Here is a 57,671-nt window from a genome sequence, read left to right on the forward strand (position 1 = left end):
GTTCAGCCCGTTGAGCCGCCGGGTCACCTCGTCGCTGAGCAGCTGCGGGTCCAGCGACTTGCCCTGGGTGGCCCGCGAGCCCTCCGGGATGCCCTTCAGGTACTTGTTGGTGAGCAGCCCCTGCGCCAGCGGCACGAAGGAGATGCAGCCCATCCCGGCGTCCTCGAGCGTGTCGAGCAGCCCGTCGTCCTCGGTCCAGCGGTTGATCATCGAGTACGACGGCTGGTGGATGAGCGCCGGGACGCCCATCTCCTTGAGGATCCGCGCCGCCTCGGCGGTCTGCTCGCTGTTGTACGAGGACACGCCCACGTACAGCGCCTTGCCCTGCTGGACGGCGGACGCCAGCGCGCCCATCGTCTCCTCCAGCGGGGTCTCCGGGTCGAACCGGTGCGAGTAGAAGATGTCGACGTAGTCCAGGCCCATCCGGCTGAGCGAGGCGTCCAGCGAGGACAGCAGGTACTTGCGCGAGCCCCACTCGCCGTACGGACCCGGGTGCATCAGATACCCGGCCTTGGTGGAAATGATCAGCTCGTCCCGGTACGCCCGGAAGTCCTGGCCGAAGATCTTCCCGAAGTTGAGCTCGGCGGAGCCGGGCGGCGGGCCGTAGTTGTTGGCCAGATCGAAGTGGGTGACGCCCAGGTCGAAGGCGCGGCGCAGGATCGCGCGCTGCGACTCCAGGGAGCGGTCGTCGCCGAAGTTGTGCCACAGGCCCAGGGAAAGCGCGGGCAGTTTGAGGCCGCTGCGGCCGGTCCGTCGGTACTCCATGGAGTCGTAGCGGTCGTCGGCGGCCAGGTAGTGGAGGGGGAGTGATTCAGTCACGTTTCCCTGCTTATCACGGACTTGTGACAGGCCGAGTTGGGCCGCTGTGACCCGTCCGCAGTACTGTGCCTTCCTCGGGGGTGCCCCCAGGCCCGTCAGGCACTGGGCGAGGGCCGTGCGATGCCGCGGCGGCCCCCGGAAGCAACGAGAGGGTGGAATCGGTGAACTTGCGCGACCTGGTGTACGGGCTCTACGCACGCCGGGTGGAAGGCCGCCTCGACCACGACCAGGTGCCCAAGCACATCGGCGTCATCCTGGACGGGAACCGGCGCTGGGCGAAGGCCTCCGGCGGCAGCCCCGAACAGGGCCACCAGGCCGGCGCGAGCAAGATCCACGAGCTGCTCGGCTGGTGCGCCGAGACGGACGTCGAGGTCGTGACGCTCTGGATGCTGTCCACGGACAACCTGGACCGGCCCGACAACGAGCTGGTCCCGCTCCTGGGCATCATCGAGGGCGTGGTGCGCGACCTGGCCTCGGACGGCCGCTGGCGCGTCCACCACGTCGGCAACATGGACCTGCTGCCCGGGCGGACCCAGTCCGTACTCAAGGAGGCCGAGCAGGCCACCCACGACGTCGGCGGCATACTCGTCAACGTCGCCGTGGGCTACGGCGGCCGCCAGGAGATCGCGGACGCGGTCCGCTCGCTGATCCTCGACGCCGCCTCCAAGGGGACCAGCTTCGAGGAGCTGGCCGAGATCGTCGACGTCGACCACATCTCGGAGCACCTCTACACCCGCGGCCAGCCCGACCCGGACCTGGTGATCCGCACCAGCGGCGAGCAGCGGCTGTCCGGATTCATGCTGTGGCAGTCCGCTCACTCCGAGTACTACTTCTGCGAAGTGTTCTGGCCCGCCTTCCGCAAGGTGGACTTCCTGCGCGCGCTGCGCGACTACGCGGCGCGCCACCGGCGGTACGGGACCTGATCCGTCCCGGCATGTCCCACCGCGTCACGATCCGTTCCGACGGGTCCTGACCGGGAGTCAATCCCTTTGGTCCCCACCAAGCGCATATGCCTGTGCATGGCCGCGCTTGTTCGAGGGAATACCCCCTCCAGTTGAACGGCCAGAAGTGGCCGCTCACCCGGGAGGCCCTTTGCACCAGGACGCACGTGCACTGTGCACGGACGGAGCGGAGGGCCGGCGCTCGGCCCGCGCATCGTGGCCACAGCCCGGCCCCCACCCCCGCGACGCCGTCGCACCCCGACCTCTTCCGAGGGGGTACGTCCTTCCGTGGTGACCAGCACAAAGCGCCGCATGCCCGACCGGCGCACCTACGTCCTCGACACCAGCGTCCTGCTGGCCGACCCCAACGCCATGGCCCGGTTCGACGAGCACGAAGTGGTGCTCCCGATCGTCGTGGTCACGGAACTGGAGGCGAAGAGGCACCATCCGGAACTCGGCTATTTCGCCCGTCAGGCCCTGCGCCTGCTCGACGACTTCCGGGTCCGGTACGGACGCCTCGACGCTCCCATCCCGCTGGGCGACCTCGGCGGCACGCTCCGCGTCGAGCTCAACCATTCCGATCCCGGCGTGCTGCCCGCCGGCTACAGGTTGGGGGACAACGACTCACGGATCCTCGCCGTCGCCCGCAATCTCCAGGCCGAGGGGTACGACGTCACCGTCGTCTCCAAGGACCTGCCGCTGCGGATCAAGGCGTCGTCGGTAGGCCTGCTCGCCGAGGAGTACCGGGCGGAACTGGCCATCACCGACTCGGGCTTCACCGGAATGTCCGAACTGTCGCTCTCGGGCGAGCAGGTGGACCTTCTCTACGAGGAGGAGACGCTCTACGTGCCGGAGGCCGCGGGCCTGCCGGTCCACAACGGACTGGTGCTCCAGTCCGAGCGGGGCAAGGCCCTGGGCCGCGTCACGGCCGACGGCAACATCAGGCTCGTCCGGGGCGACCGGGAGGCGTTCGGCCTGCGCGGCCGCAGCGCCGAGCAGCGCATCGCGCTCGACCTGCTGCTCGACCCGGACGTCGGCATCGTGTCGATGGGCGGCCGGGCCGGCACCGGCAAGTCCGCGCTGGCCCTCTGCGCGGGCCTGGAGGCGGTCCTGGAGCGCCGCCAGCACAAGAAGGTGATGGTCTTCCGCCCGCTGTACGCGGTGGGCGGGCAGGAGCTCGGCTATCTGCCCGGCTCCGAGGCCGAGAAGATGGGCCCCTGGGCCCAGGCGGTGTTCGACACGCTGTCGGCGGTCACCACCCGCGAGGTGATCGAGGAGGTGACGTCGCGCGGCATGCTGGAGGTCCTGCCGCTCACCCACATCCGCGGCCGCTCCCTGCACGACGCCTTCGTGATCGTGGACGAGGCCCAGTCGCTCGAACGGAACGTCCTGCTGACCGTGTTGTCCCGGATCGGGGCGAATTCACGGGTGGTCCTCACCCATGACGTGGCCCAGCGGGACAACCTGAGGGTCGGCCGGTACGACGGAGTGGTCGCCGTCGTGGAGAAGCTGAAGGGCCATCCGCTCTTCGCGCACGTCACCCTCACCCGCTCCGAGCGGTCGCAGATCGCCGCGCTGGTGACCGAAATGCTGGAGGACGGCCAGATCTGATCCCGTACGTCACCATAGGCGCCGTCCGCGAAGCCGTTGAGCTTAGCCGGGCGGCGCCTCTTCGTGTGCCGGATCCCGCAAAACCTGTGGGGCGGAGGGGATGTGAGGTTTCACACGCAACGGGGAATTGCCTTGCGGCGTCGCTCTCCGGCAGAGTCTTGCATCCGTCAGGCCCCGCATACGGCACACCTGTACCTCGTAACTCAATAGCGTCGCCGTATGCCGCCCGAGCACCACGCGGCGCTCCCGCAAGGGAGTTGCCCACCGGGTCAGTTCCTCCCGTGACCTGAGCAGTTGGGAGGAGAGAGCCAGGGGCACGATTGCGTCCGTCAGGTCACCAGCGCGGGCGCTGCTGGAAGGAAACCGTGTGAGCCGGATCTCGGTCCGGGGATTCGCGGTGGCGTCAGCCACTGCGGTCACCACCGTCGGTGCCGTCGTCGGCGTTGCCTCGGGCGCGCCGCAGTCCACCTCGAACGACAACGTCGAGGCGACCGCTGCCGACACGACGCTTCTTGCGGACATACCCGCGGGCCAGCAGGCCCAGGTGCAGACCGCGTCCTTGACGCAGCAGGCGGACGCGCAGTCCGCCCAGGCGAGCGCCGCGGCGAAGAAGTCCGCCGAAGAGGCCGCCCGCCTCCAGGCCGCCAAGGACGCCAAGTCCAAGAAGGAGTCGGCGGACGAGAAGGCGAAGGAGCGCGAGCAGGAGCAGATCGCCAGCCGGTCCGCGACCCGCGACCCCGCCTCGTTCCCGCAGCAGAGCTCCTACACGGTGGAGCAGGTCAAGGCCATCGCGCGGCAGATCGTGCCGGCGGACCAGTTCCAGTGCTTCAGCAACATCGTGAACCACGAGTCGACCTGGAACTACCTCGCGGTCAACTCCAGTTCCGGCGCGTACGGCCTGGTCCAGGCGCTGCCCGGGTCCAAGATGTCCTCGGTGGGCGCGGACTGGCGGACCAACCCGGCCACCCAGATCAAGTGGGGCCTGAACTATATGAACTCCAGCTACCACAGCCCGTGTGGCGCCTGGTCGTTCTGGCAGGCCAACAGCTGGTACTAGGGCAGAATCTTTGCCCTGGGCAACTCAACCTTTCGAAGCCCCTCGCCGTCCTTCGGTGAGGGGCTTTGCCCGTGTACGGTCGGAGGCGACGACTCCGGGTGGGGGGAGTGGTGGGGACGCGCGGCGGGGGAAAGGGAAACGGCGGCATCATGTCGAAAGTGCCGGGGCTGCTCGGGGCGCTGGGCGCCGGTCTGACCCGTATGGGAGAGCGGCTGGACGAACGCCGCGTCGAGACCGAGGCGCGCGCGGACGCGGACGCGGGCCTGGACGGGGCCGCCCGCCCGGCGCGCAGTGACGATTCCGCAGTAGCGGCAGCCGTCCCTTCGCAGGCACCGGTCGCGGGTCCTTCGCAGGTGCCCGCGCCGGGTCCCGCACAGGCGCCCGCCGAGGTTGTCTCGCAGGTGCCCGCCGCGGTCCCGTCACAGGAGCCCGCCGCCACCGGGGCCGAGGAGGCCACCGCCTCCGCCCGTCAGGTCGCCCCCGACCACGTCCCCGCGCCTCCCGCCTACGCCCCCGCCGTCGCCGCGCGGCCCGACCCCGTGGCCGCCGTGCCGTGGGGGATGCGGGTCGCCGCCGAGATCGGCTGGCGCCTGCTCGTGCTCGCGGGCACGCTCTGGGTGCTGATGCGGGTCATCAGTGCCGTACGGCTGGTGGTCCTCGCGTTCGTCGCCGCGCTGTTCATCACCGCGCTGCTCCAGCCGACCGTCTCCCGGCTCACCCGCAGGGGCCTGCCCCGGGGCCTGGCGACCGCCGTGACCGCGATCCTGGGCTTCATCGTGATGGGCCTGATCGGCTGGTTCGTGGTCTGGCAGGTCATGGACAACCTGGACACGCTCTCCGACAAGGTCAGAGCGGGCATCGAGGAACTCAAACGCTGGCTCCTCAACAGCCCGTTCCACGTCACCGAGGACCAGATCAACCAGGTCGCCAAGAACCTCAGCGACACCATCGGCCACAACACCAACGAGATCACCTCGGCGGGCCTCCAGGGCGTGACCGTCCTCGTCGAGGTGCTCACCGGCATCCTGCTGGCGATGTTCTCGACGCTCTTCCTCCTCTACGACGGGAAGAACATCTGGCACTGGGTGCTGCGGCTGGTCCCGGAGCAGGCCCGGCCGGCGATGGAGGGAGCGGGGCCGCGCGCCTGGCGCACGCTCACCGCGTATGTGCGGGGCACGGTGATAGTGGCCCTGATCGACGCGATCTTCATCGGTCTGGGGATCTACTTCCTGCACGTCCCCATGGCCGTGCCGCTCGCCGTCTTCATCTTCCTCTTCGCCTTCATCCCGCTGGTGGGCGCGGTGATCTCGGGCGCGCTGGCGGTGGTGGTCGCGCTGGTCACCGAGGGCGTGTTCACGGCGGTGATGGTGCTGGCCGTGGTGCTCCTGGTGCAGCAGATCGAGGGGCACGTGCTCCAGCCGTTCATCCTGGGCCGCGCGGTCCGCGTCCACCCGCTCGCGGTGGTCCTCTCGGTCGCCGCGGGGGGCCTGATCGGCGGCATCGGGGGCTCGGTGGTGGCGGTGCCGCTGGTGGCGGTGACGAACACGGTGGTGGGGTATTTGCGGGCTACGGCGAAGGAGAACGCGTTGCGGGCGGCTGAGGGGCCACCGGAGCCGTAGCGCGGTCGTTCGTCTGCGGACCGTGGATGGCTGGTCGCGCAGTTCCCCGCGCCCCTAAAGGGTCGGCCCCGGTCCCGCAAATGCGGAACCGGGGCCGATCACGTACTACCTAGGGGCGCGGGGCTGTGACATTTGCGCCTCCGGCGCGTGGGCGCGACCAGCCACAGCGGACCCGCAGCAAGCCACGGACCTACTCGGCCAGCACAGCCTCGGCGTCCAGCGTGACGCCCACCGCCTGGATCACGGAGGCGATCTTGAACGCCTCCTGGATCGTCTCGCGGTCGACGCCGGCCTTGCGCAGCACCTGCTCGTGCGAGTCCAGGCACTGGCCGCAGCCGTTGACCGCGGAGACGGCCAGCGACCACAGCTCGAAGTCGACCTTCTCCACGCCCGGGTTGCCGATGACGTTCATCCGCAGACCGGCCCGCAGCGTGCCGTACTCCGGGTCGGAGAGCAGGTGGCGGGTGCGGTAGAAGACGTTGTTCATCGCCATGACCGCGGCGGCGGCCTTCGCGGCGGTGTACGCCTCGGGGGAGAGGTTGGCCTTGGCCTCGGGCTCCAGCTCGCGCAGGACCTTCGGCGAGCGCGCGGCGATGGCGCAGGCGAGGACCGTGCCCCACAGCTGCTGGGCCGGGAGCTCGCTGTTGCCGATGACCGAGCCGAGGTTCAGCTTCAGGTCCTTGGCGTAGTCCGGCAGGGCGGACTTCAGTTCGTCGAGAGCCATGTCAGGTCAGTCCGTTCACTCGCCGGAGAGCAGCGCGACCGGGTCCAGGGTGTTCTCGCCCTTGGTCCAGTTGCAGGGGCACAGCTCGTCGGTCTGGAGGGCGTCGAGGACCCGCAGGACCTCCTTGGGGTTACGGCCCACGGAACCGGCGGTCACCATCGTGAACTGGATCTCGTTGTTCTGGTCGACGATGAAGACAGCGCGCTGCGCGAAGCCGTCCTCGCCCTCGATGCCGAGGTCACGCATGAGCTCGTGCTTCGAGTCGGCCATCATCGGGAAGGGCAGGTCGGTCAGGTCCGGGTGGTCCTTGCGCCAGGCGTGGTGCACGAACTCGGAGTCGCCGGAGAAGCCGAGGATCTGGGCGTCACGGTCGGCGAACTCGTCGTTCAGCTTGCCGAACGCGGCGATCTCGGTCGGGCACACGAAGGTGAAGTCCTTGGGCCACGCGAAGACGATCTTCCACTTGCCCTCGTAGGTCTTGTGGTTGATCTGCTCGAACTCCTTGCCGCTTTCCAGCGACACGCAGGCGGTCAGGTCGAACTCGGGGAACTTGTCACCGACAGTGAGCACGCGCTCTCCTTGCGAACGGGAAGGGTCCTTTTTGGGGGCTTCCCTGGGGGTTGGACGGATTACGGATGGTGTCACAGGAGGCATTGATCAGTGAAATAGCTAGACTCGGTCATCGTGATCGGAGGTGCTTATCAGTGGCCATAAGTAATGGAGCGGGCGGCGTGGGCGCGCAGCGGGGCCGTACGGCGGTGAAGCCCGTCAAGCAGCCGAGCCTCGCGCAGCTGCGGGCGTTCGCGGCGGTGGCCGAGCATCTGCACTTCCGGGACGCGGCGGCGGCGATCGGGATGAGCCAGCCCGCGCTGTCCGGGGCGGTCTCCGCGCTGGAGGAGGCGCTGGGGGTGCAGCTCCTGGAGCGCACCACGCGCCGGGTGCTCCTGTCGCCCGCCGGGTCGCGCCTCGCCGTGCGGGCGAAGGCGGTCCTGGACGCGGTGGGGTCGCTCCTGGAGGAGGCCGAGGCGGTACGGGCGCCGTTCACCGGGGTGCTGCGGCTCGGGGTGATCCCGACGGTGGCGCCGTATCTGCTGCCGACGGTGCTGCGGCTGGTCCACGACCGGTATCCCGAGCTGGACCTGCAGGTCCACGAGGAGCAGACGTCGTCGCTGCTCGACGGGCTCGCGGCGGGGCGCCTGGACGTCCTGCTGCTCGCGGTCCCGCTGGGCGTGCCCGGGGTGACCGAACTCCCGCTCTTCGACGAGGACTTCGTGCTGGTGATGCCGCAGGACCACTGGCTGGGCGGGCGTACGGACGTGCCGCGCGAGGCGCTGCGCGAGCTGGACCTGCTGCTGCTCGACGAGGGGCACTGCCTGCGGGACCAGGCGCTGGACGTCTGCCGGGAGGCGGGGCGGGAGGAGGGGGCCGCCGTGACGACGACGGCCGCGGGGCTGTCGACGCTGGTGCAGCTGGTCGCGGGTGGGCTGGGGGTGACGTTGCTGCCGCGTACGGCTCTGCGGGTGGAGACGTCCCGGAACGAGCGCCTGGTCACCGGGTACTTCGCGGATCCGGCGCCGTCGCGGCGGGTGGCCCTTGTGATCCGGTCCGGGGCGGCGCGGCAGGGGGAGTTCGAGGAGTTCGCGGGGGTGTTGCGGGGGGCACTGGGCGTGCTGCCGGTGCGTTTGTGCCCCTCCCCGCCCCTTCCCTGAACCCTCCGGGGCGGGTGGGGGGTGGAGGCTCGTTTCCCGGGGGCTACGCCCCCGGACCCCTGTTGCGGGGCCTGCGGCCCCTGCACCCCGCTTCGCGTTCGTCTGCGGGCCGTATGTGGCTGGTCGCGCAGTTCCCCGCGCCCCTAAACGGCTCGCCATCGCCATCGCCGTCACCCGCACCCCCTCAGGGGCGCGGGGAACTGCGCGCTCAGCCCCCACCGGCCCGCAGATAAACACCGGGCCAAAAAGGGGCGCGGGGAACTGCGCGACCAGCCACAGACGGCCCGCACGCAACACACCGCGCCCCGTCCGTTTACTCCGTCCGCAGCCCATCCGGCCGCATCAGCCTCCACAGTGGTGGCAAGGACAGGGCCGTCACCAGGAGGACCACCGCCCCGCCGATTCCCACCATCCCCGCCACCGACGGCCAGTCGATGTGGATCGGGCGGCCCACCATGCGGAGCAGGACCGCGCCCAGGCCCAGGCCCACGCCGGACGCCAGGGTGAGGCCCAGGGTCACCGGGACCGCCGTCTGCCACAGGACCGACCAGCTCAGCGTCGTGCGGCGGGTGCCGAAGGCGACCAGGGACGACAGCAGGCGCTTGCGTTCGCGCAGTTGCTCCAGCATGGACACCAGCAGGCTCGTCCCGATCAGCATCAGGACCGCCGCGGCCCCGATGTACAGCCCCCGCCGCACCCCGGAGAACTTCGTCGCCGTCTTGACGTCGTTGAGCGCCCGCGCCCGCGTGAACGGGTCGTCCCGCCACGCCGCGTTCAGCACCCGGTCGGCCGCCGTCCCGTCTCCCGGCCGAGTCGTCACGTACGTCGTGTAGTAGACCGAGATCTTGGTGAACTTGCGCACGGCGCCGGGGGTCGCCAGGAGGCCGCCCCGCTTCGTGCCCAGCGGGTCCGGCCTCGCCTGAACCGTGCGCGCGTCGCGCGGCACCGTGTACGGCGTCTCCGGGCCCTTCCGGTCCCCGACCCACGCCGACTCGAAGAGCAGCTTCGCGCCCGGCGCCGCGCCGTCCCCGCCGAACTCGCCGCCCGCCGCCACGAACACGTCGCCGTCCTTGCAGGAGGGCAGCTCGCCCACCTCGCGCAGGGCGCGGCAGTCGCCGACCGCCATCTCGACGTACTTCTGGTCGTCCGGGTTCGGCGTGTGCAGGCCGACGTTCCCGAGCGTCGTCGTGCCCGTCACCCCCGGCACCGCCTTCAGGTTCTCCTCGCGGCGCTCCTGTTCGGCCTTGGACAGGTTCGAGGACATCGGGACGACCAGCTGGGCCCGGGCCGTGTCCTCGCCGCTGGACTTCACGTAGTCGCCCTCGATGCCGCTGAAGAGCATCTGGAGCGCGATCGCCCCGGCCACCGCCACCGCGATGCCGTTCACCAGGCGGGCCGCGGCGCCCGAGTTCAACTGGAGGCGGCGGACCGCCAGTTGCCAGCCGACCCCGCCGCCGCCGAGCCGCCGCACCACCGTCTCGATCAGCCACGGCAGCAGCGCCGTGACCCCGATGAGCAGCAGGACCGTACCGCCGATGACCTGCGTCTGGTTGTAGAAGCCGGTGTCGCGGCCCTTGTCGAACATCGGGATCAGGAGGCCGAGTCCGACCACCGGCAGCAGGAGGCGCCACCACAGGCGCCGCGGGCGCGGTACCGACGTCCGTACGACACCCAGCGGTTCGATCACCACTCCGCGCAGCGCGAACAGCGTCACCCCGACCGCGGCCGCCGGCACCGCCACGCCCACCAGGAGCGCCAGCGCCACGCTGGGGTTCAGGTCGGAGGGGAAGACGTTGAGGCGGGCGATGGTGACCTCGCCCACGTACTGGCGGGCGATCAGGAAGAAGACCGTGCCGAGGCCGAGCCCCAGGAGCGAGCCCGCCAGCGCCTCGCCCGCCGCGATCCAGCGGGTCATCCTGCTGTCCGCGCCGACAAGCCGCAGCGCCGCGAGGCGCTTGTCGCGCCGGTCGCCGCCGAAGCGGACGGCCGCCGCGATGAAGACCGCGACCGGCAGCAGCAGCACCACGAAGATGATCACGATGAGCAGCGCCAGGATCGGGTCGATCGGCTCGCCCGGCTTCTTGTCCGGGAACGTCTTGATCCGCTCGATGTCGATTCGGTTCGAGCTCAGCGTCTTGTGCCCCTTGAGGCTGTCGCTGCCCGCGTAGTAGGCGAGTTCGTGCGGGCCGAGCAGCCCCGCGTCGCCGATCGTGCCGGTGATCTTGTACGGGACGCGCTCGCGCAACAGCTTGCCGCCGGGCGACTTCAGCAGGTCGCGCAGCTCGGGCGAGACCACCATCGTGCCGGGCGCGGGCAGCGCGGACAGGCCCGGCGGCACCGGCGCCCGGTCGCCCTCGGGCTGCACCAGACGGCCCCGGACGTCGTCGCCGCCGAAGACCGTGTCGGTACGGGCGATCAGCATGGTGTCGGCGGCCGCGGGCGTCTCCTGCCCGGCGCCGTAGTCGTTGCGCGCGTTGTCGCGCGCGTCCCGCGCCGAGAGCGCGCCCGGCAGGGCGGTGGTGGCGAGCAGCAGCGCCACGCCGAGCCCGACGCCGATCGCCGTCATCAGCGTGCGCGTCCACCCCTCGCGGCCGCCGGTGAGCGCGAACCTGGCGCCCAGGGTGAGGTCACGGAGCCTGTTCATATCGCGCGCCCGTTCATACGGAGTGCTCCAGCATCATGTCGCGGGACTTGCCGTCGCGTACGACGACCTCCCGGTCGGAGTAGGCGGCGACCCGGGCCTCGTGGGTGACCAGGACGACCGCCGCGTTGGTGGACCGGGCGGCCTCGGTGAGCAGCTGCATCACGCGCTCGCCGTTGAGCGAGTCGAGGGCGCCGGTCGGCTCGTCCGCGAAGACCACCCGCGGCGAGGTGACCAGCGAGCGGGCCACCGCGACGCGCTGGCCCTGGCCGCCGGAGACCTCGCCGGGCCGCTTGTTCCCGAGGTCCTCGACCTCCAGGCGCTCCATCCAGGACAGCGCCGTGCGCTCGGCCTCCTTGCGGCGCACGCCGGTCAGCCGCAGCGGAAGGGCCACGTTCTCCGTGCAGGTCAGCTCGGGGACGAGCTGGCCGAACTGGAAGACGAAGCCGAACTCGCTGCGGCGCAGCGCGCTGCGCTCGGCGTCCTTCATCGACGACAGCTCGCGGCCGTTGTAGAGGATGGAGCCGGAGTCGGGCGTGACGATCCCGGCCAGGCAGTGCAGCAGCGTCGACTTGCCCGAGCCGGACGGGCCCATCACGGCGACGACCTCGCCGGGGTGGATGGAGAACTCCGCGCCGTCGAGCGCGGGCGTGGACCCGTACGACTTGCGCAGGTCCTTGGCGAGGAGCAGGGAGCCGGCGGGCGTCATGCGCGTACCTCCGTGGCGAGCTGGTCGAGGCGGGCGGCGGTCAGCTCCAGCCAGCGCAGGTCCGCCTCCAGATGGAACAGGGCGTGGTCGCAGATCAGCTGGTCGGAGAGGTCGCCGCGGCGCTTGCGGTCGGTGAGGATGCGCATCAGCCGCAGGTGTTCGGCGCGCTGGGTGTCCAGCAGGTCGCCCGCGCTGCGGCCGGTGAGCAGGGCGAGGACGACCTTGGTGTAGAGGGTCGACTGGAGGTACGGCTCGGGCTTCTCCGGCTGCTTCAGCCAGGCCTCGACATCGGTGATGCCGGCCTCGGTGATCGCGTACCGCTTGCGCTCGGGGCCGCCGCCGGCCTCCACGCCGTCGACCTCCACGAGGCCGTTCTTCAGCAGCCGCGACATGGTCGAGTAGACCTGCCCGTAGTGCAGCGGGCGGTCGTGCCCGAACTTCTCGTCGAACGCGCGCTTGAGGTCGTACCCGTGGCGCGGGCCCGACTCAAGGAGTCCGAGGAGGGTGTGGCCGATGGACATGCTCAGATCCCTTTCTGCTGTACGTCTGCGGACGGTGGGCGGGTCACTCGGTACGGAGGCCGTCGGGGCGCATCAGGCGCCACAGCGGGGGCAGGCTGAGCAGCGTCACCACCAGGACGGTGACCGTACCGGTGCCCGCCAGCGGCAGGAAAAGCCACCAGTCGGTGACCTCCTTGCCGACCATGTCGAGCAGGGCCACGCCCAGCGCGGTGCCGCCCGCGACCGCGAGTACCACCCCGAGGACGACCGGCACGGCGGTCTGCCACAGCACGGAGAGCGCCAGCGAGGAGCGCCGGGTGCCGAAGGCGACGAGGACCGACAGGAGCCTGCGGCGCTCGCGCAGCTGCTCGATCTGTGAGACGAGCAGGCTCAGCGCGATCAGCAGCATGGTGGCGATCGCGCCGGTCCGCAGCCCGCTCTGGACGCTGGCGTACTGCTTGTCGCGCTCGACGTTGTCGATGGTGCGCACGTGCATGGCGGGGTCGATGACGGCGGCCGTGTTGCGTACGTACTCGGCGGCGTCCGGCACCGCGCGGTCGACCTTGATCATGGCCTTGGTCTCGGCCGAGGGCAGCTTGGTGACGTCGACGGCGCCGGGGGTGGCGAAGATGCCGTACCGGTGCTCGCCCATCGGGTCGGGCCGGGAGAGGACCTGGCGGGCCGACCTGGGCAGTGTCCACAGGAGCGGCTCGGCCGAGGAGTCGTAGTCGGAGGTGGTGTCGAGGTTGACCGCCTCGCCGGGCCGCGCGGCCTGGTCCACCCAGGCGCTCAGCCGCTTGTCGTCGGCGGGGTGGACGACGAAGGTGTCGCCGTCCCGGCAGGAGCCGACGCGGGCGAGCTCCGCGAGCGTGGCGCAGTCGCCCACGGTCAGGGAGGTGGTGGGCCGGATCTGGTCCCCGGTGTAGGCGCCCGGCCGGGTCGCGTAGGTCTCGACGGTGCCGATGACCGCCTGGACGCCCTTGGTGGCGCGGAAGTCGTGGATCATCCGCTGGGCGCGCTCGCCGCTCGGGAAGTTGGCCGTCACGTCGACCTGGGCGCGGCTGGGGTCCTGGTCGGTGGTGCGCACGAAGTCGGCGTGGATGCCGGTGGTCATCATCTGGAGCGAGATCGCGCCCGCCACCGCCACGGTGATCCCCGCGACGGCCCGGCTGGCGGTGCCGCCGCCGAGCTGGAGCCTGCGTACGGCCAGCTGCCAGGCGACCGGCCCGCCGCGCAGCCGGGCGACGGCCGCCTCCACCAGCCACGGCAGCAGGGTCGCGATGCCGGTCAGGGTGAGGATCGCGCCGATGGCGACCAGGTTCGGGTCGGTCACGCCCTGGTCCACGCCCGCCCTGGGGGACAGGGCGAGGACGGCGACCCCGGCCGCGGGCAGCAGCAGCCGCCACCACACCCGGCGCCTTCGGGGCTTGGTGGCCCGCACGACGCCCAGCGGCTCGACGGCCACCGAGCGCATCGTGAAGAGCGTGACCACGACGGCCGCCAGCGGCACGGCGAGCAGGACGAGCGCGGCGAGCGCCGGGGCCGGGGTGAAGTCGGCGGGGAAGGCCGCGAAGCTCCAGAACCGGACGCCGCCGACGAGTTCGCGGCCGAAGAGGAAGAGGGCCGTGCCGACCAGCAGGCCGAGCGCCGAGCCCGCGAGCGCCTCCCCGGCCGCGATCCACCGGGTCATCCCGGTGTCCGCGCCGACCAGGCGCAGCGCCGCGAGCCGCTTGTCGCGGCGCTCGCCGCCGAACCGTACGGCGGTGGCGATGAAGATGATCACCGGAAGCAGCAGCACCACGCAGGCCACCACGGTCAGCGCCACCAGCACCGGGTTGAGCGGCAGCTTCTCGACCTCGCCGCCGAACGCGTTGGTGCGAGCCGCGCCGCTCGCCTCGGTCAGGGTCGAGCTGCCCGCGTAGAAGAAGAGCTCGGTGGGGTCGAGCAGCCCGGCGTCGCCGATGCTCGCGGTGACCTTGTACGGGAGCCGCTGGCGCAGCAGTTCGCCCTTGGGCGAGTCGAGCAGGTCGCGCAGGGCGGGCGAGGCGGCCATCTCGCCGGGGCCGGGCAGCGCGCCCAGACCGGGCGGCACGGCGGGGTGCTTGCCCTCGGGGCGCAGCATGAGCCCGCCGATGGACTCGCCGCGGTACTCGGTGCCCACCATGTCGAAGAGCACCGAGCTGTCGGTGCGCTCGAACGCCTTCTTGCCGCCGGAGGCGGCGGGCACCCGGGCGTCCCCGCGCGCGCTGCTCGCCTGGTTGACGTGCGGGATCGAGGCCGCCGCGAAGAGCAGCGCGACGCCGAGCCCGACGCCGAGCGCGGTCAGCAGCGTACGGATCCAGCCCTCGCGGCCGCCGGTGAAGGCGAACTTGGCGCCGAGCGCCAGCTCGCGGAGGCGGCGGGTCACCGGGCACCGGCCGGGGCGAGGGTGAAGTCGCGGGAGCGGCCGTCGCGGACGGTGATCTCGCGGTCCGAGTAGGCGGCGACCCGGGTCTCGTGGGTGACCAGGACCACGGCCGCGCCGGTGTCCCGGGCGGCCTCGGTGAACAGCCGCATCACCAGCTCGCCGCTGAGCGAGTCCAGGGCGCCGGTCGGCTCGTCGGCGAAGACCACGCGGGGCGCGGTGACCAGGGCGCGGGCGACGGCGACGCGCTGGCCCTGGCCGCCGGATATCTGGTCGGGCCGCCGCCGGGCCACCGAGTCGACCTCCAGGCGCTCCAGCCAGTGCAGCGCCGCCCGGTCGGCGTCCTTGCGGCGCACCCCGTCGAGCCGCAGCGGCAGCGCCACGTTCTCGGCGCAGGTGAGCTCCGGCACCAGCTGGCCGAACTGGAAGACGAAGCCGAAGTCGCGGCGGCGCAGCGCCGAGCGCCGGGCGTCGTTCATCGCGGTCACGTCGTTCCCGTCGTACGTGATGGTCCCCGCGTCGGGCCGGACGATCCCGGCCAGGCAGTGCAGCAGCGTGGACTTGCCGGACCCCGAGGGGCCCATGACGGCGACTACCTCGCCGGGGGAGAGGGCGAAGTCCGCGCCGTCGAGGGCGGGCGTGGAACCGAAGGCCTTGCGCAGCCCGCTCGCGCCGAGCAGGGGGCCGGACGCCGGACCGGATGACGAGCCGAGTGACATGGGGAGGACTATACGCACTAGGTATACGCGGTGTGTATACGCCTGGTGCATAGAGCCCGGGGGAACATGACATTCCCATGCAAAAACGGGCAGGATCCTGGCTTCTGGCAACCTTGGGGGCTGTTTGTCAGTCGGTTCCCATGGGCTGGGTGCTGATTCTCACGTACGGAAAAGACGTGATGGGCTCCTCTTTGTCCACACGTGCGGTGTTAGTTTTCTGAGCTGATCTGGCGAGTCAAGAAGGCGAGCGACTGAGGTTATGGGCCGAGCGGAAGAGCGGCGGGCCCGGCAGCGCGGGGCGCGCCGGACCACGCAGAAGAAGGGCGGGCGGATACGCAGGCTCTTCACGTGGAAGAAGATGCTCGGCACCTTCTTCGGCCTCGTCCTGCTCGGAATGGGCGGCTTCTACATCATCTATCTGATGACGCCGATCCCCGAGGCGAACGCCGCGGCGAAGATGGAGAGCAACGTCTACAAGCTCTCCAACGGCAAGATCATCGCCCGTACGGGACAGCTCAACCGCGAGGTGGTCGGGCTCGACAAGATCCCCGAGAAGGTCCAGCTGGACTTCGTGGCGGCCGAGAACATGTCCTTCTACAAGGACTCCGGCGTCGACTTCAAGGGCACCGCCCGAGGCCTGCTGAACACCCTCTCCGGCAAGGGCAAGCAGGGCGGCTCGACGATCACCCAGCAGTACGTGAAGAACTTCTACCTGAGCCAGGACCAGACGGTCACCCGCAAGCTCAAGGAGCTGGTGATCTCCCTCAAGGTCGACCAGAAGTACGACAAGAAGGAGATCCTGGCCGGGTACATCAACACCAGCTTCTACGGCCGCAACGCCTACGGCATCCAGGCCGCGGCGCAGGCGTACTACGGGGTGGACTCCTCCAAGCTGACCGTCGAGCAGGGCGCCTATCTGGCGGCGCTGCTCCAGGCGCCCAGCCAGTACGACTGGGCGGTGGCCACGGAGACCGGCAAGAGGCTGGTGACCAACCGCTGGAACTACGTCCTCGACAACATGGTCAAGATGAAGGAGCTGGACGCCTCCCAGCGGGCGGCGATGAAGTTCCCGGTGCCGGTCGAGCCCAAGCCGGACCCCGGCATGGAGGGCCAGACCGGCTACCTGGTCCAGGCCGCCAAGGCCGAGCTGATCAACAACGGCATCAACGAAGCCGACCTGGCCAAGGGCGGCTGGACCATCACGCTCAACATCGACCCGAAGAAGCAGGACCTTCTTGAGAAGGCGGTCAAGCAGGAGCTGACCAGCAAGCTGGACAAGAAGAAGAAGGTCGACCAGGACGTCCAGGCGGGCGCCGTCTCGGTGGACCCGAAGACCGGTTCGGTCGTCGCGCTGTACGGCGGCCAGGACTACATGAAGCACCAGATCAGCAACGCGAGGACGGCCACGTACCAGCCCGCCTCGACCTTCAAGCCGCTGATCCTCGCCGCCGCGCTCAACGACAAGGCCGAGACGCAGGACGGCAAGGAGATCCGCGCCAACACCATCTACAACGGCGACAACAAGCGCCCGGTGAAGGGCGAGGGCGGCAACGGCTACGCGCCGCCCAACGAGGACGACCAGAGCTACGGCCCCATCACCGTCCAGACGGCGATGAACAAGTCCGTCAACAGCGTCTTCGCGCAGATGGGCGTGGACGTGGGGCTGACGAAGCTGCGGGACACGGCCGTCGCGCTCGGCCTCAACCACATGAAGGGCGTCGGCGCCCATCCCGCGATGACCCTGGGCTCCTACGGCGCCAGCCCGATGGAGATGGCCGGCGCGTACGCCACGCTCGACAACCACGGCAAGAAGGTCACGCCGTCCATCGTCAAGTCGGCCCAGCACAAGGAAGCCAAGTACAACAGGCCGGACCCGATCGGCGACCAGGTGATCAGCCGTGACGCGGCCGACGCCGTCACCTCGGTGCTGACCGGCGTGGTCGACGACGGTACGGCCAAGCGGTCGGTGCGGGACGCGACGAACCGCGACGGGCAGAAGGTCGCGGGCAAGACCGGTACCTCCGACGACAACAAGTCGGCCTGGTTCACCGGCTACACGCCGACGCTGGTGACCTCCGTCGGCCTGTGGGGCGAGGCAGCCGCGCCGCGTACGGTGAAGATCGACGGCAAGGAGACCACGGTCGGCAAGGGCAGCCAGGTCTCCCTCACCGACGTCGCCGACATCGACGGCCGGGTCGCCGGTGGCTCCATCCCGGCGAGGATCTGGGCCGCCTACACCTTCGACGCGGTCGACGGCCAGTCCGAGTTCGACCTGGACACCGACCAGGGCGCGGCCAAGCAGCCCGACGAGACCCCGGCGGGCACGCCCTCGGGGACCCCGTCCAACACGCCCTCGCGCACCCCGTCGCACACCCCGAGCCGGACGCCCTCGCACACGCCGAGCCACACCCCGTCGCGTCCGCCGACGACCGGCGGCACCACCGGCGGCAAGCCCACCACCGGGGGGCAGACCAACGGCGGTCAGACCAACGGGGGCCAGACGAACGGCGGTCAGACCAACGGCGGCACCACCACCGGCCAGACCAACGGCGGTACCACCACCGGCACCACCGACGGTGGAACCACCCAGGGCACCACCGACGGCGGGACCACCCAGGGCACCATCCAGGGCGGCGGCAACACGCCGTAGCCCGGGCTCCTGACCCATGGGAAGGCCCCCCACCCGTCAGGGCGGGGGGCCTTCGCGTCGGCGGGAGGACGGTCAGCCGCCGTTGACCGCCGCGGCGACCCGGTCGCCGATGCCCTTGTCGACGTTGCGCCAGTACTGGAGCGCGCGCTCCAGGACGGGCTTGCTGACGCCGTCCTTCAGATGGCCCGCGATGTTGGAGACGAGCCGCTCGCGCGCGGCGTCGTCGAGCACCTGGCGCACCTGGGTGCCCGCCTGGCCCCAGTCGTCGTCCTCGCGGTGCAGCGCGTACGCCTCGCGGACCATCTCCCCGGCGGTCCGCCACCCGGCGGGGTCCCCGAAGCCCTCCACGGCCGCCGAGGGGCCGCCGTAGGAGTTGGGGGCGTACGGCGCCCCGGCGCGGGACGGCTCGTAGCGCATCGGCCCGTCCTTCGCGTACGAGTTCACCTGCGAGCGGGCCCGGTTGGGCGGCAGCTGCGCGTAGTTGGGGCCGATCCGGTAGCGGTGGGTGTCGGGGTACGAGAAGAGGCGGCCGAGCAGCATCTTGTCGGGGGAGGGGCCGATGCCCGGCACCATGTTGGACGGCTCGAACGCGGCCTGCTCGATGTGGATGAAGTAGTCGTCCGGGTTCCGGTTGAGCGTCATCCGCCCGACCTCGATCAGCGGGTAGTCGCCGTGCGGCCACACCTTGGTGAGGTCGAACGGGTTGAACCGGTAGTCGGGGGCGTCCTCGAACGGCATGACCTGGACCTTCACCGTCCAGCTCGGCGCGTTCCCGGCCCTGATCGCGTCGAACAGGTCGCGGCGGTGGACGTCGGCGTCCCGGCCCGCGAGGTCGTCGGCCTCGGCCTGGGTGAGGTACTCGACGCCCTGGTCGGTCTTGATGTGGTACTTGACCCAGAACCTGGTGCCGCCGCCGTTGATCCACATGTAGGTGTGCGAGGAGTAGCCGTTCATGTGGCGGTAGCTCTTCGGGATGCCCCGGTCGCCCATCAGCCAGGTCACCATGTGCGCCGACTCGGGGGAGAGCGTCCAGAAGTCCCACTGCATGTCGTGGTCGCGCAGCCCGTTGTCCGGGCGGCGCTTCTGCGAGCGGATGAAGTCCTGGAACTTCATCGGGTCGCGTACGAAGAAGACGGGGGTGTTGTTGCCGACCAGGTCGTAATTGCCGTGCTCGGTGTAGAACTTGAGCGCGAAGCCGCGCGGGTCGCGCCAGGTGTCGGGCGAGCCCTGCTCCCCGGCGACCGTCGAGAAGCGGGCCAGCATCTCGGTGCGCCGCCCCGGCTGGAAGAGGTCGGCCCTGGTGAACTGGCTGACGTCGTTGGTCACTTCGAACGTGCCGTACGCGCCGGAGCCCTTCGCGTGCACCACGCGCTCAGGGACCCGCTCCCGGTTGAACTGGGCCATCTTCTCGATGAGGTAGTGGTCCTGGAGCAGGATCGGGCCGTCGGAGCCGACGGTGAGCGAGTGCTCGTCGCTCTCCACCGGGACCCCGGCGTTGTTCGTCGTGTAGGGCTGGGTGCTCACGAGCGTCCTCCCTCAGCGGGGGATGACCCCCATCGGGTATGGGTGGGGTCGCTTCGTCCACGAGCCAGTCAACTCCGCCGACTCGGTGTCGGCAACATCTGGATCCCGCCCGCCGCCGGGCCCGGCGACCCGCCTCAGGGGCGGGTCGCCAGCTCGAACCAGACCACCTTGCCGCCCGAAAGACGGGTCGCGCCCCACCGCCTGGCCAGCCGGTTCACCAGGAACAGACCGCGCCCGCCCTCGTCGGTGTCCCGCGCCCGCCGCTGCCTCGGCAGCTGCGGCGAGTCGTCGCCGACCTCGCAGCGCAGAACGTCCGTCTTGAGCAGCCGCAGGGTCACCGGGCGCTCCGCGTACCGCACGGCGTTGGTGACGACCTCGCTGACCAGCAGCTCCACCGAGTCCGTGAGCTCCTCCAGGCCCCAGCGGTCCAGGGCGCGCCGCGCCAGGCGGCGGGCCCGGCCGGGCGCCGAGTCCTCCGGGTCCAGGAACCAGTACGCCACGTCGCTCGGCGCGATCCCGTCGAAGCGGGCCGCGAGCAGCGCGATGTCGTCGTCCCGGTCGCCCGGGCCCAGCATGTCCAGGACGTCGTCGCAGAGCGCCTCAAGGGGCGGCGGGTGGTCCGGGCCGGTCAGCTGGGCGGTGGCGGCCAGGCGCTCGCGCAGCTGCTCGATGCCGGTCCACACGTCCCGCAGCCGGGACTCCACGAGGCCGTCCGTGTACAGGAGCAGGGTGGCGCCCGCCGGGGCGTCCAGCTCGACCGCCTCGAAGTCGCCCCCGCCCACGCCGATCGGCGCGCCCGGCGGCACCCGCAGCACCTCGGCGCGCCCGCCCAGGTGCAGCAGGACCGGCGGCGGATGCCCGGCGTTGGCGATGGTGATCCGGTGGGCGACCGGGTCGTACACCGCGTACAGGCAGGTCGCCATCCGGTCGGTGCCGAGCCGCTGGGCCTGCTCGTCGAGGTGGTGCAGCACCTCCTGCGGCGGCAGGTCGAGCCCGGCCAGGGTCTGCGCGGTGGTGCGCAGCTGGCCCATGATCGCGGCCGAGGTCATCGAGTGGCCCATGACGTCGCCGACGACCAGGGCGACCCGGCTGCCGGGCAGCGGGATCGCGTCGTACCAGTCGCCGCCGACCCGGGCGGTCTCGGCGGCCGGCAGATAGCGCGAGGCGAGCCGCACGCCGGTCGGCTGGGGCAGCGAGTCCGGCAGCATGGTCCGCTGGAGCTCGTCCGCGATGTACGCCTCGCGGCCGTACAGCACGGCCTTGTCGATGCCGAGCGCGGTGTGGGTGGCCAGCTGGGCCGCCACCAGCAGGTCGTTCGCCTCGAAGGCGGGCCGCTCCAGGCCGCGGACGAAGACGGCGGCGCCGATCACCCGGCGCCGGCCCCGGAGCGGGGCGAGTATCGTCCGGTGGCCGCCGGGGACCGGGCGGTCCGGGCCGAGCAGCTCGGCCAGGGCGAGCCGGGCGGGCACGGAGTCGCCGAAGACCGGCCGCACCCCGCGCAGCACCTCGGCGAGGGCGCCGCCGGTGCGCACCTCGCAGAGCTCGGCGGCCGGGGTCAGGTCGGTCTGGGCGTTCAGCAGGGACAGGGCGTCGATCGCCTCCGGCTCCTGCAGGGACTCGTCCACTAAACGCAACCGGTCGGTTCGGCGCAGCCGCAGCACGAAGGGGCTGGCGGGCCGCTCGTCCCCGACCGGAAGCGGGTCGCGCAGATGCACGAGTATCGCGTCCGAGAACGTCGGGACGGTGGCCCGGCACAGCCCGAGCACGATCTCGTCGAGGTCTATGCCGCGCGCGATCCGGCGGGTCGCGGCGCCCACGAACCGCAGCCGGTCGCCCTCGCGGCGGGCCACGGCCGCGATGTCCCCGCCACCGGGCACCTCGCCGCCGCTGCCGGCCCCGGGCGCGCCGGAGGCCGGGCCGCCGGGCAGACCGTCGCCCGGGGGCTCCGCGGGGCCCCGTCCGGGCGGCACCCCCATCGCGCCGGCGGTCGCCGCCGCGCCCAGGTCGCGGGCGAGGTCGCGGGAGCCGGGCTCGGGCTGGCCGGGCACGGACGCGGTGGCCGCGCGGGCCTGGCCGCGCCGGGCGGGCACGGCGGAGTGCGCGGCGGAGCCCGCACCCGGCTCGTCCGGGCGCGGCCGGGCCGCCTCAGGAGGCCGGGCCAGCTGCTCCTGGTGCCGGCTCTCGTGCGAAGTGGGCTGATGCTCCGTCACGCGTCGGGTTCCGTCCGTCCGGAGTGAGACATCCACCGTGCTGGAGGCAGGGCAGGGATGCGCGAGGCAGTCGCTTCGTGCGGTATACCCGCTCCATGGGCGGCCGCGACACCCCTCACGTCCCGACCCCCCTTGAGGTGACATACGGTCAATTTGCGCCCTGGGTTCCCTCGTTGTCGATGCGCAGCCTTGCGGAGGACGATCCTACGTTTGAACCCCGGGGGCGCATCAAGGGTCTCACGACGGCATATGCGCCGGGGTGCGATCCCAATCCGCCGGGAGCGCGGGAACCGGCCACCGCGGATCGGGCCGCCACTCCTCCCACCCGTCCGAGAACGGCCTGCCCCAGGCCCGGATCACCTCGACCGCCGCCGCCCCGGCCGCCCGGACCCTGCGGGCCTGGGCCGCGTCCATCAGCCCCACCCGCTGGGCCTGCGCGAACTCGTCCTCGTCCCGCCACTGCCAAGTGCGGTCCGGGTAGACGGAGATGTCGAGAAAGTGGTCCTCGGAGTCGATCCCGCCCGACCACCGCGTGCGCGGCTCCTCCAGGTTCACGTACCAGCTCCGGAAGCGCCAGCCCCGCTCCCAGAACAGCCAGACCGACCAGGGGTCGCCGGGGCGCGCGAGCTTGAGCACTCCGGTGCCGAACCAGCGCGCGCGCTCCGTGGTGCGCGGGGCGGTGTAGCGGGTGGCGAGGGGCTCCTCGTGGACGGGGGTGCCGTCGGCGAGCACCGGCTTGACGCACTCGGTGCCCGGCGCCATCCACACCGCGAGCAGTTCGTCGGTGTCCTGGACGACGGTGACCGGGCGGCAGATGTGGACGCGGCTCTTCAGGTCGGGGGCATTGCCGCGGTAGCGCCAGAGGATCTGGTCCCCCGGCGCCCAGTGGTGCATGCCTCCGGTACCTGTCATGCGCAGATCTTAGGAGCACGGTCAAGACCGCGCTGCGACCCGCGTCACGGCCGCGGTCACCGCCCGGTCATCGCGCCCGGCCCCGGCGCCGCCCGGGCCCGCGCCTCACGGCCGGGTCATCCGCAGGACGTCCAGCGCCTCGTCGAGCTGCGCCTCGGTGAGGTCGCCGCGCTCCACGTAACCGCCCTCCAGGACGACCTCGCGGATGGTCTTGCGCTCGGCGAGCGACTTCTTGGCGACCTTCGCCGCCTCCTCGTACCCGATGTACTTGTTGAGCGGGGTGACGACCGAGGGCGAGGACTCCGCGTACTCCCGCGCCCGCTCGCGGTTCGCGGTGATCCCGTCGACGGTGCGGTCGGCGAGCAGCCGGGAGGCGTTGGCGAGCAGCCGCACCGACTCCAGCAGGTTCTTGGCGATGACCGGGAGCATCACGTTCAGCTCGAAGTTGCCGGCCGCGCCCGCCGCCGCCACCGTCGCGTCGTTGCCGGTGACCTGCGCCGCGACCATCAGCACGGCCTCCGGGATCACCGGGTTGACCTTGCCCGGCATGATCGAGGAGCCCGGCTGGAGGTCGGGCAGGCTGATCTCGGCGAGGCCGGTGCGCGGCCCGGACGCCATCCAGCGCAGATCGTTGGAGATCTTGGTGAGCGAGACGCCGACCGTGCGCAGCTGCCCGGACGTCTCCACCAGGCCGTCCCGCGCGCCCTGCGCCTCGAAGTGGTCGCGGGCCTCGGTGAGCGGAAGGCCGGTCGCCCGCGCCACCTCCGCGATCACGGCCGCGGAGAACCCGGGCGGGGTGTTGATGCCGGTGCCGACGGCCGTGCCGCCCAGCGGCAGCTCGGCGAGCCGGGGCAGCGAGGCCCGCAGCCGCTCCACGCCGTACCGCATCGCCGCCGCGTAGCCGCCGAACTCCTGGCCGAGGGTGACGGGGGTGGCGTCCATCAGATGCGTACGCCCGGACTTCACCACGTCCGCGAACTCGGCCGCCTTGCGCTCCAGGGCCTCGGCGAGGTGCTCCAGGGCCGGGATCAGATCGCCGGTGACGGCGGCCGTGGCGGCGATGTGGATGGAGGAGGGGAAGACGTCGTTGGACGACTGCGAGGCGTTGACGTGGTCGTTGGGGTGGACGTCCCGGCCCAGGCGCTCGCTCGCCAGGGTCGCCACGACCTCGTTCATGTTCATGTTGGACGAGGTGCCCGAGCCGGTCTGGAAGACGTCGACCGGGAAGTGCTCGTCCCAGCGCCCCTCGGCGACCTCCGCGGCCGCCTGCTGGACGGCCCCCGCGATGTCCTTGTCCAGCACGCCCAGTTCGGCGTTGACCTTGGCCGCGGCCGCCTTGATCCTGGCCAGCGCCTCGATGTGGGCGCGCTCGAGCCGCTGCCCCGAGACGGGGAAGTTCTCCACGGCCCGCTGCGTCTGGGCCCGCCACTTGGCGTGCGCGGGGACCCGCACCTCGCCCATGGAGTCGTGCTCGATCCGGTACTCACTGTCGTTCATATCCCTGAACCTCCTTGTAAAGATGAGCACTTGTCTGGTTCTAGCTATTCCCAATGAGCCCTACTGGCCAGTAAATACCGTTGGTAACTCATCACCGGGGAGGCGCAATGAGGCGCACCAGGCACAGACTTCGCTGTACGTTCGCGGCCGCCGTGGCCGCGGCGGCCGCGTTCGGGGGAATGACGGCGACGGCCGCGGCCGCACCCGCGGCGACGGTACAGTCCACCCCCCTTCCGCCCGAGCTCGAGAAGATCCGCGCCGCCGAGGCGCTCAAGCTGTACGGGGATTCCGCCGAGCGGCCCATGGCCCAGCGCAAGACGGGGCTGATCTCGCTGGGCGACAGCGAGATCTCCGGCGAGGGCGTCGGCACCTACGAGGCCGGCACCAACGGCCCCGACAACTGGTGCCACCGGGCCCCCGACTCCGCGATCCACCGCACCGGGATCCCCGCCGACGAGACGTACAACGTGGCTTGTTCGGGCGCGTACACCGGCAACATCCGGATAGGCGGCTCGAAGCAGTACGCGGACGAGCTGGTCCAGAGCGACAGCCTGGCCATCAAGGCCCGCAACACCCGCATCAAGATGGTGCTGCTGGTCGCGGGGGCCAACGACGACCTCCAGTTCGGCCCGGTGATGACCGACTGCGTGGAGCGGTACCTGCTGCTCCAGGGCCCCTGCGAGTCCAAGTACGCGCCGGGCTGGCAGGCGCGGGTGGACGGCCTGGTGCCCAAGGTCGAGCAGACGGTCGACGACCTGAAGACCGTGATGCGCGACGCCGGGTACGCCGACGGCGACTACAAGCTGGTCGTGATGGGCTACCCGAGCCCGATCGGCCCCGACTTCCACGACAACCCGAACTTCCCCGGCAAGCTGGTCTGCGGCGGCCTCGGCTACGACTCCGACACCGTCTGGGGCCGCAACACCGCCGTCCCGGCCTTCGAACGGGGGATGCGCAAGGCGGCGGCCGACACCGGCGCGGTCTACCTCGACAACTCGCGGCTCTTCAACGGCCACGAGGTGTGCATGGAGGACACCTGGGCGCGCGGCCTCTACATCGACCTGTCCAAGCCGGGCCTGCCGGACTCCAACTCGGTCCGCCAGTCCTTCCACCCCAACTACCGGGGCCACGGCGCCTTCGCGTCCTGCCTCACCCAGATCTACGACTCGGGCCTGCGCGAGGCCAGTTGCGCCGACCCCGCGTCCACCGGCTCGCCGGTGCTGTACCCGCTCGCCTGGGACGACGCGTACCAGCCGCTGAAGAGCGCGGCGACTGGCAGCTGCCTCGACGTGACCGGCGCGTCCAGCGCCAACAACACGGCCGTCATCGGCTGGGACTGCCACGGCGGCCGCAACCAGGGCTGGTGGTACGACGGCGCCCGCAAGTCGCTCCACACCCAGCTCACCCAGGACCGCTGCCTGGACGTGCCGGGCGCGAACTACTCGGCCGGGGCCAAGCTGATCATCTGGAACTGCCACGGCGGCGCCAACCAGGAGTTCGTCCGGGACGGCTCCACCCTGCGCCCGGCGGCCGCCACCGGGCTGTGCGCCACGCTGGCGGGGGCCAGGGACCCGCTGACGCTGCGCCCGTGCGACGGCTCCCCGTCGCAGCGCTTCGCGTAAGGCGGGCCACCGCATAACCGCCCCTCCCTTTAGGTTAGGCTGACCTAACTTACAGGGAGGGGATCGGGCGTGAGCGCCGAGGTCTATCGCGACACCTGGGGCGTCCCGCACCTGCGGGCGGCCGACGCCCGTGAGCTGGCGTACGCCCAGGGCCGGGCCACCGCCGTGGACCGGGCCTGGCAGCTGGAGGTCGAACGGCACCGGGTGCAGGGCACCACGGCCGCCTTCCTCGGCCCCGACGCGGTCGGCTGGGACGTCTTCGCCCGCCGCGCCCGGCTGGCCGACACGGCCCGCCGGTGCTTCGAGGCGCTGGACGCGGAGACGGCGGACTGGGTCACGGCGTACGTGGCGGGGGTCAACGACGGGCTCGCGGAAGGGGCCGCCGACCAGCCCGGCTTCGCGGAGACGGGCCTGGCGCCCGGTCGCTGGGAGCCGTGGACCCCGCTGGGCGTCTGGCTCTCCACCCACATCCTGTTCGCGGGCTTCCCCACCAAGCTCTGGCGCGAGCGCGCGGTCGCCGTCCTCGGCCCGGACGCGGTGGAGCTGTTCGCCACCGACGGCCCCGGCACCTCCGGCTCCAACGGCTGGCTGGTCACCGGCGAGCACACCGCCACCGGCGCCGCGATCATCGCGGGCGACCCGCACCGCTTCATCGAGGACCCCGGCGTCTACCAGCAGATCCGCCTCTCCTGCCCGGAGTACGACGTGGTGGGCCTCGCCGTCCCCGGCGTCCCCGGCATCGCCCACTTCGGCCACACCGGCTCGGTCGCCTGGGCCATCACCAACGCCATGGCCGACTACCAGGACCTGTACCGCGAACGCCTGCGCCGCGACGGTACGGACGTGGCCGCGCTCGGCCCCGACGGCTGGGCCCCGGCGTCCGTCCACGTCGAGACGGTGGAGGTGGCGGGCGCGGCCCCGGTGACGGTCGAGGTGATCGAGACGGACCGGGGCCCGGTGATCATCGGCGGCCCCGACGCGGCCGACGCCATCAGCCTGCGCCACCCGCCCCGTGTCACCGCCGCCCTCGGCTTCGCCGCGCTCCCGGCGCTGCTGCGCGCCCGGACCGCCGACGACGTCGACCGCGCCTTCGACGAGTGGGTCGAGCCGGTCAACGTGGTCCAGGCCGCCGACACCGGGGGCGGCCATCTGCACCGCGTGGCGGGCCGCGTACCGCTGCGCCACGCCACCAACCGCGTACGGGTCGTCCCGGCGTGGGAGGCGGACCACGCGTGGACGGGCTGGGCCCCGATGCCGCGCGAGGAGGTGTCCGGGACGGCCGTGATGGCCAACCAGCGGGGCCTGGCGGCGCCGCTGGGCGTGGAGTTCGCGCCCCCGTACCGCGCGGACCGCATAGCGGCCCTGCTGGCCGCCTCGCGAGCGTGGACGGCGCCGCGGATGGCGGCGATCCACACGGACACGGACCTGGCGTCGGCACGCCCGCTGCTGGGGCTCCTGACGCAGCTCAAGAACCTGACTCCCCGGGCGGAGGCCCTCCGGGACCGTCTGACGACGGGCTGGGACCGCCGCATGGAGGCGGACTCGACGGACGCGATGGCGTACGCGACGGTGCGGGAGCGGGTGGTACGGGCGCTGGCGGCGCACCCGTCCTTCGCGGACCTGGCCGAACTCCCGCCGCTGCCGGACCTGTTCCTGCCCTGGCTGGCGCTGACGCCGAGGATCGCGTTCGCGCTGGAGACGATCCTGACGACGCCGATGCTGCCGGAGCTCGACCGGGTGGAGCTGGTGCGGGCGGCGCTGGAGGAAGTGGCGGCGGAGGGGGCGGAGTTCGGCCCCTGGGGCGAGGCGCACCGGCTGGCGCCGTGGCAGGCCCTGCCGGTGCCGGAGGAGTGGCCGGGCCTGGCGGGCGACCACGACTGCGTCCTGTCCGCGAGCAGCGTCCCCGGCCTGACGCACCGCAGCGCCCGTGGCTCGGCCGCGCGGTACGTCTGGGACCTGGCCCGCCGCGAGGACAGCCTCTGGGTGGTCCCGTTCGGCGCGTCCGGCGCCCCGGGCAGCCCCCACCACCGGGACCAGCTGCGGCTGTGGGCGGCGGGGGAGCTGGCGGAGGTCGTGACGGACTGGGCGAAGCTGAGGAGAGAGACGGTGTACGAGCGAGGTGTCCACGCGTACGAGGAGAAGGTCCCGGGCTTCGGTACGGTCCGACTCCGCCCCCTCGACCCCTCGGGGGACGCGGACCTGATCCACTCCTGGGTCACCCAGGAGCGGGCGCGGTTCTGGGGGATGCTGGACGCGGACCGCGCGTACGTGGCGGAGACCTACGCGTACGTGGACTCCCTCCCCACGCACCACGCGTTCCTGCTCCTGCTGGACGACGAGCCGGTGGGGCTGTTCCAGACGTACGAGCCCGCGGCGGATCCGCTGGGGGAGTGCTACGAGGTGCGCCCGGGCGACGTCGGCATCCACATCCTGGTGGCCCCCGCGCCGGGCGCGGCGCGCCCCGGATTCACCGGCGCGCTGATGAAGTCCCTGATCACCTACGTCCTCTCCGACCCCGCCCACCAGCGAATCGTGGTGGAACCGGACGTCCGGAACGTGAAGTCGATCGAGCGGATGGTGCGGTCGGGGTTCGTACTGGGGGAGGAAGTCGATAAGCCGGAGAAGCGAGCGCGCCTGGCTTTCCTGGAGAGGCCCCCCACCCCGCCCCTTCCCTGAAGCCCTCGGGCGGGCGGCCGGGTGGTGGGTCGGGGCGGGCTGCTGGGGGCTGCGCCCCCAGACCCCTCTGAGCTCGTCTGCGGACCGTCCCCCACTGGTCGCGCAGTTCCCCGCGCCCCTAAACGGCTCGGCTTCGCCATCGCAGTCGCCCGTACCTCCTAGGGGCGCGGGGAACTGCGCGAGCAACCCACCACGGCCCGCAGACGAACGGGCTTGCCCACCCACCCCTGTGCCTCAGCGGCGGGGGGGGCAGGGGCGGCAGGCCCCCGGCGGGGTCCGGGGCGGAGCCCCGAAGCGGGGCGCAGGGGGCGCAGCCCCCGCCCAGGGGTCCGGGGGCGTAGCCCCCGGGGAAGCTCACCCACCCCGGCCCGCCCCCACCCCCGGAGGGTTTAGGGAAGGGGCGGGGTGGGGGCAAAAACTCCTACTGCTGCGCAGCTCCCCGCACAGGAATGTTCAAAAACGTAGGCGGCTCAGCCGGCGCCTGGAAGAAGTCGTTGCCCTTGTCGTCGACGACGATGAACGCCGGGAAGTCCTCGACCTCGATCTTCCACACCGCCTCCATCCCCAACTCCTCGTACTCGACGACCTCGACCTTCTTGATGCAGTCCTGGGCGAGACGCGCGGCGGGCCCACCGATGGACCCCAGGTAGAACCCCCCGTGCGCGTCGCACGCCGAAGTGACCTGCCCCGACCGGTTCCCCTTGGCCAGCATCACCTTGGAGCCACCCGCCGCCTGGAACTGCTCCACGTAGGAGTCCATACGCCCGGCCGTGGTCGGCCCGAAGGACCCCGACGCGTACCCCTCGGGGGTCTTGGCGGGCCCGGCGTAGTACACCGGGTGGTCCTTCAGGTACTGCGGCATCTCCTCCCCCGCGTCCAACCGCTCCTTGATCTTCGCGTGCGCGATGTCGCGCGCCACGACCAGCGGGCCGGTCAGCGAGAGACGGGTCTTGACCGGGTACTTCGTCAGCTCCGCCAGGATGTCGTCCATCGGCTGGTTGAGGTCGATCCTGACGACGTCACCGGACTCGTCCAGGTGCTCGTCCGTCGTCTCCGGCAGGAACCGCGCCGGGTCCTTCTCCAGCTCCTCCAGGAACACGCCCTCGGCCGTGATCTTCGCGACCGCCTGGCGGTCCGCCGAGCAGGACACCGCGATCGCGACCGGCAGCGAAGCGCCGTGGCGGGGCAGGCGCACCACGCGCACGTCGTGGCAGAAGTACTTGCCGCCGAACTGCGCGCCGATGCCGATCTTCTGCGTCAGCTCGAAGACCTTCTGCTCCAGCTCCTCGTCGCGGAAGCCGTGCCCGGTCGGCGAGCCCTCGGTCGGCAGCTCGTCGAGGTAGTGCGCCGAGGCGTACTTCGCGGTCTTGAGCGCGAACTCCGCCGACGTACCGCCGACCACGATCGCCAGGTGGTAGGGCGGGCACGCCGCCGTACCGAGCGAGCGGATCTTCTCCTCCAGGAACTTCATCATGGAGGCCTCGTTCAGGACGGCCTTCGTCTCCTGGTAGAGGAACGACTTGTTGGCCGAGCCGCCGCCCTTCGCCATGAAGAGGAACTTGTACGCGCCGCCGTCCGTCGCGTACAGCTCGATCTGCGCGGGCAGGTTCGAGCCGGTGTTCCTCTCCTCCCACATGGTGATCGGAGCCATCTGCGAGTAGCGCAGGTTGAGCTGCGTGTACGCGTCGTAGATGCCGCGCGAGAGCGCTTCCTCGTCGCCGCCGGACGTCAGCACGTTCTGGCCGCGCTTGCCCATCACGATCGCCGTGCCGGTGTCCTGGCACATCGGCAGCACGCCCGCCGCCGCGATGTTCGCGTTCTTCAGCAGGTCGAGCGCCACGAACTTGTCGTTGCCCGACGCCTCGGGGTCGTCGATGATCTTCCGCAGCTGGGCGAGGTGCGCCGGGCGGAGGTAGTGCTGGATGTCGTGGATCGCCTCGGCGGCCAGCTTGCGCAGCGCCTCCGGCTCGACCTTGAGGAACGTACGGCCGTCAGCCTCGAAGGTGGAGACACCCTCGGCGGTCACCAGTCGGTAGGGCGTGTTGTCCTCTCCCAGGGGGAGCAGATCGGAGTACGCGAACTCTGGCATGTGTACGGCCATTCCTCACTCGGCAGACAGCGGCTGACCTCCATTGGCACAGCACCCTCAAGCGTATGCCGCCGCCACGGCCCCGATCCTGTGAGGTAAGGCTCAGTTGCGACCGGGCCAGGGCGCCGCGCCCACACTCACGTACCCCTAGTCGCGATCTATCGCGTTTCGGTACGCTGACTCCGTGGACCTCGAAAAGCACGACGCCAAGCCGCAGCCCGTGGAGACCGCCCCGCTGCGCGCCTCCGACGCCGACCGCGACCGGGTCGCCGACATCCTGCGCGAGGCGCTCGCGGAGGGCCGCCTCGACGCGGAGGAGCACGCCGAGCGCATCGACGGCGTCTACCGGGCCAAGACGCTGGGCGAGCTGGAACCGCTGGTACGGGACCTGCCCGCGGCGGCCGACGGCGCGCACCGGTTCGGCGCGCCCTCCACCGCGTCGTCCACGCCCGCGTACGCGACCGCACACGCCCCGGACGAGGCCGCGGGGGCGGTCGCCGCCGAGAACCTGGTCGCCGTCTTCTCCAGCTCCACCCGAAAGGGCCGCTGGCGCATCGGCCGCCGCACGAACGCGTTCGCGCTCTTCGGCAGCGTCGAGATCGATCTCACCGAGGCCTATTTCGAACAGCGGCTTTCCGTCATCAACGCCACCTCGGTCTTCGGCAACATCGAGGTCCGGGTCCCCGAGAACGTCAGTCTGCGCGGCAGCGGGACCGGCGTCTTCGGCAACTTCGAAGTGGACACGCTGGAGGCCGAACACCCCGAGGCGCCCGTGGTCGTCGTCAATGGATACGCGGTATTCGGCAACATCGAGGCCAAGCCCAAGCGCGGCAAGCGGATCGCCGACCTCCGCGACCGCCTGCGCAAACGCCTCGACTCCTGACGCGTCGCGTCCGCACACTTCAAGTCATCGGCGCACGATCGGAATTCCGGACAACGGAACTCAGTGCATAGGCGCGCGCACAGCGGGTAGGGACTGTCGCATCGTCGCTCGCTCGCGAAGCCGTCGTCAGCCGTCGTCAGGAGTTGGCCGTGCTGCATCCGCCGCATCAGTCCCTGCAGGTCGCCGTCGCAGTCCCGCCGCAGCGCGGCCCAGCTCGGGAGGACCAGGCGGGCCCGTGGCACACGGAGGCGGTCTGCCGCCGGGACGAGGCGGGGCTGTTCTTCGCCCCCTCCAAGGAACCGACGGCCGCGCGCCTGTCGCGCGAGGAGGCCGCCAAGCGCGTCTGCGCCCGCTGTCCCGTGATGGTCGAGTGCCGCGAGCACGCCCTGCTGATGCCCGAGCCGTACGGGGTGTGGGGCGGTCTCACGGCGGCCGAGCGGCGCGTGGTGCTGGCCCGGCGGCGCCGGCGCGAGGTCGAGCTGAAGAAGGCCGCGTCCGCCGCCTGACGCGTGCGTACGTACGCGAAGGGGCGCTCCCGTCCGCACAACGGGGGCGCCCCTTCACGTACGTACGCGACTGTGGCCGCTACTTCGCGCGGTCGAAGTCGATCTGGCTGTAGGCGCGCAGCTTCGACAGCCGGTGCGTGGAGTCGATCTGGCGGATCGTGCCCGACTTCGAGCGCATGACCAGCGACTGCGTGGTGGCGGTCTCGGCGCGGTAGCGGACGCCGCGCAGGAGCTCGCCGTCGGTGATGCCGGTGGCGACGAAGAACACGTTGTCGCCGGAGACCAGGTCGTTGGTCGACAGCACCCGGTCGAGGTCGTGGCCCGCGTCGAGGGCGCGCTGGCGCTCGGCGTCGTCCTTGGGCCAGAGCTTGCCCTGGATGGTGCCGCCGAGGCACTTGATGGCACAGGCGGAGATGATGCCCTCGGGCGTGCCGCCGATGCCCATCAGCAGGTCGACGCCGGTGCCCTCGCGCACGGCCATGATGGATCCGGCCACGTCGCCGTCGGAGATGAACTTGATGCGGGCGCCGGTCTCCCGGATCTCCTTGACGATGCCCTCGTGGCGCGGGCGGTCGAGGATGACGACCGTGACGTCCTCGGGCGAGGAGTTCTTGGCCTTGGCGACGCGCCGGATGTTCACCGAGACGGGCGCGTTGATGTCGACGAAGTCGGCGGCCTCGGGCCCGGTGACCAGCTTGTCCATGTAGAAGACGGCGGACGGGTCGAACATCGTCCCGCGGTCGGCCGCGGCCAGGACCGCGATGGCGTTGGGCATGCCCTTGGCGTTGAGCGTGGTCCCGTCGATGGGGTCGACGGCGATGTCGACCTCGGGCCCGGTGCCGTCCCCGATGCGCTCCCCGTTGTAGAGCATGGGGGCTTCGTCCTTCTCGCCCTCTCCGATGACGACGACGCCGTTCATGGAGACGGTGGAGACGAGGGTGCGCATGGCGTTGACCGCGGCGCCGTCCGCGCCGATCTTGTCGCCGCGCCCGACCCAGCGGCCCGCGGCCATGGCGGCGGCCTCGGTGACCCGGACCAGTTCCAGGGCGAGGTTGCGGTCGGGGGCCTCGGGCGAGACCTCGAGCTGGGGCGGCAAGTTGTGCTCGGTCATCGGAGCGCACCTTTCTGTACGGCGACGGCCGGTCGGAATCAGAGGGTCCTTGGACTCTATCGTCACATCGACAAAATGAGCAGAGGGGGCCACGTATGAGCAGCGACATGACCTGAGACCATGGGGGTGTGGCAGGAACACGTGGCAAGCAGAGTGTGCGGAACATGCTGCAGTCGTTGGCGGTGATCGGTATCGCCGTGGCTGTGATCTACATGTTCGTCCCGCACGACGGAAAGAAGGACCCCGTCAAGGCGGTCGACTACCGCGTCGAGCTCCTGACGGTCCGCCGCGCCGCGCCGTACCCGGTGGCGGCGCCGGTCGGGCTCCCCGACCAGGACAAGTGGAAGGCGACCTCGGTCACCTACGACGGCCAGGCCGACAACGCCTGGCACCTCGGCTTCCTGGACCCGGAGAAGGAGTACGTGGCGATCGAGCAGTCCTCGGCGCCCGACCGGGACAAGTTCGTCCGCTCGGTCGCCAAGAAGGCGGCGAAGACGGACCACACCCAGCAGATCGCGGGCGCGACCTGGCGCCGCTGGGAGGGCCCCAAGTACGACGCGCTGGTCCGCGAGGACAAGGGCTCCACGACGGTGGTGACCGGCACGGCGGGCTTCGCGCAGCTGGAGCGGATGGCGGCGGCGCTGGAGCTGAAGAAGGCGTGAAGCACGCTTGACATACGGCGAAGGCCGCCGCGCCCCACGGGGGCTGCGGCGGCCTTCGCCGTTGTACGAGCCGGGGCTCAGACGGTCGTCACGACCTCGTCGTACGACAGACGCGGGCTGCGCGGGTACGACGCGTCCTCGCCCGGCTTGCCGATGTTGACGACCATCAGCGGGGTGTGGTCGCCGTCCAGGAACTCCTTCTGGATGGCGGCGCCGTCGAAGCCGGTCATCGGCCCGGCGGCGAGCCCGGCGGCGCGGACGCCGACGATGAAGTAGGCGGCCTGGAGCGCGGCGTTCAGACCGGCGGCGTTCTCACGGGCCGGACGCTCGCTGAAGAACACGTCCTTGGCCTGCGGGAACGCCGGGAACAGCGTCGGCAGCTCCTCGTGGAACTCGTTGTCGGCGGCGAGGATGGCGACCAGCGGGGCGGTGGCGGTCTTGGCCCGGTTGCCCTCGGCCATGTGCGCCACCAGCCGCTCACGCGCCTCGGCCGAACGCACCAGCACGATCCGCAGCGGCGTCTGGTTGAAGGCGGTCGGCCCGAACTTGACCAGGTCGTAGATCGCCTGCACCTGCTCCTCGCTCACCGGCTCGTCGGTGAACGTGTTGGCGGTACGGGCCTCACGGAAGAGGAGGTCCTGAGCGGCGGAGTCAAGGGCGAGAGACATTACGTACCTTCCGGACTTACGGGGATTCCGCTTGCGGGGGATTCAAGCGGCGTCGCCACCGTACGACGGAGTTAGGTTAACTTTCAACTAATAGGGGGTGGGGGTGACCGGCCTCACAAAGGGGGCGATTTTCAGCCACGCTGCCGAGCGTGGGGTTGACCCCCCACCCCACCCCACCCCTTCCCGAAAGCCCTCTGGCGGGCGGCCGGGTTCGTTGCCTGCGGGCCGGTGGGGGCTGCGGCGCACTTTGTCTGCTGGTTGTGGTGGGTTGCTCGCGCAGTTCCCCGCGCCCCTGGGGGGTGCGGGCGATGGCGATGGCGAAGCCGAGCCGTATAGGGGCGCGGGGAACTGCGCGACCAGCCACAGCGGACTCGCAGACGAACGGGGGTCCGGGGCGGAGCCCCGGAGGGGGTGCAGGGGGCGGAGCCCCCGCTCGGGGGCTGGGGGCGCGGCCCCCAGGGAAACCGTCCTTCGCCCCCACCCGCCCCCGGAGGGTTCAGGGAAGGGGCGGGGAGGGGCGCAACCTCACCCCTCGGCCTCCAGCGCCGCATCCAACCGAGCCCGAGCCCCCTCCAACCACCGCCGGCACACCTTCGCCAACGCCTCCCCCCGCTCCCACAACGCCAGCGACTCCTCCAGAGTCGTCCCCCCGGCCTCCAGCCGCCGCACCACGTCGATCAACTCGTCCCGAGCCTGCTCGTACCCGAGCGACTCGGACGAAGCCGACGCCCCGGACCCCGCCGCGGACGCGCCGGAAGCGTCCGAGCCGGAAACGCTCACCTCCGCCGCAGACACACCCACACCCCCGTCACCCTCGTCCCCACCCGAACCAACCTTCGCAGCCATACCCGTCACCCTACGCATCCGTCCCGACGACAACCGTGAACTCCCCCTCGGCCACCCTGGCCCGCAGCTCCTCGCCCCCGGCGACCTCCCCCGGCGCCCGCACCACCGCCCCGTCCGCCCGCTGAAGCACCGCGTATCCCCGCTCCAGCGTCGCCGCCGGCGAGAGCGCGACCACGCGCGCGCGGGTGTGGGCCAGCTCGGAGTCGGCCCGGTCGAGGAGGTGGCCGAGGACCCGGCGTGAGCGGTCCACCAGCGCGTCCACCTCGTCCGCCCGGTCGTCCACCATCCGGTGCGGCCGCTCCATCCAGGGGCGGCCGAGCACCCCGGCGAGCCCCCGCTCCTCCCGGTCGACGAGGCCGACGACATGCCGCCGCGCCCGGTCCCGCAGCATCCTGACCCGGTCCAGCTCCTCCCCGACGTCGGGGACGACCTTCTTCGCCGCGTCCGTCGGCGTCGACGCCCGCAGATCCGCGACCAGGTCGAGCAGCGGCGCGTCCGGCTCGTGCCCGATCGCCGAGACCACCGGCGTACGGCACTCGGCCACCGCCCGCACTAGCTGCTCGTCGGAGAACGGCAGCAGATCCTCCACACTGCCCCCGCCCCGCGCCACGATGATCACGTCGACCTCCGCGAGCCCGTCCAGCTCCTTCACCGCCTGGACGACCTGCGGCACCGCGTGCACCCCCTGCACCGCCACGTTGCGCACCTCGAAGCGCACCGCGGGCCAGCGCCGCCGCGCGTTCTCCAGCACGTCACGCTCGGCCGCCGAGGCGCGGCCGACCACCAGGCCGACGAGCTGCGGCAGGAACGGCAGCGGCCGCTTGCGGTCGAGCGCGAACAGCCCCTCCGCCGCGAGCGACTTCTTCAACTGTTCGAGCCGGGCGAGCAGTTCGCCGATGCCCACCGGCCGTATCTCCGCGGCCCGCAGCGACAGCTGGCCGCGCGGCGCGTACCACTCCGGCTTCGCGTGCACCACGACCCGGGCGCCCTCGGCGACGACGTCCGCCACCGCGTCGAACACCTGCCGGTAGCAGGTGACCGACACCGAGATGTCGTGCGACGGGTCACGCAGCGTCAGGAACACCACGCCCGCGCCCGGCCGCCGCGAGAGCTGGGTGATCTGCCCCTCGACCCAGATCGCCCCCAGCCGGTCGATCCAGCCCCCGATGAGCCGCGACACCTCACCGACCGGCAGCGGCGCCTGCGCACTCGTATTCAGACCCATGTACGCAGGCTAACGGCCCCCACTGACACCGGCCCCGAACGCGCCGCCCCCGGACGGCGAGCTCGTACGGCCCCGGCCCACGAGCGCCCCCGCTACCCGACCCGCCCAAACCTCTCCGCCCCCTGCACCATCAGCACCCCCACCCCCAGCACCAGCCACACGAACCCCACCACCTGCGCCGTACGCGTCGCCTCCCACATCACCGCCACGATCACCGCCGCGCCGAGCAGCGGCAGCACCACATGTCTGAGCCAGTCGGGCGCGCCCTCCCGGCGGCGTACCGCGTACCAGCCGATCACCGACGCGTGCAGCAGCAGGAACGCCGTCAGCGCGCCCATGTCGACCACCGAGACCAGATGATCCATGCCGTCGTCGCGCCGGGCCGCCCAGACCGCCGCCACCAGCGTCACCACGGCCGCCACGAGCAGCGCCGCGCGCGGTACGCCCGAGTCCGTGCGCGCCAGGACCTTCGGCAGCCGCCGCTCGCGCGCCATCGCGAAGACCAGCCGGCCCGCCGCGGCCTGCCCGGCCAGCGCCGCGAACGCCGCCCCGATCGCCTTGCTCACCGCCACCAGATCGTGCAGCCAGGTGCCCACGGACGCCTCCACGGTGTCGTAGAAGGCCGAGCCCTGCTTGACCGGCTCGGCCGCGAGCTCGGCCGACGAGACCGGCGTGAGCAGCGCCGCCAGATACGTCTGCGCCACGAACAGCAGGCCCGCAAGCGCCAGACAGAACAGCACCGCGCGCGCGACCTTCTCCGAACCCCCGGTCACCTCCTCCGCGAAGGAGGCGATCGCGTCGAAGCCCAGGTACGAGAGCACCGCCACCGACACCGCCCCGAGCACCGCCGTCAGTGAGAACCCGGCGTCCCCGGCCAGCGGCGACAGCCAGTCGCGCCGCGCCCCGTCCCGTACGAGCACGACCACCGCCGCGACCACGAACACCAGCAGGACGGCGATCTCCATGGCGAGCACCGCGAACCCGACCCGAGCCGCCGCCCGTACGCCCCAGAGGTTGAGCGCCGTGGTGACCACCACGGCCAGCGCGGTCCACACCCATCGGGAGACCTCCGGGACCAGCGAGTGCATGGCGATCCCGGAGAAGAGGTACGCGACGGCCGGGATCAGCAGATAGTCGAGCATCGCCATCCAGCCCGCGATGAACCCGGCCCCCTCGCCGAGCCCCGCGCGCGCGTAGGCGAAGACCGAGCCCGCCTGCGGGGCGACGCGGACCATCTGGGCGTAGCTGAATGCGGTGAACGCCATGGCGACCGTTGACACCAGGTAGACCAGGGCGACGGCGCCGTGCGACTTCGCGTCGAGGGTGCCGAAGATGCCCACGGGGGCCATCGGGGCGATGAACAGCAGCCCGTAGACGACGAGGTCACGAAACCCCAGGCTGCGCCGCAGCCCGCCGTCCCGGCGCACCTGTAGGGCTTCCTTGCTCTCTCCGTTCCGCGCACTCATGCGGCCAGTCTCGTCGGCTGGACGATCTTTGGCCCGCCGGGCAGGGCAGGGGTGTCGGAGCCCGGCCGTACCATGGAGCGCATGACTGCAACGCCTGCCCGCCGTGTCCTGCTCGCAGCACCCCGTGGCTACTGCGCGGGTGTGGACCGCGCCGTGATCGCCGTCGAGAAGGCCCTGGAGCAGTACGGGTCGCCGATCTACGTCCGGCACGAGATCGTCCACAACAAGTACGTCGTGCAGACCCTGGAGAAGAAGGGCGCGATCTTCGTCGACGAGACGGCGGAGGTCCCCGAGGGGTCGATCGTCATGTTCTCGGCGCACGGCGTGGCGCCGGCCGTGCACGCGGAGGCGGCCGAGCGGAAGCTCGCCACCATCGACGCGACCTGCCCCCTGGTCACCAAGGTGCACAAGGAGGCCGTCCGGTTCGCCAACGAGGACTACGACATCCTCCTGATCGGCCACGAGGGCCACGAGGAGGTCATCGGCACCTCCGGCGAGGCCCCCGACCACATCACGCTGGTCGACGGCCCCGAGGACGTGGCGAACGTCGAGGTCCGCGACGAGTCGAAGGTCGTCTGGCTCTCCCAGACCACGCTCTCGGTCGACGAGACCATGGAGACGGTGGACGCCCTCAAGCAGAAGTTCCCGCTGCTCGTCTCCCCGCCCAGCGACGACATCTGCTACGCGACGCAGAACCGCCAGATCGCGGTGAAGCAGATGGGCGCGGACGCGGACCTGGTCATCGTCGTCGGCTCCAAGAACTCCTCGAACTCGGTCCGCCTGGTCGAGGTCGCCCTCGGCGCGGGCGCGCGCGACGCCCACCTGGTGGACTTCGCCGACGAGATCGACGAGGCGTGGCTGGAGGGCGTGACCACGGTCGGCCTCACCTCCGGCGCGTCCGTCCCCGAGGTCCTGGTCGAGGGCGTACTGGAATGGCTCGCCCAGCGCGGCTTCGAGGACGTCGAGCTCGTCAAGGCGGCGGAGGAGTCGATCACGTTCTCGCTGCCGAAGGAGCTCCGCCGCGATCTGCGCGCGGAGGCGGCGGAGCTGTCCGGGAAGTAGCCGGGCCGGCCCCGGCTCGTACGGAACGCCTGGTCACGGGCGCTGACTGGGTGACTGTCAGTGCCCGCCCGTAACGTGGTGTCCATGAACGTGTTCGGAGTGGACATCGGCGGGTCCGGGATCAAGGGTGCTCCCGTGGACCTGGAGCGCGGCGACCTGGCCCAGGAGCGGTACAAGGTCCTGACCCCGCACCCCGCGACACCCGAGGCCGTGGCGGACGGCGTCGCGGAGGTGGTCGGCCAGTTCGGCTGGTCGGGCCCGGTCGGCATCACCTTCCCGGGCGTCGTCACGGGCAACACGATCCGCACAGCGGCCAACGTCGACAAGGCCTGGATAGGCGTGGACGGGGCGCGGCTGCTCACCGACCGCCTGGGCGGCCTGCCGGTGACGGTGATGAACGACGCGGACGCGGCGGGCGTGGCCGAGATGAGCTTCGGCGCGGGCCGGGGCCGCAAGGGCACGGTGATCCTGCTGACGTTCGGCACGGGCATCGGCAGCGCGCTCTTCCTCGACGGCCGCCTGGTGCCCAACACGGAGCTGGGCCACCTGGAGCTGCACGGCCACGACGCGGAGAAGCGCGCCTCGACCAAGGCCAAGGAGGACGAGGACCTGACCTGGCCCCACTGGGCCCACCGCGTCCAGAAGTACCTGGCCCACGTCGAGATGCTCTTCTCGCCGGAGCTCTTCATCATCGGCGGCGGAGTGAGCCGCAAGGCGGACAAGTTCCTGCCGCTGATCGAGGGCATCCGCGCGGAGATGGTCCCGGCGGAGCTGCAGAACAACGCGGGGATCGTGGGGGCGGCGATGACGGCGGGGCGGGGGTAGCGGGGGCCGGGTGGGGGCGGGGCCCTTAGCTGCGCCCCGTGGCTACCGCCGGGGTCCCGACCCCGGCCCCGACCCGGGCCTGGGCCCGGCAGGCCGGGCCCTGCGCCGCCCCATCAGCCGCAGCTTCCGTACGCTCGCGATCAGGCCCGCCACCAGCGTGCCGCCGTACAGCCAGCCGGCGTGCAGGGCCAGGGCGGTGACCACGGCCATGGCCTGACCGCCGAGGCCGCCGGAGCCGCCCGCGATGGGCACGATGCCGAACGCGAAGGCGATCGGCACGCTGATGGGCGCGCTCACCAGGTCGGCGGGGCGCACCCAGAGCGCGGTGACGGCGCTGACCGGCAGGAAAAGGACGCCGTACACGGCGGGGGAGCCGTCGAAGATCAGCCAGTCCAGGCAGCCGAGCAGGAACATGACGGCCGCCGCGAAGAGCCCGCCGCCGAGCCCCGTGAGCCGGGGCTCGGGAAGCCGGCGCAGGGCCAGGACGAACGGCGGGGCGGGCCGGGCCGCCACCCGGTACACGGCGGCCGCCTCCCCGGCGGCGGCCTGCGGCCCGAGCGGCGCCCGCCCGGAGGTACGGCCGGGCGCGCGTCCGGCCGGGCCGTCGGCCGTGCGTGCTGCTCGCTGTCCGTGCTGCGGGGTGCGCGTCCTGTATTGCTCCACCGCACCAACGTAGGTCGCGACAGGGGAGGAACCACCCGTGGGACACGCCCTTTGGGTGAGCTTGGCGTTGCGTTCGACGCGAAACCGCCCCCGGAGGCGGTAAAGAGGGCCGGGGCCCGACCCGGTGAGGGCCGTCGCCGCCGACCCGACACGCCCGTAAACTGGTGAGTCGGCCCCCATCCGCGGGGGCGTCGGCCCCCGGCCCGGGGGCGGACGGACCATCACCCTCGTACCGGGAAGTCGCCACGTGTCGCTCACGATCGGAATCGTCGGTCTGCCGAATGTCGGCAAGTCGACCCTGTTCAACGCCCTGACCAAGAACGACGTGCTGGCGGCCAACTACCCGTTCGCCACCATCGAGCCGAACGTCGGCGTCGTCGGCGTCCCCGACACCCGCCTGGCCAAGCTCGCCGAGGTCTTCGGCTCGCAGCGGATCCTCCCCGCCACGGTCGACTTCGTCGACATCGCCGGCATCGTGCGCGGCGCGAGCGAGGGCGAGGGCCTGGGCAACAAGTTCCTCGCGAACATCCGCGAGTCGGACGCGATCTGCCAGGTCATCCGCGCCTTCAAGGACGAGAACGTCGTCCACGTCGACGGCAAGGTGTCCCCGAAGGACGACATCGAGACGATCAACACCGAGCTGATCCTCGCCGACCTCCAGACGATCGAGAAGGTCCTGCCGCGCCTCCAGAAGGAGTCCCGGATCAAGAAGGACGTCGCCCCCAAGGTGGCGGCGGTCGAGGCGGCGAAGGAGATCCTGGAGAAGGGCGACACGCTGTTCTCGCAGGGCATCGTCCAGGGCACGGAGAAGTCGGAGCTCCTGCACGACCTGCACCTCCTCACCACGAAGCCGTTCCTGTACGTCTTCAACGTCGACGAGGACGAGCTCACCGACGACGCCTTCAAGGCCGAGCAGAGCGCGCTGGTCGCCCCCGCCGAGGCGATCTTCCTCAACGCCAAGCTGGAGCAGGACCTCGCCGAGCTCGACGAGGCGGACGCCCTGGAGCTCCTCCAGTCCGTAGGCGCCGAGGAGCCCGGCCTGGCCACCCTCGCCCGAGTCGGCTTCGACACCCTCGGCCTCCAGACGTACCTGACGGCCGGCCCCAAGGAAACCCGCGCCTGGACCATCAAGAAGGGCGCCACGGCCCCCGAGGCGGCCGGTGTCATCCACACCGACTTCCAGAAGGGCTTCATCAAGGCGGAGGTCATCTCCTTCCACGACCTGATCGAAACAGGCTCGGTCGCCGAGGCCCGCGCGAAGGGGAAGGCGCGGATGGAGGGCAAGGAGTATGTGATGCAGGACGGGGATGTGGTGGAGTTCCGCTTCAACGTGTAGTCGGCAGTTTCAGAGGGGGTCGGACTCTGGCGAGTCCGACCCCCTCTGCATTCCCGTGCTGACTGTTCAGCTGCTTCGAGGCGGCGTGAGCTTGTCGAGATCCAGGCTGACCTCGAAGGGCACGGGGCGCTGGAGGGTGCTGCGGAAGATGCCGGCGGGCGCGTATCGGCCGGTGGGCTCGTCGAGCTCGTAGGCGTGGACGACGGGTGCCCCGTCCTCGTCCTCGATGCACCAGTAGTGCGGGATGCCAGCCTCTGCGTACTTGCGAAGCTTGACGTGGCGATCGCGGTGGGCGGACTCGGCAGAGACGACCTCCACGACGAGATTCACGTCCTCCGGGGCGTACCAGGTGCGGTCGGGGTCATAGGGAAGGTTCGTCAGCAGGAGGTCCGGCTCGGGGCGGTTGCGGGCATCCAGGCGGATCGTCATCTCCCGCTCGACCTCGAAGCCGGCCGGTGCCTGTGCCATGAGCGTGGTGGTCAGGGCGGTGACGAGGCGGCCATGCCACGACCGCTGGGGCGACATCATGAAGACGAGGGCTCCGTCGATCAACTCGGTGTGCCGGGGTGCCTCGGGAAGGCTGTCGAGGTCCTCCGCGAACCAGCCTTCCGCGCGCGGCGGGCGCATCCAGTCGGGCAGTGCGGTCATGGCTTCACCGTACCGGCTCCGGGGCGGAGGGGGCCGGGCCTTCGCCGGTGGCGGGAGTGGGGTCCGGAACCGCGTCCCGCTGTGATCGAATTCCCCCCGTGACCCCCTTTGCCATACCTTCGCGCCCCCTCCGCATAGCCACCGCCCAAACCCCCGTCGCCCCCGGTGACATCCCCGCCAACGTCGCCACCGCCGCCCGCCTCATCAGGGCCGCCGCGGACGGTGGCGCGCGGGTTGTCGTCCTTGCTGAGAAGTTCCTCAGTGGGTACGAGCCTGAGCTCATTCGGGCCGATCCGGAGCGGTGTGCCGTGAATGGGCTTGGGGATCCCCGGCTCGGGCCCGTTGCGGACGCCTGTCGGGAGCGTGGGGTCGTCGCCGTTGTCGGGGCCGCCGTGTATGACGGTGGGGAGTTGTTCGTCTCCGCTCTTGTCGTTGACGGCCGTGGGGTTCGTGCGCGGTATGACAAGCAGACGCTCTTCAAGGCCGAGCGGGCTGTGTATCGGCCCGGAAGCGTCGGTCTCAGCCTCGATGTGGATGGGTGGCGGCTGGGGATCGGGGTCTGTTACGACTCCGGGTTCCCCGAGCACGCGCGCGCGGCGGCGCTGGACGGGTGCCACGCGTACGTGGTGGGCGCGTTGTTCGGGGTCGGCGGCGGGTATCACGAGTCGCGGGTCTGGTTCCCCGCTCGGGCCCTCGACAACACCGTGTACGCGGTGCTCGCCAACCACGTCGGACGGACCGGGGAGTGGGAGACCTGCGGGAGCAGTGCCGTATGGGGGCCGGACGGACGGGTTGTCGCTGAGGCGGGGAGCGACGGGGAAGCGGTCGTCTTTGCCGACCTGGACCCCGACGCCCTGCGCGCCGCCCGTGAATCCGAGCCGATGCTCCGGGATCTGCGGGAGCAGCGGGAGGCGGCCGTGATGCCTCGGCGTGCGGTACGGGCAGCGGCCGCGACCCCGCCCGGCTCCACCGGCTAACCCGCCGCCACCCCCGTCTTCAACCCCGCCCCGCAAAGCGGCACCACCGCCTCGCGTCCCCCGAGTACCTCCGGTGACGCCGTGACCGCCGCCCAGCACGCCACCCCCGTCGACTCGACGAACAGGCCGCGGCCGGCGAGGTCCAGCTGTGCCGCGCGGATCTGGGCCTCCGTCACCGTCAGGAACGTGCCGCCCGATTCGCGTACCGCCCGCAGGATCTGGCGGCCGCGGGGCGGGCGGGGGATCGCGATGCCCTCGGCCAGGGTGTCGGCCGCATCCGCGTCCGCCGGATCGTCGGACCCCGCCCGGAACGCCGTCGCCAGCGGCGACACCGCCTCCGCCTGGACCGCGATCAGGGCGGGGCGTTCGGGGATCAGGCCGTGCGCGTACAGCTCCGCCGTGGCGAGCGCGGCGCCGAGGAGCAGGGTGCCGTTGCCGACCGGGACGACGATCGCGCCGGGCAGCCTGCCGCCGAGGTCCTCCCACAGCTCGTAGACGTACGTCTTGGTGCCGTGCAGGAAGTACGGGTTGAAGACGTGCGAGGCGTAGAACGTGCCGGGGGTGTCGGCGGCCGCCCGGGCCGCGCGGGCGGTGGCCTCCCGGTCGCCGGGGACGCGCTCGACCCGGGCCCCGTGCGCCCCGATCTGCTCGACCTTCTTCGGCGAGGTGGCCTCGGGCACGTACACCGTGCACGGCAGCCCGGCGCGGGCCATGTAGGCGGCGAACGACGTGCCCGCGTTGCCGCTGCTGTCGGCGATCACGCGCTCGGGCGCGAGGCGCCGGGCCAGCTCGGCGAGCACGACCGCGCCCCGGTCCTTGAAGGACAGCGTCGGCATCAGGAAGTCCAGCTTCGCCGAGACCGTGGCGGTGAGCGGCACCAGCGGCGTGCGGCCCTCGCCCAGGGTGACCGGCGGCGGGCCGTCGAGCGGCAGGGCCTCCGCGTACCGCCACAGCGAACCGACGCGTCCGGCAAGCGCCTTCAGCTCCACGGCCCCGGCGGCGAAGTCCAGGTCCCACGGCCCCCCGCAGGCCGGGCAGCACCAGGGGGCGGTGGCCTCGACGGGGGTGCGGGTGCCGTCCTGGGGACAGTGGTACGCGGCCGGGCGCTCGGAAAGCTCGGGATGCGGTCCTTTCATGTGTGTCATGCAGCGACCCTAGAACGTCACCTGTGACAGCACGTCAGGTAGACCGGGCTCCGGCCCGGACGCCCCCCGTCCGCTTCCCCGGCGGCCCCCGCCCCGCCCCGCGTACGATTCGCGCAGCAGTTCGCTGACCTCGACGAGGAGCCCTCACCCGTGGACATACCGCCGCCGCCCGCGCCCGAGCCGCCTGCGCAGCCGGGTCAGGGCCACGGCCCCGGCTGGCCGCCGCCCGCTCCCGGGCCGCAGCAGCCCTGGTACCCGTATCCCCAGCCGTACGCGCAGCCCTATCCGCAGCCGTTCCAGGAGCCGGCCAGGACCAGCGGTCTGGCCATCGCCTCGCTGGTCACCGGCATCGTCTGCTGTGTGCCGCCGCTCGGTCTGGTCCTGGGCGCGATCGCGCTGGGGCGGATCAGGAAGCACGGGCAGCGCGGCAAGGGCATGGCGATCACCGGTGTGGTGCTCTCCGCGATCAGTACGGTCCTGGCGGTCGTCCTCGTCGTGAGCGGGGCGGTGAGCGCGTTCTGGGACGGGTTCCGCGACGGAATCGACGAGGTCAAGAGCACGCGCAGCACCATGGACCTGCGCAAGGGCGACTGCTTCGACGTCCCCGGCGGCGAGCTGGAGCGCGAGGTCGTGAACGTGACCATCGTGCCGTGCGCCAAGCCGCACGACGGCGAGGTCTCCGGCTCCTTCAAGCTGGACGGCTCCACCTTCCCCGGCGACAAGGCGATCACCGCGCTCGCCGACCGCAAGTGCTGGGCCGTCGAGCAGGAGTACGCGATGGACAGCTGGGCGCTGCCCGTCGAGGCGGAGTCGTACTACTACACGCCGAGCACGCGCAGCTGGCGGCTCGGCGACCACTCGGTCACCTGCTCCTTCGCCACCACCAGCGGCAAGCTCACGGGCTCCGTGCGCAACGACGCCCGCCGTCTCGACGCCGACCAGGTGACGTATCTGCGCTCCTCCAACGCCTACGACCGGGTGCTGGCCACCGGCCCCGACCGGGACCGGGTCGAGGACGACCTGCCCGCCTTCAAGAAGTGGGCCGGGGAGGTCTCGCAGGTGCTGGGGCAGGAGAGCGCGCGGCTGCGCGAGCGCAGCTGGCCCGCCTCGGCGCAGGCGCAGGTGAGCGCCCGCGCCAAGGAGGCCGAGCTGGCGGGCAAGGAGTGGGCGAAGGCGGCCGGGGCCGCCGACGCCGAGGCCTTCTACCTCCACTCGGGCGCGGCGGACCGGGCCGTGCGGCAGGCCACGGAGGTCGCCGCGCGGGGCGCCCTGCACCTGGCCACCACACCGCCCGCCACCGACTCCGGGGGCAGCAGCGGCGGTACGGGCGGCGCCGACGGCGGTACGGACAGCGGCGGCACGGAGGAGGGGCCGGGCTCCGGAACGGGGAGCGGAAACGGAAGCGACGGTTCCAAGGCGGTCTGAGACGGGTAGTCGTACCGGCGGTATCCCCTGGGCTACGGGCAAGTCATCACTTCGAGTGAAACTCTGGCCTTGGCTTGCGGCGCACAACCCACGGTTGCCACGCTGTTGCAGTCTGTCAACCTGATGGGAGTGGCCAGTGACTTTCGGTGAGCAGCCGGCTTATCTGCGCGTAGCCAGCGATCTCCGGCAGAAGATCGTCAGTGGTTCACTGCCACCGCACACCCGCCTCCCCTCACAGGCCCGCATCCGCGAGGAGTACGGGGTCTCCGACACGGTCGCCCTGGAGGCCCGCAAGGTCCTGATGGCCGAGGGCCTGGTCGAGGGCCGCTCCGGGTCCGGTACGTATGTGCGGGAGCGCCCCGTCCCGCGCCGGGTGGCCCGCTCCGGGTTCCGCCCGGCCAAGGGGGCCAGCCCGTTCCGCCAGGAGCAGGCCGAGGACGGCACCCGGGGCACCTGGGAGTCGAGCAGCGAGCAGGCGGAGGCGTCCGCCGAGATCGCCGAGCGGCTCGGCATCGACCCGGGAGACCGGGTGATGCGGACGCGGTACGTGTACCGGGACGCGGGTGAGCAGATGATGCTCTCCACCTCCTGGGAGCCGCTCGCGGTGACCGGGCGCACGCCCGTGATGCTGCCCGAGGAGGGGCCGCTCGGGGGGTGCGGCGTCGTCGAGCGGATGGCCGCGATCGACGTGGTCGTGGACAACGTGGTGGAGGAGGTCGGCGCGCGCCCGGGGCTGGCGGAGGAGCTCATGGCGCTCGGCGGCGTCCCGGGCCATGTGGTGCTCGTCATCGAGCGGACCTACTACGCGTCGGGGCGCGCGGTGGAGACGGCCGACGTGGTCGTCCCCGCCGACCGCTACCGGATCGCCTACCACCTGCCGGTGAAGTAGGTGGGCCGGGCGAACGGGGCTGCCGTGGCGGTGTCGGCGACGCGCTGACCCGGGGTCAACTCCCTTGCCGGGGGCGCACTCGACGGAGTGCGCCCCCGTTGTCATGCCCTCGTGTGGCCGGATCCGTATCTCTTTGTGAGAACGCGGATCCGCTGAGTGAAGGTCAGGCGTAGGCTCGGGCATATGCGGAATGCGGTTTCCTGGGGATCTTCACAGACCTGCACGCCGACAGCGGGAGGGGCGCGATGAACGACGGTGGCGTGGTGCTTTCCTGGCAGGTCATACGTCAGGACGACAACGGCAACCGCTACCGCGTCGGCAGGTACGCCACCAGGGCCGAGGCCCAGAAGATCGTCGACAGCCTCGATGACCTGGGACATCACCGGCTCTACTGGGTCGAGAGGATCGCCCAGCCGGCGCAGTAGCAGGGCGTCCGGCGGGTGCGGACGGGGAGGCGGGGCCGGACGGCGGCCCGCCGGACCGGACCCCGCCGGGCGCGCGTTACGCTCCGGCGCATGGACGTTCGTGTGGTGGTCGCCGGAGCCGTGATCGACAGGGGCAGGCTGCTCGCCGCGCGCCGCAGCGCCCCGCCCGAGCTGGCCGGGCGCTGGGAGCTACCCGGCGGTAAGGTGGAGCCGGGTGAGAGCCCCGAGGACGCCCTGGTGCGGGAGCTGCGCGAGGAACTGGGCGTGGAGGCCGAGCCGCTGGAGCGGATCCCGGGGGAGTGGCCGCTGAAGCCCGGCCTGGTGCTGCGGGTGTGGACCGCCCGCCTGGTCTCGGGTGAGCCCCGTCCCTTGGAGGACCACGACGCCCTGCGCTGGCTCGCCCCCGACGAGACGGACCAGGTCGACTGGCTTCCGCAGGACCGCCCGGCGGTGGGGGTGGCTACGCGGATGCTGGGGGCGGGGGAGAGCCGGGCAGGCACGTGAGTCGGGATACGCCGTTCGTGCCACCACTGGCCCCATCAGGGGATAGCTGACCCCAAATATCGGGTATGTGGCTATTAATCCTTCTAAACCCCCCGAAGAGTCGGATGCGGGTGAGCGGCGTGATCGACACCTCCGGCGGCTGTGCCGAGTGGACTTTCCCGGCGGAGGCCAACGCGGTGCGCACCGCGCGCCACGCCGTCCGGGACACGCTGCGCAGCTGGGAGCTGGACCCTGCCGTCAGCGATGTGGCGGTGCTGCTGGTCAGTGAACTCGTGACCAATTCCCTGCGGTACGCATCGGGCCCCATCGGCGTCCGGATGGCCCGCCACGACCCCGGCGCCCTGCTGGTGGAGGTCTCCGACCCGCTGCCGGAGGAGCCGGTCGAACGGGACGCCGGACCGGACGACGAAGGGGGCCGGGGCCTCCAGTTGGTGGCTTGTTCTGCACGGCGCTGGGGGACCAAACGCGGCAGGACGGGCAAGACCGTGTGGTTCGAGCTGGCTCTGCCGGGTTAGAAGGAGGGAGGGACGAACGATCACGACCCGTTCGGACGGTCAGGTCGGGAGACGGCCGGAAAAGAACGAGACCGGGATGTGATCGTGAACGCCGTGTCGGCGGGGGCCGTAGTACTGAATACTGCGGTCAAGGCCGGTCCGGTGCGGTGAGCTGGAGGGGACGGTCGCGTGAGCGAGATACCTGAGACGGCTGGCGGCGTCGTGTGGCAGAGCAGCCCGCCTGGCTCGATCTATGACTACATCAGGGTCGCCTCGTTCTCGATCGGGCCCGACGGGCTGATCGAGCAGTGGAGCCTGCGGGCCGAGGAGCAGTTCGGGCTGTCCGCCCGCGAAGTCGTGGGAATCGACCCGGTCGACGCCTTCATGCCCCCTGAACTGCGCTCCCAAGGTCACCGCCGGGTCGCCGAGATCCTGGACGGGCGCGAGTGGACCGGCCTGGTCCCGTTCCGCACACCGGAGCGGGAGGGGCGGCACGGGCTCGCCGAGCTCTATGTGATGCCGAGCGAGACGGCGACCGGGGAACGCGGCGCGCTCTGCATCGTCGTGGACGTCCGGGCGCTGCGCGGCATAGAGACCGACCTCGCCGCCTCGCAGGCCATTTTCGGCCAATCTCCCTTCGGCTTCCTGCTGTTCGGTACGGACCTGACCGTCCTGCGCGCCAACCGGCGGTTCGCCACCGTCTTCGGGGGCGAACCCGACGAGCACCGCGGCCGCACCGTCCACGACTACCTGGGCCGTGCCGAGGCCGACCGGATGGCCGCCGCCCTGCGGCGCGTCCTCGACACCGGCGAGGCCGTCACCGACCTCCAGCTCGTCGGCACCGCACCCGGCGACCCGGCCCGCCGCCACTGGTCGATCAACCTCTACCGGGTGCACAGCGGGACCGGCCGGCCCATCGGCGTCGCCAGCCTCGGCATCGACGTGACCCGCCGTCACAACGCCGCCCGCGAGGCCGCCGACGCCCGCCGCAACCTCGCCCTGCTCAACGAGGCGGGCAACCGCATAGGCAACTCCCTCGACCTGGAGACCACCGCCCGCGAACTCCTCGACGTCGCCGTCCCCGGCTTCTGCGACCTGGCCTCCGTCGACCTCTACCAGGCGCTGCTCGCCGGGGACGAGGCCATCCAGAGCCGCGCCGACGGCAGCGCCGAGCTGCGCCGGGTGGCCTTCGCCAGCGCCGTCTCGGACGCGCCGCCCACCCTCACCGGCGCCGCCGCCCCGACCGCGTCCGTCTCCGTGGGGGACGTCCACCGCTACCCCTTCCACTCGCCCTGCGCCGATGCCCTGCGCACCGGTCGCCCACGTGCCGTACCGGGCGACGAGGGCAGCCTGGTGCACACCACGCTCGCCGTCCCGATGGTCGCCCACGACACCGTCGTCGGCCTCGTCCAGTTCTCCCGAGCCAAGGGCAGCGAGCCCTTCGGCGAGCGGGATCGCGCCCTCGCCACCGAACTCGCCTCCCGCGCCGCCGTCTGCATCGACAACGCCCGCCTCTACCGGAGGGAGCACGAGCGCGCGCTGATCCTGCAGCGCTCCCTGCTCCCGCCCGGCGACCCCGAGGCCGCCGGGCTGGACATCGCCTGCCGCTATCTGCCGGGCAACGCCGCCACCGAGGTCGGCGGCGACTGGTTCGACGTCATCGAACTCCCCGGCCACCGCACCGCCCTGGTCGTCGGCGACGTGATGGGCCGCGGTCTGCGGGCCGCCGTCGCCATGGGCGAACTGCGCACCGCCGTACGCACCCTGGCCATGCTCGACCTGGAGCCCGCCGAGGTGCTCTCGCACCTGGACGAGATCGCCCGGGGCCTGGGCGACCCCGGCGGCCCCGACCGCGCGACGGGCGGCAACCGGCGCGGCCGCCCCGGCTCCCGCACCGCCCACAAGTCCCGCGAGGCCGACCTCTCCGAGGTCTACCTGGCGACCTGTGTGTACGCCGTGTACGACCCGGTGACGCGGCGCTGTTCCATCGCCAACGCGGGCCATCTGCCGCCGGTCCTGGTCGAGCCCGGCGAGCCCGCGCTGTTCCTGGACATGCCGCCCGGGCTGCCGCTCGGCGTGGGCGGGGAGCCGTTCGAGGAGATCGAGGTCGACCTCCCCGAGGGCGCCCTGCTCGCTCTCTACACCGACGGCCTCGTCGAGTCCCGCGACCACCCCCTGGACGAGGGCCTGCGGGCCTTCCGCAAGGCCATCAGCGACCCGGTCCCGGGCCTGGAGGACGTCTGCGACCAGGTCCTCAACACCCTGGACACCCGCCACGGCGAGGACGACATCGCCCTGCTCATGGCCCGCATCCAGGGCCTGCCCACGGATGCCGTCGGCGACTGGCGGCTGCCGCGCTCACCGCGCTCGGTCGGCCGCGCCCGCGAGCTCGCCCGCACCCAGCTGCTCGCCTGGGACCTGGACGACCTCGTCGACACCACCGAACTGCTGGTGAGCGAACTCGTCACCAACGCGCTGCGGTACGGCGAGGGCGAGGTGCGGCTCCGGCTGCTGCGGGACCGCACGCTCGTCTGTGAGGTGTGGGACGCGGGTCTGGTCCAGCCGAGACGCCGGCGGGCCCGGGACACGGACGAGGGCGGCCGGGGGCTCCAGCTCGTCGGCCTGCTGAGCGCGGCGTGGGGCTCGCGCCGCACCCCGCGCGGCAAGACGGTCTGGTTCGAACTCGCCCTTCCGGACGGGGAGTCCGCCCCCGTGGCCGAACTGACGGAGGAGCAGTTGCTGAGCATGTTCTGACCGGGGCCCGGCTCGGCCCCGGGCTCCGACCCGGACCGGGCGTGCCCACCGCCGTCGCCGTGCCGCCCCTACGTCGTCGCCTTCAGTGCCGCCAGCCGCGCCTCCACCTCCGCCGTGTCTCCCGGGGCGTCCAGGTGCTCGAACTGGGCGTCCAGGGACGAGGCGGCGAGCTCCTGACCGCCCCGCGCCCGTGCCTCCTCGCGCCGCAGCTTGTCCTCGAAGCGGGGTATCTCGCAGGTCGGGTCGAGCAGGTCCACACTCTCCAGCCCGTCCGGCAACCGGCTCCCCGCCGAGCCCGCCCGGGCCGCCAACTCGCCCTGCTCCGCCCTCAGTACGTCCAGCTGGGACTTCATCCGGGCCAGGCCGGACTTGAGCCTCGCCACCACCTCCACCTGCGCGGCGATCACCGGCTCCGCCGCCCGCGCCTCGTTCTCCGACTGCACCTGTCTGCCCAGCGCCACCTTGGCCAGGCGGTCGAACCGGTCGGCCTCGTCCGCGAAGCCGCCCGCGCGCAGCCCGTCGGCCTTCCTGCTGGCCGCGACCGCCTGGTCGCCCCACTCCTTGGCGGCGGCCAGGTCCTCCACCCGGTCCAGCTCCATCAGCCGTACGTTGCCGACGGCCGAGGAGGCGGTCTGCTCCGCCTCCGCGATATTGCTCGTGTACTCCCGTATCAGCTCGTCCAGCATCTTCTGCGGGTCCTCGGCCTGGTCGAGGAGCGCGTTCACGTTGGCCTTCGCCAGCCGGCCGACCCGGCCCAGTACCGACTGCCTGTCGTTCATGGCTCTTCTCCTTGCGCCGATCCGCTTTCCGTCCCTGCCGCTGCCTCTGCCCCTGTTCCCGGAACACCGCCCGTTCCTGCTTCTGATACACCGCCCGGCCCGTTCGGGTTCCCGGTCGCCGTCCCGGACTTCCCGAAGATTTCCGGGCCGCTGTCGTGGGCCTGCGCATCGCCCTGCTCATCGGCCTCCACGTCCGCTTCCGCGAGGCTCCGCGCCTGCCGTGCCAGCATGTCCGCCCGCCGCACCTCCGCGAGGGCGCCCGGCGCGTCCGGCCCGGCCGTCTCCTCGGCCTGGGCGAGGTGGCGCCGGGCCTCCGAAAGCCGGGTGCGAGCCGCGCTGCCGACCGCGTCCCGGTGGGTGGTGACGCAGTCGTCCGCCGCCGCGACGGCCGAGCGGGCCGTGAGCTCCGCCCGGTCCAGGAGCGCGCGGGACCGCTCCGCGCCGCCCTCGCGCTCCCGTACGCCCGCCAGGGCCTCGTCCAGGGCCGCCTCCGCCTCCCCGACCCGGCGCAGCGCGTCGAGCGGGTCGTACGGACCGGCCGCCCGCGCCCGCCCGACCCCGACGAGTACCGTCTCGGCCCCGGCGACCAGCTCGCGCAAGTCGACAGCGGGCTCCAGCCCCCGCGCCTCCGCCAGCGCCCCCTCCGTCCCCGCGAGCGCGGCGGGCAACAGCTCCTCCGCCTCCGCGAGTTCCCGGCCCCGCCGGTCGATCGCGTCCACCAGCGTCGCCGCGTGGGCGACGGCGCCCTCGGCGGCGCGCACCTGCGCCGCGGCCTCGCCCGGGTCGTCCGCGTCGAGGGCCTGGCGGGCCGCGTTGAGCGCGGCCGTGGCGGCGATCAGGCGTTCCTTGGCCTCCTCGGCGTGGTCCGCGACGGGCGCGGTCGCGGACTCCGCGTACCGCTGGCGCAGTGCGGTCAGCGTCGAGTCCGCCGCGGCTGTACGCCGGGTGAGCGTGCGGAAGGCCGCCTCGACCGTCTCCAGCGCCCCCGGGGCGTCGCGCTCCAGGCCCCGCAGCGCGTCGAAGGCCTCCGCCTCCGCGTCGAGCCGCCGCCCGGCCGCCGCGCACCGCGCGACGATCTCCCGCAGCATCCGCCGCCGGGCCGCCCCGCCCTCCTCCGGCAGCTCCGGCTCGTCGGGCGGGGCCGGTCCCTCCGGCAGGGTGAGCCCCTCCGGCGGCGGCTCGTCGTCGAGCTGCTGGCGCAGCCGGAACGCGGTGGCCAGTTCGGACCTGGCGTACGCGACGGCCTTCGCGAACGGCCGGGCCGCCTCTTCCCCGAACTGGGCGATGGCGAAACCCAGTTCCTCGTCACTCGTACGAATGGCTTCATCGGTGGCGAGCAGCGTCCGGTCCGCCTCTGCCGCCAGGGCCGCGAGGTCGTCCGGCGCGCTGTCCCGCGCCGGGCCCGTATCCCGCTCCCCGCCCTGCGCCCCGGCGCCCTGGGCGCTCGCCGGTGTGGTGCGGGTGGCCGCCCGCCGCTTCCTGCGCGCGTACGCGTACAAGGCCAGCACACCCGCGACGGCCAGGATGCCGACCGGCAGCACGTAGTCGCTCGCCGAGGTCGAGCCGTCGTGCCGGGCGGGCTCGGCCAGGGCGGCGTCCAGGCCCTCGGCCGCGCCGATCGCGGCCCCCGCCCAGTCGCCGCGCCGCAGCGCGGGCTCGACCGACTCGCGGGCCACCTGGCCGAGCGCCTGGTCGCTGAGCCGGAAGGCCTGGTCGACCGAGTACGCGTACTGGCGCGACCCGGTGGCGACGGCCAGCAGGACGTCGTCGCGGCCGAGCCCGTTCAGCTGCGCGGTGGTGTCGGCCCAGTCCTGGGGGGTGCGGCCGGAGAAGTCGTCCACGTACACCGCGAAGAGCTGGACCAGGCGGTCCTCGTGGAGGCGGTCGAGCGCGGCGGCCACCTCCGGCGCGCGGGCGCCCAGCGCGTGCGCGCGGTCGGTGACCAGCCCGCTTCCGGCGAGGTTCACCGGGTCCTCGGCGTGCGCGGGTCCCGCGCCGGGCAGTGCCGCCCAGCACGTGGCAAGCAGCACGGCCGCCAGGGCCCGGACGGCCCGGACGGCGATGCGGGGCCCGGTGCGACTGACACGCGGCGTCACATTTGTGAGCGTATGGCGGTATCTGCCGCTCCGCGACCGGGCGGGAGCCGCCGGACCGGGGAATCCCCGCGCCGCTCGTTAGGCAGCAGGCCACCGGGAGGTCATACTTCCACGGCACACTGACAGTCAGGGGTACTCGTGCGGACAGCAATATCGGCCGGAGTGGACGGCCTGCGCCGGTGGTTCAGGCGCCCGGCGCGGACGTGGGTGCGGCGTGCCGCGCTGGCGGCCGTGCTCCTGGTGATGGCGCCCATGGTGGTCGGCGCCGTGGCGCTGCGCAGCAGCTACGCGGGCGACCCGGGCGACGGCACCAGAACGCGCGGCCGGGACGCCATCTGGCTCGGTCACGCCTGGGTCGACGGCCGCAAGGGCGAGAGCGACCTGGACGCCTTCGCCGCGCGCGTACGGGAGACGGGGATACACGACCTGTACGTCCACGCCGGACCCCTGGAGCACGACGGGACGCTGCCCGCGGCCCGCTACCCCAAGGCGCGCTGGCTGGTCGACGGCGTGCACCGCAGGCTGCCCGGCGTGCGCGTGCAGGCCTGGCTCGGCGACAAGCTCGCCACCGAGGGCCCCAAGGGGCTGCGCCTGGAGCGTCCGGCCACGCGCGCGGCGATGGTGGACTCGTCCCGCCAGGTCCTTGCGGGCGGCGGGTTCGACGGCGTCCACTTCGACCTGGAGCCGATGCCCTCGGGCAACCGCAACTTCCTCGAACTGCTCGACGCGGTGCGTCCGATGACGCGCGCGCACAACGCGACGCTGTCGGTGGCCGCGCACCAGATCGACCCGGTGCCCAAGCTGCACGCCGCCGCCCGCAAGATCGCCGGGCACCCGAAGTGGTGGTCGCAGGCGTACTTCGGGCAGGTGGCCAAGCGCGTCGACCAGATCGCCGTGATGTCGTACGACACTTCGATGCCGCTGGAGAGCCTGTACGGCGGCTATGTCGCCCAGCAGGCCTCGCTGGCGCTCGAAGTGACGCCCAAGGACACCGATCTGCTGATGGGGCTGCCGTTCTTCCAGACGGAGACCATGGGCCACCACGCCTCGGCCGAGACGGTCAAGGCGGCCGTGCGCGGCGTACGGCTCGGCCTGGGCCGCACCGACCGCCACCGCCAGCACTTCGGCGTGGCGCTCTACGTGGACTTCACCGCGCGCGACCGTGACTGGGCCGCGTACGACAAGGACTGGAACTGAGGCACGGCGGTACGGCGGTACGGCGGCGGGGCCCGGCATCACTGATGCCGGGCCCCGCCGCGTACGGCACCGACTCACACAGCCCTAGCTGCCGGACCGGCGGCCGATCTTGTTGCCGAGCCAGACCAGCGGGTCGTACTTGCGGTCCACCGCCCGCTCCTTGAGCGGGATCAGCGCGTTGTCGGTGATCTTGATGTGCTCGGGGCAGACCTCCGTGCAGCACTTGGTGATGTTGCAGTAGCCGAGGCCGTGCTCGTCCTGGGCGGTGCGCTTGCGGTCCAGGCCGGTCTCGTCCGCCGCGTCCAGCGGGTGCATGTCCAGCTCCGCGATCCGCATCAGGAAGCGCGGGCCCGCGAAGGCGCCCTTGTTCTCCTCGTGGTCGCGCACCACATGACAGGTGTCCTGGCACAGGAAGCACTCGATGCACTTGCGGAACTCCTGCGAGCGCTCCACGTCGACCTGTTGCATCCGGTACTCGCCCGCCGCCACCCCCTTCGGGGGAACGAAGGCGGGAACTTCCCGCGCCTTCTGGTAGTTGAAGGAGACGTCGGTCACCAGGTCGCGGACGACCGGGAACGCCCGCAGCGGGGTGACCGTGATCGTCTCCTCGTGCGAGAAGACCGACATCCGGGTCATGCACATGAGCCGGGGCCGCCCGTTGATCTCCGCCGAGCACGAACCGCACTTGCCCGCCTTGCAGTTCCAGCGCACGGCCAGGTCCGGCACCTGGGTGGCCTGGAGCCGGTGGATGATGTCGAGGACCACCTCGCCCTCGTTCACCTCGACCTTGAAGTCCTCCAGGGCGCCGCCGCCGGTGTCGCCCCGCCAGACCCGGAAGCTCGCGTCATACGTGGTCACTCGTAGAGCTCCTCTTCGGCGAGGTACTTGACCAGCTCCTCCTTCTCGAAGAGGGCGAGCAGGTCGGCACGGATGGGTTCGGTCTCTTCGCGTACGAGCCGGATCTGGCCCCGGACCGGGTCGGTGGCCGCGAGGCCCTCGGTGGGGTCGGCCAGGCGGCACAGCAGGTTGGCCCGCCGCCAGCTCCGGTCCATCGCGGGCCAGTCCTCGCGGGTGTGGCCGCCCCGGCTCTCGGTGCGCTCCAGGGCCGCGCGCGCCACGCACTCGCTGACCAGGAGCATGTTCCGCAGGTCGAGCGCGAGGTGCCAGCCCGGGTTGAACTGGCGGTGCCCCTCCACCCCGGCCCGCCTGGCCCGTACGCGCAGCTCGGCCAGCTTCTCCAGGGCCTGCCGCATCTCCGCGTCCCGGCGGATGATGCCGACCAGGTCGTTCATGGCCTGCTGGAGCTCCTGGTGGAGGGTGTACGGGTTCTCCGGCGCCGCGCCCTCCTGGGGCTCGGCGCTGAACGGCCGCAGCGCCTCGGCCGCCGCCAGGTCCACCTGGGCCTCGTCGACGGCCGGGCGGGCACCGGCCAGGGCCGAGGCGTACTCGGCGGCGTGCAGTCCCGCACGCCGGCCGAAGACCAGCAGGTCGGAGAGGGAGTTGCCGCCGAGGCGGTTGGAGCCGTGCATCCCGCCGGCCACCTCGCCCGCGGCGAACAGTCCGGGCACCCCGCGCGCGGCCGCGGTGTCCGACTCCACGGCGATGCCGCCCATCACGTAGTGGCAGGTCGGGCCGACCTCCATCGGCTCGACCGTGATGTCGACGTCGGCCAGCTCCTTGAACTGGTGGTGCATCGAGGGCAGTCGGCGCCGGATGACCTCGGCGGGCATCCGGGTGGAGACGTCGAGGAAGACGCCGCCGTGCGGGGAGCCGCGGCCCGCCTTCACCTCGGAGTTGATGGCGCGGGCGACCTCGTCGCGGGGGAGCAGCTCGGGCGGGCGGCGGTTGTGGTCCGGGTCCTCGTACCAGCGGTCGCCCTCCTCCTCGGACTCCGCGTACTTCTCCTTGAAGACGTCCGGCACGTAGTCGAACATGAAGCGCTTGCCGTCGGAGTTGCGCAGTACGCCGCCGTCGCCGCGCACCGACTCGGTGACCAGGATGCCCTTGACCGAGGGCGGCCAGACCATGCCGGTCGGGTGGAACTGCACGAACTCCATGTTCAACAGGGGCGCCCCGGCGAGCAGCGCGAGGGCGTGGCCGTCGCCGGTGTACTCCCACGAGTTCGACGTCACCTTGAAGGACTTGCCGATGCCGCCGGTCGCCAGGACCACGGCCGGGGCCTCCAGGACGAAGAACCGGCCGGACTCGCGCTCGTAGCAGAACGCGCCCGACACCCGGTCGTCCTCTTTGAGGACACGCGTGACCGTGCACTCCTGGAAGACCTTCAACCGGGCCTCGTAGTCGCCGAACTCGCGCTTGTCGTCCTGCTGGAGCGAGACGATCTTCTGCTGGAGGGTGCGGATGAGCTCCAGGCCGGTGCGGTCGCCGACGTGGGCCAGGCGGGGGTACTCGTGGCCGCCGAAGTTGCGCTGGGAGATCCGGCCGTCCGCCG

The 57,671-nt window shown here is 71.8% G+C and carries 47 protein-coding genes (2 of these 47 running past the window's edge); 22 read left to right on the plus strand and 25 right to left on the minus strand.

The features are described 5' to 3' along the window. Positions 1-819 carry the 5' portion of an L-glyceraldehyde 3-phosphate reductase gene (mgrA, locus tag IE252_RS15160; protein ID WP_190089928.1) on the minus strand. The gene continues 225 nt to the left of window position 1, outside the view, so 819 of the gene's 1,044 nt are visible here — the first part of the coding sequence; the start codon lies at positions 817-819; its stop codon lies off the left edge, out of view. Positions 820-980: 161 nt separating this feature from the next. Between mgrA and IE252_RS15165 the strand changes: the two genes are divergently transcribed. The 4 genes from IE252_RS15165 to IE252_RS15180 all read left to right on the plus strand — a co-directional run bounded on the left by IE252_RS15165 (position 981) and on the right by IE252_RS15180 (position 6,047). Further along, entirely contained in the window at positions 981-1,742 is a 762-nt protein-coding gene (locus tag IE252_RS15165; protein ID WP_190089929.1) for an isoprenyl transferase, read from the plus strand. A gap of 306 nt (positions 1,743-2,048) precedes the next feature. After that, on the plus strand, positions 2,049-3,371 hold the full coding sequence (gene phoH2 / locus IE252_RS15170; protein WP_190089930.1) for an RNA 5'-3' helicase PhoH2: 1,323 nt from the start codon (positions 2,049-2,051) through the stop codon (positions 3,369-3,371). Positions 3,372-3,738: 367 nt separating this feature from the next. Further along, positions 3,739-4,428: an aggregation-promoting factor C-terminal-like domain-containing protein gene (locus tag IE252_RS15175; protein ID WP_190089931.1), complete on the plus strand. Its 690-nt coding sequence runs from the start codon at positions 3,739-3,741 to the stop codon at positions 4,426-4,428. Between the two features lie 149 nt (positions 4,429-4,577). Continuing rightward, positions 4,578-6,047, plus strand: coding sequence for an AI-2E family transporter (locus IE252_RS15180; RefSeq protein WP_229848378.1), 1,470 nt, complete (start codon positions 4,578-4,580; stop codon positions 6,045-6,047). Between the two features lie 190 nt (positions 6,048-6,237). Here IE252_RS15180 and IE252_RS15185 read toward each other — a convergent pair whose 3' ends face one another. Together IE252_RS15185 and IE252_RS15190 are read right to left on the minus strand one after the other, a co-directional pair. Beyond that, entirely contained in the window at positions 6,238-6,771 is a 534-nt protein-coding gene (locus IE252_RS15185; RefSeq protein ID WP_190089932.1) for an alkyl hydroperoxide reductase, read from the minus strand. Positions 6,772-6,786: 15 nt separating this feature from the next. Then, complete coding sequence (locus tag IE252_RS15190) at positions 6,787-7,341, minus strand: peroxiredoxin (protein ID WP_031083404.1); 555 nt, start codon at positions 7,339-7,341, stop codon at positions 6,787-6,789. A 161-nt stretch (positions 7,342-7,502) separates the two neighbouring features. Between IE252_RS15190 and IE252_RS15195 the strand changes: the two genes are divergently transcribed. Then, complete coding sequence (locus tag IE252_RS15195; RefSeq protein WP_229848380.1) at positions 7,503-8,480, plus strand: hydrogen peroxide-inducible genes activator; 978 nt, start codon at positions 7,503-7,505, stop codon at positions 8,478-8,480. Positions 8,481-8,793: 313 nt separating this feature from the next. On the opposite strand, the gene IE252_RS15200 is transcribed toward IE252_RS15195, so the two are convergent. From IE252_RS15200 to IE252_RS15220, 5 genes are read right to left on the minus strand one after another with little or no spacing between them, the layout of a single operon-like run. Continuing rightward, positions 8,794-11,124, minus strand: a complete 2,331-nt coding sequence (locus IE252_RS15200; RefSeq protein WP_190089934.1) for an ABC transporter permease — start codon at positions 11,122-11,124, stop codon at positions 8,794-8,796. A 13-nt stretch (positions 11,125-11,137) separates the two neighbouring features. Continuing rightward, the gene (locus IE252_RS15205) at positions 11,138-11,830 is read right to left on the minus strand and encodes an ABC transporter ATP-binding protein (RefSeq protein ID WP_190089935.1); all 693 of its coding nucleotides are present in this window, start codon (positions 11,828-11,830) and stop codon (positions 11,138-11,140) included. Beyond that, positions 11,827-12,351, minus strand: coding sequence for a PadR family transcriptional regulator (locus tag IE252_RS15210; protein WP_190089936.1), 525 nt, complete (start codon positions 12,349-12,351; stop codon positions 11,827-11,829). Before IE252_RS15210 ends, IE252_RS15205 begins: the two co-directional genes overlap by 4 nt. A 43-nt stretch (positions 12,352-12,394) precedes the next feature. Continuing rightward, a complete protein-coding gene (locus IE252_RS15215) occupies positions 12,395-14,737 on the minus strand; it encodes an FtsX-like permease family protein (RefSeq protein WP_190089937.1) in 2,343 nt (780 codons plus the stop codon). Next, on the minus strand, positions 14,734-15,453 hold the full coding sequence (locus tag IE252_RS15220; RefSeq protein WP_190089938.1) for an ABC transporter ATP-binding protein: 720 nt from the start codon (positions 15,451-15,453) through the stop codon (positions 14,734-14,736). Before IE252_RS15220 ends, IE252_RS15215 begins: the two co-directional genes overlap by 4 nt. Before the next feature lie 259 nt (positions 15,454-15,712). Here IE252_RS15220 and IE252_RS15225 point away from each other — a divergent pair, with 259 nt between their 5' ends. Continuing rightward, the gene (locus tag IE252_RS15225; RefSeq protein ID WP_190089939.1) at positions 15,713-18,103 is read left to right on the plus strand and encodes a transglycosylase domain-containing protein; all 2,391 of its coding nucleotides are present in this window, start codon (positions 15,713-15,715) and stop codon (positions 18,101-18,103) included. Positions 18,104-18,175: 72 nt separating this feature from the next. Here IE252_RS15225 and IE252_RS15230 read toward each other — a convergent pair whose 3' ends face one another. The 4 genes from IE252_RS15230 to IE252_RS15245 all read right to left on the minus strand — a co-directional run bounded on the left by IE252_RS15230 (position 18,176) and on the right by IE252_RS15245 (position 24,246). Beyond that, on the minus strand, positions 18,176-19,627 hold the full coding sequence (locus IE252_RS15230; protein WP_190089940.1) for a catalase: 1,452 nt from the start codon (positions 19,625-19,627) through the stop codon (positions 18,176-18,178). A gap of 134 nt (positions 19,628-19,761) precedes the next feature. Further along, positions 19,762-21,837 carry an ATP-binding SpoIIE family protein phosphatase gene (locus IE252_RS15235; protein WP_190089941.1) on the minus strand — a complete coding sequence of 692 codons (2,076 nt, stop codon included), beginning with the start codon at positions 21,835-21,837 and terminating at the stop codon, positions 19,762-19,764. A 237-nt stretch (positions 21,838-22,074) separates the two neighbouring features. Further along, positions 22,075-22,749 (minus strand): cytidylyl-2-hydroxypropylphosphonate hydrolase, encoded by a 675-nt coding sequence (gene fomD / locus IE252_RS15240; protein WP_101389863.1) that lies wholly within the window; start codon positions 22,747-22,749, stop codon positions 22,075-22,077. A gap of 105 nt (positions 22,750-22,854) precedes the next feature. Beyond that, on the minus strand, positions 22,855-24,246 hold the full coding sequence (locus IE252_RS15245; RefSeq protein WP_190089942.1) for a class II fumarate hydratase: 1,392 nt from the start codon (positions 24,244-24,246) through the stop codon (positions 22,855-22,857). Between the two features lie 107 nt (positions 24,247-24,353). Between IE252_RS15245 and IE252_RS15250 the strand changes: the two genes are divergently transcribed. Next, positions 24,354-25,868: a ricin-type beta-trefoil lectin domain protein gene (locus tag IE252_RS15250; RefSeq protein ID WP_190089943.1), complete on the plus strand. Its 1,515-nt coding sequence runs from the start codon at positions 24,354-24,356 to the stop codon at positions 25,866-25,868. Between the two features lie 69 nt (positions 25,869-25,937). Continuing rightward, positions 25,938-28,544, plus strand: coding sequence for a GNAT family N-acetyltransferase (locus tag IE252_RS15255; protein ID WP_190089944.1), 2,607 nt, complete (start codon positions 25,938-25,940; stop codon positions 28,542-28,544). A gap of 421 nt (positions 28,545-28,965) precedes the next feature. Here IE252_RS15255 and IE252_RS15260 read toward each other — a convergent pair whose 3' ends face one another. After that, positions 28,966-30,633, minus strand: coding sequence for a fumarate hydratase (locus IE252_RS15260; RefSeq protein WP_190089945.1), 1,668 nt, complete (start codon positions 30,631-30,633; stop codon positions 28,966-28,968). 184 nt (positions 30,634-30,817) lie between these two features. On the opposite strand from IE252_RS15260, the gene IE252_RS15265 reads away from it, so the two are divergent. Further along, the gene (locus IE252_RS15265) at positions 30,818-31,516 is read left to right on the plus strand and encodes a DUF1707 SHOCT-like domain-containing protein (RefSeq protein ID WP_190089946.1); all 699 of its coding nucleotides are present in this window, start codon (positions 30,818-30,820) and stop codon (positions 31,514-31,516) included. 149 nt (positions 31,517-31,665) lie between these two features. Continuing rightward, positions 31,666-32,022, plus strand: coding sequence for a WhiB family transcriptional regulator (locus tag IE252_RS15270; RefSeq protein ID WP_067163559.1), 357 nt, complete (start codon positions 31,666-31,668; stop codon positions 32,020-32,022). 79 nt (positions 32,023-32,101) lie between these two features. Here the strand turns inward: IE252_RS15270 and glpX are convergent, their stop codons facing one another. Beyond that, on the minus strand, positions 32,102-33,133 hold the full coding sequence (gene glpX / locus IE252_RS15275) for a class II fructose-bisphosphatase (RefSeq protein WP_067163561.1): 1,032 nt from the start codon (positions 33,131-33,133) through the stop codon (positions 32,102-32,104). 128 nt (positions 33,134-33,261) lie between these two features. On the opposite strand from glpX, the gene IE252_RS15280 reads away from it, so the two are divergent. Further along, a complete protein-coding gene (locus IE252_RS15280) occupies positions 33,262-33,795 on the plus strand; it encodes a DUF4245 domain-containing protein (protein ID WP_101389870.1) in 534 nt (177 codons plus the stop codon). A 77-nt stretch (positions 33,796-33,872) separates the two neighbouring features. Here IE252_RS15280 and IE252_RS15285 read toward each other — a convergent pair whose 3' ends face one another. The 4 genes from IE252_RS15285 to IE252_RS15300 all read right to left on the minus strand — a co-directional run bounded on the left by IE252_RS15285 (position 33,873) and on the right by IE252_RS15300 (position 38,000). Further along, a complete protein-coding gene (locus tag IE252_RS15285; protein WP_190089947.1) occupies positions 33,873-34,463 on the minus strand; it encodes a malonic semialdehyde reductase in 591 nt (196 codons plus the stop codon). Between the two features lie 525 nt (positions 34,464-34,988). Beyond that, positions 34,989-35,243: an exodeoxyribonuclease VII small subunit gene (locus IE252_RS15290; RefSeq protein WP_190090174.1), complete on the minus strand. Its 255-nt coding sequence runs from the start codon at positions 35,241-35,243 to the stop codon at positions 34,989-34,991. A 76-nt stretch (positions 35,244-35,319) separates the two neighbouring features. Further along, the gene (xseA, locus tag IE252_RS15295; RefSeq protein ID WP_190089948.1) at positions 35,320-36,534 is read right to left on the minus strand and encodes an exodeoxyribonuclease VII large subunit; all 1,215 of its coding nucleotides are present in this window, start codon (positions 36,532-36,534) and stop codon (positions 35,320-35,322) included. A gap of 92 nt (positions 36,535-36,626) precedes the next feature. Next, positions 36,627-38,000: an APC family permease gene (locus IE252_RS15300; RefSeq protein WP_190089949.1), complete on the minus strand. Its 1,374-nt coding sequence runs from the start codon at positions 37,998-38,000 to the stop codon at positions 36,627-36,629. Positions 38,001-38,072: 72 nt separating this feature from the next. Here IE252_RS15300 and IE252_RS15305 point away from each other — a divergent pair, with 72 nt between their 5' ends. Together IE252_RS15305 and ppgK are read left to right on the plus strand one after the other, a co-directional pair. After that, positions 38,073-39,062 (plus strand): 4-hydroxy-3-methylbut-2-enyl diphosphate reductase, encoded by a 990-nt coding sequence (locus IE252_RS15305; protein WP_190089950.1) that lies wholly within the window; start codon positions 38,073-38,075, stop codon positions 39,060-39,062. 84 nt (positions 39,063-39,146) lie between these two features. Next, on the plus strand, positions 39,147-39,887 hold the full coding sequence (gene ppgK, locus IE252_RS15310; protein WP_190089951.1) for a polyphosphate--glucose phosphotransferase: 741 nt from the start codon (positions 39,147-39,149) through the stop codon (positions 39,885-39,887). Between the two features lie 42 nt (positions 39,888-39,929). Here ppgK and IE252_RS15315 read toward each other — a convergent pair whose 3' ends face one another. Further along, a complete protein-coding gene (locus tag IE252_RS15315; RefSeq protein WP_373298552.1) occupies positions 39,930-40,550 on the minus strand; it encodes a DUF6542 domain-containing protein in 621 nt (206 codons plus the stop codon). Positions 40,551-40,797: 247 nt separating this feature from the next. On the opposite strand from IE252_RS15315, the gene ychF reads away from it, so the two are divergent. Beyond that, positions 40,798-41,886, plus strand: a complete 1,089-nt coding sequence (gene ychF / locus IE252_RS15320) for a redox-regulated ATPase YchF (protein ID WP_190089952.1) — start codon at positions 40,798-40,800, stop codon at positions 41,884-41,886. A gap of 66 nt (positions 41,887-41,952) precedes the next feature. Here the strand turns inward: ychF and IE252_RS15325 are convergent, their stop codons facing one another. Next, positions 41,953-42,534: a Uma2 family endonuclease gene (locus tag IE252_RS15325; RefSeq protein WP_190089953.1), complete on the minus strand. Its 582-nt coding sequence runs from the start codon at positions 42,532-42,534 to the stop codon at positions 41,953-41,955. Positions 42,535-42,632: 98 nt separating this feature from the next. Between IE252_RS15325 and IE252_RS15330 the strand changes: the two genes are divergently transcribed. Further along, positions 42,633-43,511 (plus strand): carbon-nitrogen hydrolase family protein, encoded by an 879-nt coding sequence (locus IE252_RS15330; protein ID WP_229848383.1) that lies wholly within the window; start codon positions 42,633-42,635, stop codon positions 43,509-43,511. Here the strand turns inward: IE252_RS15330 and IE252_RS15335 are convergent. Next, positions 43,508-44,656, minus strand: coding sequence for a threonine synthase (locus tag IE252_RS15335; RefSeq protein WP_229848385.1), 1,149 nt, complete (start codon positions 44,654-44,656; stop codon positions 43,508-43,510). The genes IE252_RS15330 and IE252_RS15335 overlap by 4 nt on opposite strands. A 150-nt stretch (positions 44,657-44,806) precedes the next feature. On the opposite strand from IE252_RS15335, the gene IE252_RS15340 reads away from it, so the two are divergent. From IE252_RS15340 to IE252_RS15365, 6 genes are all read left to right on the plus strand, one after another. Then, complete coding sequence (locus IE252_RS15340; protein WP_190089954.1) at positions 44,807-46,081, plus strand: DUF4190 domain-containing protein; 1,275 nt, start codon at positions 44,807-44,809, stop codon at positions 46,079-46,081. Between the two features lie 136 nt (positions 46,082-46,217). Continuing rightward, positions 46,218-46,970, plus strand: a complete 753-nt coding sequence (locus IE252_RS15345) for a GntR family transcriptional regulator (protein WP_190089955.1) — start codon at positions 46,218-46,220, stop codon at positions 46,968-46,970. Between the two features lie 245 nt (positions 46,971-47,215). Then, positions 47,216-47,395 carry an SPOR domain-containing protein gene (locus tag IE252_RS15350; protein WP_101389883.1) on the plus strand — a complete coding sequence of 60 codons (180 nt, stop codon included), beginning with the start codon at positions 47,216-47,218 and terminating at the stop codon, positions 47,393-47,395. A gap of 90 nt (positions 47,396-47,485) precedes the next feature. Beyond that, positions 47,486-47,899, plus strand: a complete 414-nt coding sequence (locus tag IE252_RS15355) for a (deoxy)nucleoside triphosphate pyrophosphohydrolase (protein WP_190089956.1) — start codon at positions 47,486-47,488, stop codon at positions 47,897-47,899. A gap of 110 nt (positions 47,900-48,009) precedes the next feature. Continuing rightward, positions 48,010-48,414, plus strand: coding sequence for an ATP-binding protein (locus tag IE252_RS15360; protein WP_190089957.1), 405 nt, complete (start codon positions 48,010-48,012; stop codon positions 48,412-48,414). A 168-nt stretch (positions 48,415-48,582) separates the two neighbouring features. Beyond that, positions 48,583-51,147 (plus strand): SpoIIE family protein phosphatase, encoded by a 2,565-nt coding sequence (locus IE252_RS15365; RefSeq protein WP_373298553.1) that lies wholly within the window; start codon positions 48,583-48,585, stop codon positions 51,145-51,147. Between the two features lie 68 nt (positions 51,148-51,215). Here IE252_RS15365 and IE252_RS15370 read toward each other — a convergent pair whose 3' ends face one another. Both IE252_RS15370 and IE252_RS15375 read right to left on the minus strand, forming a co-directional pair. Next, positions 51,216-51,926: a PspA/IM30 family protein gene (locus IE252_RS15370; protein WP_190089958.1), complete on the minus strand. Its 711-nt coding sequence runs from the start codon at positions 51,924-51,926 to the stop codon at positions 51,216-51,218. Next, the gene (locus IE252_RS15375) at positions 51,923-54,022 is read right to left on the minus strand and encodes a TPM domain-containing protein (protein WP_190089959.1); all 2,100 of its coding nucleotides are present in this window, start codon (positions 54,020-54,022) and stop codon (positions 51,923-51,925) included. The genes IE252_RS15370 and IE252_RS15375 overlap by 4 nt, the downstream gene beginning before the upstream one ends. A gap of 138 nt (positions 54,023-54,160) precedes the next feature. On the opposite strand from IE252_RS15375, the gene IE252_RS15380 reads away from it, so the two are divergent. Next, positions 54,161-55,219: a glycosyl hydrolase family 18 protein gene (locus tag IE252_RS15380; protein ID WP_373298554.1), complete on the plus strand. Its 1,059-nt coding sequence runs from the start codon at positions 54,161-54,163 to the stop codon at positions 55,217-55,219. A gap of 84 nt (positions 55,220-55,303) precedes the next feature. On the opposite strand, the gene IE252_RS15385 is transcribed toward IE252_RS15380, so the two are convergent. Continuing rightward, the gene (locus tag IE252_RS15385; protein WP_190089960.1) at positions 55,304-56,077 is read right to left on the minus strand and encodes a succinate dehydrogenase/fumarate reductase iron-sulfur subunit; all 774 of its coding nucleotides are present in this window, start codon (positions 56,075-56,077) and stop codon (positions 55,304-55,306) included. After that, a protein-coding gene (locus IE252_RS15390) for a fumarate reductase/succinate dehydrogenase flavoprotein subunit (protein WP_190089961.1) crosses the window boundary here: on the minus strand, positions 56,074-57,671 show its 3' portion. The gene runs 331 nt beyond the window's last position; 1,598 of the gene's 1,929 nt are visible here — the last part of the coding sequence; its start codon lies off the right edge, out of view; it ends in the stop codon at positions 56,074-56,076. Before IE252_RS15390 ends, IE252_RS15385 begins: the two co-directional genes overlap by 4 nt.

Origin of the sequence: Streptomyces melanogenes (assembly GCF_014649795.1) — a bacterium.
Classification (GTDB): domain Bacteria; phylum Actinomycetota; class Actinomycetes; order Streptomycetales; family Streptomycetaceae; genus Streptomyces; species Streptomyces noboritoensis.

Bases quoted from the DNA above. Each gene is read 5' to 3' on its own strand.
- IE252_RS15180 (WP_229848378.1), top strand. From the start codon at position 4,578: ATGTCGAAAGTGCCGGGGCTGCTCGGGGCGCTGGGCGCCGGTCTGACC.
- IE252_RS15185 (WP_190089932.1), bottom strand. From the start codon at position 6,771: ATGGCTCTCGACGAACTGAAGTCCGCCCTGCCGGACTACGCCAAGGAC.
- IE252_RS15200 (WP_190089934.1), bottom strand. From the start codon at position 11,124: ATGAACAGGCTCCGTGACCTCACCCTGGGCGCCAGGTTCGCGCTCACC.
- IE252_RS15205 (WP_190089935.1), bottom strand. From the start codon at position 11,830: ATGACGCCCGCCGGCTCCCTGCTCCTCGCCAAGGACCTGCGCAAGTCG.
- IE252_RS15210 (WP_190089936.1), bottom strand. From the start codon at position 12,351: ATGTCCATCGGCCACACCCTCCTCGGACTCCTTGAGTCGGGCCCGCGC.
- IE252_RS15220 (WP_190089938.1), bottom strand. From the start codon at position 15,453: ATGTCACTCGGCTCGTCATCCGGTCCGGCGTCCGGCCCCCTGCTCGGC.
- IE252_RS15225 (WP_190089939.1), top strand. From the start codon at position 15,713: ATGGGCCGAGCGGAAGAGCGGCGGGCCCGGCAGCGCGGGGCGCGCCGG.
- fomD (WP_101389863.1), bottom strand. From the start codon at position 22,749: ATGACAGGTACCGGAGGCATGCACCACTGGGCGCCGGGGGACCAGATC.
- IE252_RS15245 (WP_190089942.1), bottom strand. From the start codon at position 24,246: ATGAACGACAGTGAGTACCGGATCGAGCACGACTCCATGGGCGAGGTG.
- IE252_RS15250 (WP_190089943.1), top strand. From the start codon at position 24,354: ATGAGGCGCACCAGGCACAGACTTCGCTGTACGTTCGCGGCCGCCGTG.
- IE252_RS15260 (WP_190089945.1), bottom strand. From the start codon at position 30,633: ATGCCAGAGTTCGCGTACTCCGATCTGCTCCCCCTGGGAGAGGACAAC.
- glpX (WP_067163561.1), bottom strand. From the start codon at position 33,133: ATGACCGAGCACAACTTGCCGCCCCAGCTCGAGGTCTCGCCCGAGGCC.
- IE252_RS15285 (WP_190089947.1), bottom strand. From the start codon at position 34,463: ATGTCTCTCGCCCTTGACTCCGCCGCTCAGGACCTCCTCTTCCGTGAG.
- xseA (WP_190089948.1), bottom strand. From the start codon at position 36,534: ATGGGTCTGAATACGAGTGCGCAGGCGCCGCTGCCGGTCGGTGAGGTG.
- IE252_RS15300 (WP_190089949.1), bottom strand. From the start codon at position 38,000: ATGAGTGCGCGGAACGGAGAGAGCAAGGAAGCCCTACAGGTGCGCCGG.
- IE252_RS15305 (WP_190089950.1), top strand. From the start codon at position 38,073: ATGGAGCGCATGACTGCAACGCCTGCCCGCCGTGTCCTGCTCGCAGCA.
- ppgK (WP_190089951.1), top strand. From the start codon at position 39,147: ATGAACGTGTTCGGAGTGGACATCGGCGGGTCCGGGATCAAGGGTGCT.
- IE252_RS15325 (WP_190089953.1), bottom strand. From the start codon at position 42,534: ATGACCGCACTGCCCGACTGGATGCGCCCGCCGCGCGCGGAAGGCTGG.
- IE252_RS15335 (WP_229848385.1), bottom strand. From the start codon at position 44,656: ATGACACACATGAAAGGACCGCATCCCGAGCTTTCCGAGCGCCCGGCC.
- IE252_RS15350 (WP_101389883.1), top strand. From the start codon at position 47,216: ATGAACGACGGTGGCGTGGTGCTTTCCTGGCAGGTCATACGTCAGGAC.
- IE252_RS15355 (WP_190089956.1), top strand. From the start codon at position 47,486: ATGGACGTTCGTGTGGTGGTCGCCGGAGCCGTGATCGACAGGGGCAGG.
- IE252_RS15370 (WP_190089958.1), bottom strand. From the start codon at position 51,926: ATGAACGACAGGCAGTCGGTACTGGGCCGGGTCGGCCGGCTGGCGAAG.